The 57,671-nt window shown below is 41.8% G+C and carries 53 protein-coding genes, 1 riboswitch and 2 other annotated features; of the genes, 49 read left to right on the forward strand and 4 right to left on the reverse strand.

Translation table 11 applies throughout. The annotated features are described in order from the left end of the window. The first annotated feature begins 230 nt into the window (after positions 1-230). The 21 genes from BLT_RS0104480 to BLT_RS0104585 all read left to right on the forward strand — a co-directional run bounded on the left by BLT_RS0104480 (position 231) and on the right by BLT_RS0104585 (position 22,956). Complete coding sequence (locus tag BLT_RS0104480) at positions 231-950, forward strand: response regulator transcription factor (RefSeq protein ID WP_017726614.1); 720 nt, start codon at positions 231-233, stop codon at positions 948-950. Beyond that, positions 943-2,703 carry a two-component system histidine kinase PnpS gene (pnpS, locus tag BLT_RS0104485; protein WP_017726615.1) on the forward strand — a complete coding sequence of 587 codons (1,761 nt, stop codon included), beginning with the start codon at positions 943-945 and terminating at the stop codon, positions 2,701-2,703. Before BLT_RS0104480 ends, pnpS begins: the two co-directional genes overlap by 8 nt. A 491-nt stretch (positions 2,704-3,194) precedes the next feature. After that, complete coding sequence (gene hflK / locus BLT_RS0104490; RefSeq protein ID WP_017726616.1) at positions 3,195-4,151, forward strand: FtsH protease activity modulator HflK; 957 nt, start codon at positions 3,195-3,197, stop codon at positions 4,149-4,151. Beyond that, positions 4,151-5,083: a protease modulator HflC gene (gene hflC / locus BLT_RS0104495; protein WP_017726617.1), complete on the forward strand. Its 933-nt coding sequence runs from the start codon at positions 4,151-4,153 to the stop codon at positions 5,081-5,083. Before hflK ends, hflC begins: the two co-directional genes overlap by 1 nt. A gap of 363 nt (positions 5,084-5,446) precedes the next feature. Then, positions 5,447-8,077 (forward strand): DNA polymerase I, encoded by a 2,631-nt coding sequence (polA, locus tag BLT_RS0104500; protein ID WP_017726618.1) that lies wholly within the window; start codon positions 5,447-5,449, stop codon positions 8,075-8,077. A gap of 15 nt (positions 8,078-8,092) precedes the next feature. After that, a complete protein-coding gene (gene mutM / locus BLT_RS0104505; protein WP_017726619.1) occupies positions 8,093-8,917 on the forward strand; it encodes a DNA-formamidopyrimidine glycosylase in 825 nt (274 codons plus the stop codon). 64 nt (positions 8,918-8,981) lie between these two features. Further along, complete coding sequence (ytaF, locus tag BLT_RS0104510) at positions 8,982-9,617, forward strand: sporulation membrane protein YtaF (protein WP_017726620.1); 636 nt, start codon at positions 8,982-8,984, stop codon at positions 9,615-9,617. A 20-nt stretch (positions 9,618-9,637) separates the two neighbouring features. Further along, positions 9,638-10,237: a dephospho-CoA kinase gene (gene coaE / locus BLT_RS0104515; RefSeq protein WP_017726621.1), complete on the forward strand. Its 600-nt coding sequence runs from the start codon at positions 9,638-9,640 to the stop codon at positions 10,235-10,237. Positions 10,238-10,562: 325 nt separating this feature from the next. Next, on the forward strand, positions 10,563-11,594 hold the full coding sequence (locus BLT_RS0104525; protein ID WP_017726623.1) for a glyceraldehyde-3-phosphate dehydrogenase: 1,032 nt from the start codon (positions 10,563-10,565) through the stop codon (positions 11,592-11,594). 295 nt (positions 11,595-11,889) lie between these two features. Then, a complete protein-coding gene (gene speD / locus BLT_RS0104530; RefSeq protein ID WP_017726624.1) occupies positions 11,890-12,273 on the forward strand; it encodes an adenosylmethionine decarboxylase in 384 nt (127 codons plus the stop codon). Between the two features lie 587 nt (positions 12,274-12,860). Then, the gene (gene nrdR / locus BLT_RS0104535) at positions 12,861-13,319 is read left to right on the forward strand and encodes a transcriptional regulator NrdR (protein ID WP_017726625.1); all 459 of its coding nucleotides are present in this window, start codon (positions 12,861-12,863) and stop codon (positions 13,317-13,319) included. Positions 13,320-13,492: 173 nt separating this feature from the next. Beyond that, complete coding sequence (locus BLT_RS0104540) at positions 13,493-14,953, forward strand: replication initiation and membrane attachment family protein (RefSeq protein ID WP_017726626.1); 1,461 nt, start codon at positions 13,493-13,495, stop codon at positions 14,951-14,953. Next, complete coding sequence (gene dnaI, locus BLT_RS0104545; RefSeq protein WP_017726627.1) at positions 14,954-15,892, forward strand: primosomal protein DnaI; 939 nt, start codon at positions 14,954-14,956, stop codon at positions 15,890-15,892. A gap of 64 nt (positions 15,893-15,956) precedes the next feature. Beyond that, positions 15,957-17,069 (forward strand): cyclic dehypoxanthinyl futalosine synthase, encoded by a 1,113-nt coding sequence (mqnC, locus tag BLT_RS0104550; protein ID WP_017726628.1) that lies wholly within the window; start codon positions 15,957-15,959, stop codon positions 17,067-17,069. 241 nt (positions 17,070-17,310) lie between these two features. Beyond that, a complete protein-coding gene (ytxC, locus tag BLT_RS0104555; RefSeq protein WP_017726629.1) occupies positions 17,311-18,165 on the forward strand; it encodes a putative sporulation protein YtxC in 855 nt (284 codons plus the stop codon). A 426-nt stretch (positions 18,166-18,591) separates the two neighbouring features. After that, the gene (gene thrS / locus BLT_RS0104560) at positions 18,592-20,523 is read left to right on the forward strand and encodes a threonine--tRNA ligase (protein WP_017726630.1); all 1,932 of its coding nucleotides are present in this window, start codon (positions 18,592-18,594) and stop codon (positions 20,521-20,523) included. Between the two features lie 125 nt (positions 20,524-20,648). Continuing rightward, positions 20,649-20,773, forward strand: a sequence feature (ribosomal protein L20 leader region). 106 nt (positions 20,774-20,879) lie between these two features. Continuing rightward, positions 20,880-21,383 (forward strand): translation initiation factor IF-3, encoded by a 504-nt coding sequence (gene infC / locus BLT_RS0104565; protein ID WP_017726631.1) that lies wholly within the window; start codon positions 20,880-20,882, stop codon positions 21,381-21,383. 40 nt (positions 21,384-21,423) lie between these two features. Next, entirely contained in the window at positions 21,424-21,624 is a 201-nt protein-coding gene (gene rpmI, locus BLT_RS0104570; RefSeq protein ID WP_017726632.1) for a 50S ribosomal protein L35, read from the forward strand. Between the two features lie 34 nt (positions 21,625-21,658). Continuing rightward, entirely contained in the window at positions 21,659-22,018 is a 360-nt protein-coding gene (gene rplT, locus BLT_RS0104575) for a 50S ribosomal protein L20 (protein WP_017726633.1), read from the forward strand. Positions 22,019-22,083: 65 nt separating this feature from the next. Then, a complete protein-coding gene (locus BLT_RS0104580) occupies positions 22,084-22,356 on the forward strand; it encodes a DUF1294 domain-containing protein (protein ID WP_017726634.1) in 273 nt (90 codons plus the stop codon). A gap of 24 nt (positions 22,357-22,380) precedes the next feature. Beyond that, positions 22,381-22,956, forward strand: coding sequence for a TVP38/TMEM64 family protein (locus BLT_RS0104585; protein ID WP_017726635.1), 576 nt, complete (start codon positions 22,381-22,383; stop codon positions 22,954-22,956). A gap of 107 nt (positions 22,957-23,063) precedes the next feature. On the opposite strand, the gene BLT_RS0104590 is transcribed toward BLT_RS0104585, so the two are convergent. Then, positions 23,064-23,459 (reverse strand): hypothetical protein, encoded by a 396-nt coding sequence (locus BLT_RS0104590; protein WP_017726636.1) that lies wholly within the window; start codon positions 23,457-23,459, stop codon positions 23,064-23,066. A gap of 145 nt (positions 23,460-23,604) precedes the next feature. On the opposite strand from BLT_RS0104590, the gene BLT_RS0104595 reads away from it, so the two are divergent. From BLT_RS0104595 to BLT_RS0104605, 3 genes are all read left to right on the forward strand, one after another. Then, entirely contained in the window at positions 23,605-24,093 is a 489-nt protein-coding gene (locus BLT_RS0104595) for a dUTP diphosphatase (RefSeq protein WP_017726637.1), read from the forward strand. Positions 24,094-24,210: 117 nt separating this feature from the next. Further along, the gene (locus BLT_RS0104600; protein WP_017726638.1) at positions 24,211-25,296 is read left to right on the forward strand and encodes a M42 family metallopeptidase; all 1,086 of its coding nucleotides are present in this window, start codon (positions 24,211-24,213) and stop codon (positions 25,294-25,296) included. A 910-nt stretch (positions 25,297-26,206) separates the two neighbouring features. Continuing rightward, entirely contained in the window at positions 26,207-26,773 is a 567-nt protein-coding gene (locus BLT_RS0104605; RefSeq protein WP_017726639.1) for an alpha/beta hydrolase, read from the forward strand. 122 nt (positions 26,774-26,895) lie between these two features. On the opposite strand, the gene BLT_RS0104610 is transcribed toward BLT_RS0104605, so the two are convergent. Continuing rightward, positions 26,896-27,693, reverse strand: coding sequence for a helix-turn-helix domain-containing protein (locus BLT_RS0104610; RefSeq protein WP_017726640.1), 798 nt, complete (start codon positions 27,691-27,693; stop codon positions 26,896-26,898). Between the two features lie 197 nt (positions 27,694-27,890). Between BLT_RS0104610 and BLT_RS0104615 the strand changes: the two genes are divergently transcribed. The 4 genes from BLT_RS0104615 (at position 27,891) to BLT_RS0104630 (ending at position 30,088) form a co-directional block, all read left to right on the forward strand. Next, positions 27,891-28,499: a dihydrofolate reductase family protein gene (locus tag BLT_RS0104615; protein ID WP_017726641.1), complete on the forward strand. Its 609-nt coding sequence runs from the start codon at positions 27,891-27,893 to the stop codon at positions 28,497-28,499. 213 nt (positions 28,500-28,712) lie between these two features. Further along, entirely contained in the window at positions 28,713-29,093 is a 381-nt protein-coding gene (locus BLT_RS21405) for a nuclear transport factor 2 family protein (RefSeq protein WP_017726642.1), read from the forward strand. Beyond that, a complete protein-coding gene (locus BLT_RS0104625; protein ID WP_017726643.1) occupies positions 29,090-29,683 on the forward strand; it encodes a dihydrofolate reductase family protein in 594 nt (197 codons plus the stop codon). Before BLT_RS21405 ends, BLT_RS0104625 begins: the two co-directional genes overlap by 4 nt. Before the next feature lie 15 nt (positions 29,684-29,698). After that, entirely contained in the window at positions 29,699-30,088 is a 390-nt protein-coding gene (locus BLT_RS0104630) for a VOC family protein (RefSeq protein WP_017726644.1), read from the forward strand. A 378-nt stretch (positions 30,089-30,466) separates the two neighbouring features. On the opposite strand, the gene sspI is transcribed toward BLT_RS0104630, so the two are convergent. Then, positions 30,467-30,673 (reverse strand): small acid-soluble spore protein SspI, encoded by a 207-nt coding sequence (gene sspI, locus BLT_RS0104635; protein ID WP_017726645.1) that lies wholly within the window; start codon positions 30,671-30,673, stop codon positions 30,467-30,469. Positions 30,674-30,794: 121 nt separating this feature from the next. Here sspI and BLT_RS0104640 point away from each other — a divergent pair, with 121 nt between their 5' ends. The 16 genes from BLT_RS0104640 to BLT_RS0104730 all read left to right on the forward strand — a co-directional run bounded on the left by BLT_RS0104640 (position 30,795) and on the right by BLT_RS0104730 (position 51,154). After that, positions 30,795-31,550: a TrmH family RNA methyltransferase gene (locus BLT_RS0104640; protein WP_017726646.1), complete on the forward strand. Its 756-nt coding sequence runs from the start codon at positions 30,795-30,797 to the stop codon at positions 31,548-31,550. Between the two features lie 53 nt (positions 31,551-31,603). Then, positions 31,604-31,834, forward strand: a binding site (T-box leader). Positions 31,835-31,892: 58 nt separating this feature from the next. Further along, entirely contained in the window at positions 31,893-32,927 is a 1,035-nt protein-coding gene (gene pheS, locus BLT_RS0104650; RefSeq protein WP_017726648.1) for a phenylalanine--tRNA ligase subunit alpha, read from the forward strand. Positions 32,928-32,940: 13 nt separating this feature from the next. Then, a complete protein-coding gene (pheT, locus tag BLT_RS0104655) occupies positions 32,941-35,367 on the forward strand; it encodes a phenylalanine--tRNA ligase subunit beta (protein WP_017726649.1) in 2,427 nt (808 codons plus the stop codon). Positions 35,368-35,788: 421 nt separating this feature from the next. Continuing rightward, positions 35,789-36,061 (forward strand): cell division protein ZapA, encoded by a 273-nt coding sequence (zapA, locus tag BLT_RS0104660; RefSeq protein ID WP_017726650.1) that lies wholly within the window; start codon positions 35,789-35,791, stop codon positions 36,059-36,061. After that, entirely contained in the window at positions 36,054-36,593 is a 540-nt protein-coding gene (locus BLT_RS0104665) for a CvpA family protein (protein ID WP_017726651.1), read from the forward strand. Before zapA ends, BLT_RS0104665 begins: the two co-directional genes overlap by 8 nt. Positions 36,594-36,827: 234 nt before the next feature. Then, a complete protein-coding gene (gene polX / locus BLT_RS0104670) occupies positions 36,828-38,549 on the forward strand; it encodes a DNA polymerase/3'-5' exonuclease PolX (RefSeq protein ID WP_017726652.1) in 1,722 nt (573 codons plus the stop codon). 23 nt (positions 38,550-38,572) lie between these two features. Continuing rightward, entirely contained in the window at positions 38,573-40,933 is a 2,361-nt protein-coding gene (locus tag BLT_RS0104675; RefSeq protein WP_017726653.1) for an endonuclease MutS2, read from the forward strand. A gap of 14 nt (positions 40,934-40,947) precedes the next feature. After that, complete coding sequence (locus tag BLT_RS0104680) at positions 40,948-41,361, forward strand: DUF350 domain-containing protein (RefSeq protein WP_017726654.1); 414 nt, start codon at positions 40,948-40,950, stop codon at positions 41,359-41,361. A 311-nt stretch (positions 41,362-41,672) separates the two neighbouring features. Beyond that, complete coding sequence (locus tag BLT_RS0104695) at positions 41,673-43,370, forward strand: long-chain-fatty-acid--CoA ligase (protein WP_017726656.1); 1,698 nt, start codon at positions 41,673-41,675, stop codon at positions 43,368-43,370. A gap of 345 nt (positions 43,371-43,715) precedes the next feature. Further along, on the forward strand, positions 43,716-44,309 hold the full coding sequence (locus BLT_RS0104700) for a TetR/AcrR family transcriptional regulator (protein WP_035425504.1): 594 nt from the start codon (positions 43,716-43,718) through the stop codon (positions 44,307-44,309). A gap of 24 nt (positions 44,310-44,333) precedes the next feature. Next, entirely contained in the window at positions 44,334-45,107 is a 774-nt protein-coding gene (locus BLT_RS0104705; protein WP_017726658.1) for an enoyl-CoA hydratase, read from the forward strand. A gap of 26 nt (positions 45,108-45,133) precedes the next feature. Next, entirely contained in the window at positions 45,134-45,904 is a 771-nt protein-coding gene (locus BLT_RS0104710) for an electron transfer flavoprotein subunit beta/FixA family protein (RefSeq protein ID WP_017726659.1), read from the forward strand. A 15-nt stretch (positions 45,905-45,919) separates the two neighbouring features. Continuing rightward, complete coding sequence (locus BLT_RS0104715; RefSeq protein WP_017726660.1) at positions 45,920-46,897, forward strand: electron transfer flavoprotein subunit alpha/FixB family protein; 978 nt, start codon at positions 45,920-45,922, stop codon at positions 46,895-46,897. A gap of 232 nt (positions 46,898-47,129) precedes the next feature. After that, on the forward strand, positions 47,130-47,444 hold the full coding sequence (gene trxA / locus BLT_RS0104720; protein ID WP_017726661.1) for a thioredoxin: 315 nt from the start codon (positions 47,130-47,132) through the stop codon (positions 47,442-47,444). 274 nt (positions 47,445-47,718) lie between these two features. Further along, positions 47,719-49,497, forward strand: coding sequence for an excinuclease ABC subunit UvrC (gene uvrC, locus BLT_RS0104725; RefSeq protein WP_017726662.1), 1,779 nt, complete (start codon positions 47,719-47,721; stop codon positions 49,495-49,497). A gap of 73 nt (positions 49,498-49,570) precedes the next feature. Then, positions 49,571-49,760, forward strand: a riboswitch (Lysine riboswitch). A 155-nt stretch (positions 49,761-49,915) separates the two neighbouring features. After that, positions 49,916-51,154: an aspartate kinase gene (locus BLT_RS0104730; RefSeq protein WP_017726663.1), complete on the forward strand. Its 1,239-nt coding sequence runs from the start codon at positions 49,916-49,918 to the stop codon at positions 51,152-51,154. 278 nt (positions 51,155-51,432) lie between these two features. Here the strand turns inward: BLT_RS0104730 and BLT_RS0104735 are convergent, their stop codons facing one another. Next, on the reverse strand, positions 51,433-51,849 hold the full coding sequence (locus tag BLT_RS0104735) for a YslB family protein (RefSeq protein ID WP_017726664.1): 417 nt from the start codon (positions 51,847-51,849) through the stop codon (positions 51,433-51,435). Positions 51,850-51,961: 112 nt separating this feature from the next. Here BLT_RS0104735 and BLT_RS0104740 point away from each other — a divergent pair, with 112 nt between their 5' ends. The 5 genes from BLT_RS0104740 to BLT_RS0104760 all read left to right on the forward strand — a co-directional run bounded on the left by BLT_RS0104740 (position 51,962) and on the right by BLT_RS0104760 (position 57,620). Beyond that, positions 51,962-53,311 carry a TrkH family potassium uptake protein gene (locus BLT_RS0104740; protein ID WP_017726665.1) on the forward strand — a complete coding sequence of 450 codons (1,350 nt, stop codon included), beginning with the start codon at positions 51,962-51,964 and terminating at the stop codon, positions 53,309-53,311. 380 nt (positions 53,312-53,691) lie between these two features. Further along, positions 53,692-54,321: a succinate dehydrogenase cytochrome b558 subunit gene (locus tag BLT_RS0104745; protein ID WP_017726666.1), complete on the forward strand. Its 630-nt coding sequence runs from the start codon at positions 53,692-53,694 to the stop codon at positions 54,319-54,321. Positions 54,322-54,334: 13 nt separating this feature from the next. Continuing rightward, complete coding sequence (sdhA, locus tag BLT_RS0104750; RefSeq protein WP_017726667.1) at positions 54,335-56,104, forward strand: succinate dehydrogenase flavoprotein subunit; 1,770 nt, start codon at positions 54,335-54,337, stop codon at positions 56,102-56,104. After that, positions 56,101-56,856, forward strand: coding sequence for a succinate dehydrogenase iron-sulfur subunit (gene sdhB, locus BLT_RS0104755; RefSeq protein WP_017726668.1), 756 nt, complete (start codon positions 56,101-56,103; stop codon positions 56,854-56,856). The genes sdhA and sdhB overlap by 4 nt, the downstream gene beginning before the upstream one ends. Before the next feature lie 296 nt (positions 56,857-57,152). Continuing rightward, positions 57,153-57,620: an acyl-CoA thioesterase gene (locus BLT_RS0104760; RefSeq protein ID WP_017726669.1), complete on the forward strand. Its 468-nt coding sequence runs from the start codon at positions 57,153-57,155 to the stop codon at positions 57,618-57,620. Positions 57,621-57,671 lie beyond the last annotated feature (51 nt).

Here is a 57,671-nt window from a genome sequence, read left to right on the forward strand (position 1 = left end):
GCGCTTGTGCTTTTTTTAGAAGGAGTGGTACCTTTGTTCCATCAGACATAGTGGCTGTACAATTAAGGTGAAAGGGTAACAAGCCTTATAAATACCTAGGGATGAGTGAGCACTCTATCCTTTTGCTAACTCCTATCCATCTTTTTGTTATAATAAAGAAAAAACAATTTTGGGATGGCATTTTGAGAAACCGGTTCGAAAATTTTTGAGTAGAGTATGGAGGATGAAAAATGTCACAAAGGTTGCTAGTCGTTGATGATGAAGAATCAATTGTAACGCTTTTACAGTTTAATTTGGAACAGTCAGGATACGAAGTTGTAACAGCCATGGATGGGGCTGCTGCATTGCATTTAGCAAAGACAGAGACGTTTGACCTTGTCATTCTTGATTTAATGCTACCTGAGATAGATGGCCTAGAGGTTTGCAAACAGCTAAGGCAGAACAAAATCCTTACACCGATCTTAATGTTAACGGCCAAAGACGATGAATTTGATAAAGTTCTTGGTTTAGAGCTTGGTGCTGACGATTATATGACAAAGCCATTTAGTCCAAGAGAGGTTGTTGCTCGAGTTCGGGCGATTTTAAGAAGAGTCGTACATACAAAAGATACAATGGAGGAAAAAACGGATTCAGAGCCCACAATTAAAATTGGTGAGGTCGAAATTTTTCCGGAAAATTATGAGGTTTTTTTTCGAAAGCAGCCATTAGAGTTAACGCCAAAAGAGTTCGAGCTGCTTTTATTTTTGGCTAACAATAAGGGAAGAGTATTAACACGTGATCAGCTGTTAAATGCAGTTTGGAACTATGAATTTGTGGGTGACACACGAATCGTGGATGTTCATATTAGTCATTTGCGTGAAAAAATTGAATCAAATACGAAAAAGCCAGTCTACATTAAAACGATACGAGGCTTAGGATACAAGCTTGAGGAGCCCACATTGAATGGTTAAGTTCCGTAATCGATTGATTGTTTCGATATTAACCGTTACGTTGCTTGTCATGGCAGGGTTAGGGATTATCATTGGTCAAATGTTCAAAGATTTTTATGTGGATAATTTAACGAATCGGATGAAAAAGGAAGCAAACCTTGCCGCCTATACGATCCTCAATGGAAACCTTGAGCCTGAAACAACACAAATGCTAGCAAGGCAAATTAGTGAAAACCTAGATGCTCGTGTGACCGTTATTTTAGCCGATGGGACCGTGATTGGTGAATCCGAAACAGACCCTGAGATAATGGAAAATCATTTAAATCGTCCAGAAATAGCGGCCATTCGTGAAGGAGTTGTTCGTTACAGCACAACGGTTGAAACAGAGCTATTATTTTATGCGGTACCTCTCAAAACGGAGATGGACGAGACAGCTGGATATCTTCGTTTGGCGATTCCAATTCAAACCCTTGACCAAATGAATCGGACGATTTGGGGTATTTTAGCGTTTAGCTTTACGATCGCCTTTATTGTAATTATGTCTGTCACGTTTCGGGTTGCAAACCAAATGGTTAAACCGATTGAGAATGCGACAATCGTTGCGAATGAGCTTGCGGAAGGAAATTTTAAAGCGAGAACAGCAGAGGAAAGTAAAGATGAGGTGGGGCAGCTGAGCCGTTCCATTAACGTGCTTGCCTACAACCTCGAACAGGTCACAAAACGACACCAAATGCAGCAAGAACGCCTTGAAACCTTAATTGAAAACATGGGAAGCGGGCTTATTTTCATTAACACAAGAGGAGACATTATCCTTTGCAACAAGACGTGTCAGGATATTTTTGCTGAAAACACGGACCTATGGATTAATGAGCTTTACCATGATGTCATTAAACACAAAGAGATCATTAAGATTGTCCAAGATATTTTTATGACAGAACAAAAGCAACGCCGTCAAATTAAGCTACCCATTCACTTAGAGGTTCGTCATTTTGACGTATATGGTGCACCAATCATAAGCAATCATGAAAAGCTGAAAGGGATTGCCCTTGTGTTCCATGATATTACAGAGTTAAAAAAACTGGAGCAAGTCAGAAAGGACTTTGTCGCCAATGTTTCTCATGAGTTAAAAACACCTGTCACCTCCATTAAAGGATTTACTGAAACGCTTCTTGATGGGGCGATGGATGATGAAAAGCTGAGGGAGAAGTTTTTAAAAATCATTTGGAAGGAAAGTGAACGACTCCAAAGCCTTATTCAAGACCTGCTTGAATTGTCAAAGATTGAACAGCATTATTTTCAACTGAATTTACAGCAAACGAATTTGGCTACAATCGTAGAGGATGTCGTAACGCTATTAAAATCAAAGGCAGAAGAGAAGGGGATTATGCTTGAATTCTCTTCGACAGGTTCTTTTGATTTGCAAGGGGATCCTGAACGGCTTAAACAAATTGTGATTAATTTAATCAATAATGGGATTATGTATACACCAAGCGGAGGGCGTATTACGGTTGCTTTAAAAGAAAACGGTGACGAGCTTGAGTTAACAGTTCAAGATACAGGAATCGGTATTGGGGAAGCTGAAATCCCACGAATTTTTGAACGTTTTTACCGGGTTGATCGAGCACGGAGCCGAAACTCTGGAGGGACTGGATTGGGTCTTGCGATCGTGAAGCATTTGGTTGAAGCTCATGATGGAAAGATTCGAGTTGAAAGCGTAGTAGGAGGAGGGACGACATTCATTATTGCGTTTCAGCGTCAACAACTTGAAGAGTGATGGCAGGAAGCACAGTGATTTATCCGCTTTACAAAAAATTAACAAACCCTTCATGCTGAATTAATGGTTAGGCTCTATAATGAAGGCGAACGGTTTCTTAATGCCATCGTAAAGAATTGTTTGTTCATCCCTGCAATTCATTTACGAAGCTGTTTTACATCCCCTTGAGCGGGACGAAAGCACCCCCCTTTAGCTTTCGTCCCTTTTTCTGTTCAGTCGATCGAGTGACGAATGAAGATAACTCTCAGAGCCCACTTAGCCTCTTAAAAGCAGCTGTACCTACATATTTTGTTAAGAAGCAAAGAAAATACAATGAGTGCCTCTCTTAGTAAAAGATTGCCTTCTTTTGTAAAAATCCCTACAGTATACGCATAATTTGTACTATAATGATAGTATTGTAAAATAACCTAGTGAAAAAATGAATTCTTTGAAACTAGAACCATCTATTTAACGTATAAAAAGAAAAAGACAACAAAGAGGGGGAGATGATCATGAGCATTAAGCAAATACTCGTCAGCTTTGTTTCGTTAATCGGAATCGTGATACTAGGTCTTTTCCTAGTTACGGGCTGGTATATTGTTGATGAGACAGAGCAAGCCGCACTCATTACCTTTGGACGAGTGGAAGAAACAATTGATGAGCCAGGGTTGAAATTTAAAATGCCATGGCCGGTTCAACGGGTTGAAATTCTTTCAAGAGGAACCTTTAATTTACAAGTTGGTTATCAAGAGGATGGCGGAGAAGTCGTAGAATTTACCGATGAAGCCAAAATGATCACAGGGGATGAAAACATCCTATTTGCTGACTTGGCGGTTCAGTGGCGAATTACAGACCCGGAACAATATTTGTACAGTACAGAGGATCCTGAGGCGTTATTGTATAACGCTACATCATCTGCTCTTCGCAATGTCATTGGTAGCTCGAGCGTCGATGATGCTCTGACGGATGAGCGTCCCACGATTGAAGCCTCTGTGTTCGAAAATTTGGTTGAACTAATTGAGCTCTATCAAATCGGCATTAGTATTTCAGATGTGAAGCTACAGGACGTGGAGCTTCCAACACAAGAAGTTCGTCGTGCATTCACAGAAGTAACGGATGCCCGTGAAGAACGACTTACGAAGATTAATGAAGCAAATCGGTATCGAAATCAAGAAATGAATGAAGCTGAAGGGGAAAAGGACGCGATCATTTCAAGAGCAGAAGGTACGAGAGCAGAGCGAATTGAAACGGCACGAGGTGACGTGGCTAGATTTAATGCCCTATATGAAGAATACCTCGTCAACCCTGAGGTAACAAGACAGCGACTCGTCCTTGAAACATTGGAACAGGTCTTACCTGATACAGAAATCTACATTATGGATAGCTCGAATGATACTGTAAATTATTTACCGATTCGTCCGCTAGAACGTCGTCCTGAAGCAGCAACGACCGAGGGGGGTGGCAACTAATGAGTGATAACAACATCGTCGATATTGCTGAAAAGAGACAGCCAGAGGAATGGCGTAAATACATAAAAGTAGGAGCCGTTACTGTTATTCTTGTCGGGTTAGTTGCCGTTCTCCTATCAAACCTGTTTATCGTTGAACAAGGAGAATACAAAGTAGTTCGTCAATTTGGAGAAGTTGTACGTATCGAGGATGAGCCTGGGCTAAAGTTTAAAGTACCCTTTATTCAATCGGTAACGACCTTGCCGAAATATCAGATGGTCTACGACATTCCCACTGCTGAAATCAATACCCGTGATAAAAAACGGATGCTTGCTGACCACTATGCTTTATGGAGAATTGAAAACCCACATAATATGATTTCAAATGTTGGGACGTTTCAACGAGCGGAAGCGATTATGGGTGAGCTGATCTTTTCGGCGATTCGAGCTGAGCTCGGCCAGTTGGATTTTGACCAGATCATTAATGAAGATGAGGGCTCACGAGGCGGAATTAATGAAATGGTAAAAGAACGGGTAAATGAAGCATTAGCCCGGAATAATTATGGCATTATTTTAACGGATGTTCGAATGAAACGAACGGATTTACCTGAGGAAAATGAAGAAGCCGTCTATCGTCGTATGATCTCTGAGCGTCAATCGACGGCACAAGATTATTTGTCTCAAGGGGACGCGGAAGCAAATCGGATCCGTGCAAACACCGACCGTGAAGTCCAAGAAATTCTTGCTACTGCCAATGCCGATGCCAATGAAATTATTGGTGAAGGGGAAGCTGAAGCTGCACAAATTTACAATGATTCCTTCGGTCGTGACCCTGAATTTTATCAATTGTATCGGACGCTCCAATCGTATGAACAAACGATCAATGATCAGACGGTAATCGTTTTACCTGCTGATTCTCCATATGCCCGTATCTTAATGGGATATTTAGATTAAGGGGACATTGGAACCTATTTAATCATACCGGTGTGAGAGGAAAGTCTCTTTATTTTCTACTTGAGAACTGTCCCATATCGGCAGAAAACCCTCAGAAGGATTCGGTCTTTCTTGAGGGTTTTCCTTTTAACGGCTCAGTAAGTATAAAAAATTATGATGATTGTCTGAACGCACAAAAAAAGCTGAGGCTTTCACCATTAAGAACTTGGCGATAAGCTAAGTTTTTCAAAATTTTTCAAAGCTGTAGCTAAAGCTAGCGCTTAATGCTCACTTCTCTCCTAAGAACAATGTGCTTTTTCATTCAAATAGACAGTATGCTACAATAAAACGAGAAATGTACGAAAAAGAAAGGGAGTATCTCCTTTGAATAAACTTGTATTAGTTGACGGGAACAGCATTGCATATCGTGCTTTTTTTGCCTTGCCGCTATTGAACAATGACAAAGGTGTCTATACAAATGCAGTGTACGGATTTACGACGATGTTATTAAAAATATTAGAAGATGAAAAGCCTACTCATATGCTTGTTGCCTTTGATGCTGGAAAGACAACATTCCGGCACGAGACATATGGTGAGTACAAAAGCGGGCGTCAAAAAACGCCCCCTGAATTGTCCGAGCAACTTCCGCTTATTCGCGAATTGCTTGATGCCTTTAACATCTCACGTTTTGAAGTGGAGAACTATGAGGCTGATGATTTAATTGGAACGCTTGCAAAGCAAGCTTCAGCAAAAGGATGGGAAGTCAAGGTCTATTCAGGTGATAAGGATCTGCTTCAGCTTGTATCTGATCATGTAACGGTTGCCCTTACACGTAAAGGAATTACGCAGGTGGAAACCTATGATACAGAAGCGATTGCTGAAAGATATGGGATTACCCCGAAGCAAATTATTGATATGAAAGGCTTAATGGGGGATAGCTCTGATAACATTCCTGGTGTTCCTGGAATCGGGGAAAAAACCGCGTTGAAATTACTAAAAGAGTATGGAACGGTTGAAAACGTGCTCGAAAACATTGATAGCATTTCAGGCAAGAAAATGAAAGAGCGTCTTGAAGAAAACCGCGACCAAGCTCTAATGAGCAAAGCGCTTGCAACGATTTATACCGAGGCGCCGATTACGTTGGACGCTGATGAGTATGTGTTCGGTGACTATGATAAGCGTGAAGTCGTGAAGCTTTTTAAGGAGCTTGATTTTAAGTCTTTGATTGATAAGTTTGATGAAGATGGCACAAAAACAGAAAAGCAGGAGCTAAAGGAGCTTGAATTCACCAAGGTAGAGGAAGTAAAAGACGAGCATTTACATAGCCCTTCGGCCGTTGTTGTGGAGGTGCTTGAAGAGAATTACCATCAGGCAGACATTCTTGGGTTTGCACTCGTTCATGAAAAAGGTCGTTATTTTATCCCCACTGAGGTTGCTCTTCAATCTGAGGTCTTTGTCGCCTGGACAAAGGATGAGAACCAAGAAAAATGGGTATTTGATGCAAAGCGTGCTGTTGTGGCCCTTGGCTGGCAAGGGATTGAATTTGATGGTATCCGCTTTGATTTGCAAATGGCGTCCTATTTGCTCGACCCGTCCTTATCCTCCCACGGGATTCATGACATTTCCGAACGAAAAGGGAAAGGGAATGTTTATGACGATGAAGCTGTTTATGGAAAAGGGGCAAAACAAAAGGTTCCGGACGAAAAGGAGCTTTCTGAGCACCTTGTTCGAAAAGCGGATGCGATTTTTGTTCTAAAAGATGTACTAGAGGAAGAGCTACGAGAGAATCAGCAATTTGAGCTATTTCAAGAGTTAGAAATGCCACTTTCGGTTGTATTAGGGCGAATGGAAACAACAGGTGTAAAGGTCGATGTTGAACAGTTAAAACAAATGGGTGAGGATCTGCATGAACGCCTTGCAACCCTTGAGCAAAAAATTCATGAACTAGCAGGTGTTGAGTTTAACATTAATTCGCCGAAGCAATTAGGGGAAATCTTGTTTGAAAAATTGAATCTCCCTCCAATTAAAAAGACGAAAACAGGGTACTCTACGTCTGCTGATGTGTTAGAGAAGCTTGCAGGCGATCATGAGATCATTGACCATATTCTTCATTACCGTCAATTAGGCAAGCTAAGCTCTACGTACATTGAAGGTTTATTAAAAGTCGTTCATGAAGACACCCATAAAATTCATACACGTTTTAACCAAGCCTTAACCCAAACAGGTCGTCTAAGCTCAACCGATCCGAATCTACAAAACATTCCGATTCGACTAGAGGAAGGTCGAAAAATTCGTAAAGCCTTTGTCCCGTCAGAAAAGGATTGGGTTATCCTTGCCGCCGATTATTCACAAATTGAGCTCCGTGTCCTTGCTCATATAGCAGAGGATGAAAAACTAATGGAAGCCTTCCAAAAGGATATGGACGTTCATACAAAGACGGCAATGGATGTTTTCCATGTAAAAGAAGAAGACGTAACGTCAAATATGCGTCGCAGTGCAAAAGCGGTCAATTTTGGGATTGTGTATGGTATTAGTGACTATGGTCTTTCACAAAGTTTAAATATTACAAGGAAGGAAGCTGCGGAATTCATTGAACGTTATTTCGAAAGCTACCCAAAAGTGAAGGATTACATGGATTCGATTGTTGAGCAGGCTCGTGAAAACGGCTTTGTCACAACCTTGCTTCACCGTCGCCGTTATTTGCCTGATATTACGAGTCGAAATTTCAATAAGCGAAGCTTCGCGGAACGAACGGCGATGAACACGCCAATTCAAGGAACGGCAGCAGATATTATTAAAAAAGCGATGGTCAATATGGCAAGACGTATTGAAGAGGAAGGTCTTGAAAGTCGATTATTGCTTCAAGTGCACGATGAACTGATTTTTGAGGTTCCACGAGAGGAACTCGATACAATGAAAAAGCTTGTTCCAGATGTGATGGAAAAAGCAGTTGAGCTAAATGTCCCTCTAAAGGTAGATGTGGAATCGGGTGACTCTTGGTATGATGCAAAATAAGGAGAGACGTAAAACATGCCAGAATTACCAGAAGTAGAAACAGTAAGACGTACCTTAACACGTCTTGTTGTTGGAAAAGTGATTGAGGATGTGACGGTAACATGGCCAAAGATGATCAAACGTCCTGACGATGTAGAGCAATTCCGGCAGCAATTAATTGGACAAAAAATTCATGAGATCGGCAGAAGAGGAAAGTTTCTCCTCATCCGATTGGATAGCTATACGCTTGTTTCCCACCTGCGAATGGAAGGGCGGTATGGCTTATACAAAAAAAGAGAAGAGAACAACAAGCATACACATGTCATTTTTCATTTTACTGATGACACAGAGCTAAGGTATCAGGACGTTCGGAAATTTGGGACAATGCACCTTTTTCCCATCGGTACAGAAGAAAAAGAACCACCTCTTGTGGCTCTTGGCATTGAGCCGTTTGCTGAAAGCTTTACACCACAACTCTTGGTGGAAGCATTTAAGAAAACAAACCGCAAAATCAAAACATCCTTGCTTGACCAAGGAACGGTTGTAGGATTAGGCAATATTTATGTAGACGAGACATTGTTCCGAGCAGGCATTCATCCCGAGCGGCTCGCTAAGGACTTATCAGAAGAAGAATATGTCCGTATACACAAGGCGATGATTGAAACGTTAAAGGAGGCCATTGATTTAGGAGGTAGCTCGATTAAGTCCTATGTCAATGGGCAAGGAGAAATGGGGATGTTCCAACAAAGGCTTGATGTTTACGCACGAAAAGGGGAAGCATGTAACCATTGTGGTGCTGAGATTATCAAAACAGTGGTTGGTGGAAGAGGTACACATTTCTGTCCATCTTGTCAAAAATAACGTACGTCGAATAGGCTCTCGCCATATACTATCGTAACTGTTTTTTTGGAGGGAGCTTATCACGATGGTAGAGATTCTTTCATTATTTGCACTTGCGCTTGCTGTCAGTTTAGATAGCTTTGGGGTTGGTTTAACCTATGGTCTTCGGAAAATGAAGCTGCCGTTTAAATCACTATGCTTTATCGCAGGGTGTTCAGCAGCTTCGATTTTACTTGCGATGATTTTTGGTTTAACGATTCAGCAATATGTATCACCGACTGTGGCAGAGTCACTTGGGGGAGGCATCCTCGTACTGATTGGAGCATGGGCTTTGTATCAAGTGTTTCGCCCTGCAAGAAATAGTGCAAAAACGAAAGAGGATCAGATTATCCTGAATTTTGAAATTAAAGTTCTTGGTGTTGTGATTCGAGTTCTGAGAAAGCCAATGGTCGCTGATATGGATGATTCAGGAACAATAACTGGTCGTGAAGCATTGTTGCTTGGAATTGCGTTATCGTTAGATGCGTTTGGAGCGGGAATTGGAGCCGCTTTTATCGGATTTTCACCGTTGTGGCTAGCCTTATGTGTCGCTTTTATGAGTGCTTCTTTTGTTACCCTTGGGATGAAAAGCGGCTACCGCTTTGCTGAATCGTTATGGATGAAGAAATTTTCATTTATTCCTGGATTATTATTAATATTATTAGGCATTTCCAATTTGTAAGTGCATAAAGGAGATACGGCATGATTATTGGCTTAACGGGTGGAATTGCAAGTGGAAAAACAAGTGTGTCAAAGATGTTTAAAGAGCTGAAAATTCCCGTTGTTGATGCGGATCAAATTGCCAGAGAAGTGGTTCAACCTGGAGAGGATGCGTATAAACGAATAGTGGCTCATTTTGGTAAAGGCATTCTTCAAGAGGACGGTACAATTGAACGAAAAAAATTAGGTGCGATTGTTTTTAATGATGACTCAGAACGGAACGTGTTAAATGGCATTGTTCACCCTGCAGTCCGTGAAAGAATGCAGAATCAGCGGAAGGAGTATGAGGCACAAGGAGCAAAATCCATTGTTTTTGACATCCCTCTTTTATATGAAAGCAACCTCTTTCATCTTGTTGATAAGGTTCTTCTCGTCTACGTAGATGAAGCGGTCCAACTAAAAAGGTTGATGGATCGAGATCAAGCAGGGGAAGAAGATGCACAAAGTCGAATCAGCTCACAGCTCCCTTTAAAGGGAAAAATCGAAAAAGCTGATGCAGTGATTAATAATAACGGAACATTGGCTGAAACGAGAGCACAGCTTGAAAAGATTTTGGATGAATGGAACGTAAAACCCTCATGATAATAAGCGTGAGGGCTTTTTTTGTGTGTAAAAGGGGACAAAGCTGAAATTCCAGGCAGAGAAAGCAGCAAAGCATTGCGGCATTTCGCGCTCACACCTTTTTATAAAGGTTGTATATTTGTTGCCAACTTTGCGAAAAGAGCCAACACGTTTAAACATGATGCTTGATGGAGGAAAACCTCTAGGGATTCGTGGAATTTTTTCTTTTCATCAAAAAAACGAAAAATTAACTGTAAATTAATCGTCCTTTAATTATAAAATATGTTATACTATTTTTAAGAAAATGATAATTAAGTATAGCATATATATGAGAGGGGATAAGACAATGAAAGCTAAAGTAGCGGTTAACGGGTTTGGACGAATTGGAAGAATGGTATTTAGAAAAGCCATTCTTAGTGACAACATTGATGTTGTGGCGGTGAATGCATCTTATCCGTCTGAAACTTTAGCGCACTTGATCAAGTATGATAGCATTCATGGGGCTTTTTCAGGGGAAGTTATCGCAAAGGAAGATGCGTTATTGATAAATGGAAAAGAAGTGAAGCTTCTTCAATCCCGTGATCCAAGAGACTTACCGTGGAAAGAGCTTGGTGTTGACATTGTCATTGAAGCGACTGGTAAATTTAAAACAAAAGAAACAGCGAGTTACCACCTTCAGGCAGGGGCCAAAAAAGTCATTATTACAGCGCCAGGGAAAAATGAAGATTTAACAGTGGTAGTCGGTGTAAATGAAGGCGATTACAAGCCTGATGAGCACCATATTTTGTCCAATGCATCTTGTACAACGAACTGTTTAGCGCCAGTAGCAAAAGTGATTGATGAGTCCTTTGGAATTGAAAGCGGAATGATGACAACCGTTCATGCGTATACCAATGATCAAAAAAACATTGATAATCCTCATAAAGATTTACGACGAGCTCGCGCGTGTGGACAATCAATTATCCCTACATCAACCGGTGCGGCAAAAGCGATCTCAAAAGTATTACCGCACTTAGAAGGAAAGCTGAATGGGATGGCATTACGTGTTCCCACTCCAAACGTATCTCTTGTTGACCTCGTTGTAACGGTTAAGCAGGATGTAACAGTTGAAGAAGTGAATCTTGCCCTTGAAAACGCGGCTAATGGATCACTTAAGGGTATTCTAGGCTTTACAACAGAACCGCTTGTTTCCATTGATTTTAATGGAAATGAAAATTCATCGATCGTTGATGGCCTTTCAACAATGGTTATGGGCACTCGCCAAATTAAAGTGTTAGCATGGTACGATAATGAATGGGGCTACTCTTGCCGAGTGGTTGATCTCGTTGATTTGGTTGCAGCTGAGATCGTAAAAGCTGCAGAAGTTACGGCCTCATAATTGAATAAGCTTCTATCGTTTGCTCCATACTAAGCAAGTCGTCTCTCCCTTTAATTGAAACGAAAAATAGACATTGCTCAAATGTGACATGAGTGGTTCTTAAGATAAGCAAAAGTTATTGCATTGAATTTCTAAAACCAGTATACTGTTTTTCGTGAACTTCAATTAAAGCAAATTAGGAAGAGTTTTGTTACAGAAAGGGTTAGGACCTCTCTGGACTAACTTTCCCCCCGTGTAATGAAACATTCCTACATGCTTGAGAAGGCATGAATTTTTTAAAAGGGGGATTCAACTTATGGACACTATGGGTCGTCATGTAATTGCCGAGCTTTGGGGCTGTGAAGTGGAAAAGTTGAATAATATGAACTACATCGAACAAGTATTTGTCGATGCTGCATTAAAGGCAGGAGCTGAAGTGCGTGAGGTGGCTTTTCATAAATTTGCCCCTCAAGGAGTAAGTGGAGTCGTGATTATTTCAGAATCTCATCTTACGATTCACAGTTTTCCTGAGCATGGTTATGCAAGCATTGATGTCTACACATGTGGAGATCGAATCGATCCAAATGTGGCATCAAACTTTATTGTCGAAGCTTTAGGTGCTAAAACGAGTGAAGTCGTTGAGTTACCAAGAGGTATGGGACCGATTCAAGTTGAAAAATCAAAAGCAAATGCATTGTAAATGAATACTAAGAGGTGCCAATTGTGCACCTCTTTTTTGATTATATGGGTTAAATCACGAGTTCTACACGTGGGAAAACGGCTGACGGTCAATTTCGAGTCCCTTTGGGGGTTGTCGGTAAAGTGCCCTTAGTAGGGAGAAATCGAACGTGTATGATTGAACATGCGAACAATGCACAACCTTAGCGGAGGAAAAATACATAGACTCCTGCGGAAAGGCAAGGGTGAGACCCCAAAGTGCAAAAAGCACGAGGAGACTTACTAGCCGCTCGCGGAAAGTGAAGGATATTTCCAAAGCGAAGGTTATGCATCAACGATCATGACGTTCAGATTTCTTATCAATCAAAACTCTTTTGTCCAAATTGATGCTTTCATCAAGTTGTCTTTATCCTTGGCTTTATTTGTTCATTCGTCTAATGTGGTATAATATAGAAGGAAGATGGAGATTATAAAGCATTTAGGCTCTCGCTTAGGAGGCGTGCTTGTATAAAGCGACTTGTCACTTTCACTCTTTTTCTATATCATAAAAGGTAAGAAAAAACGTCGAAGAATGGAACGCTGCAGGATGCAGCTAGTGGAGATGATTGTATGCGATGTCCAGCATGTCATCATAATGGTACACGAGTGCTTGATTCACGCCCAAGTCATGAAGGGCGTTCAATTAGGCGAAGAAGGGAATGTGAATCATGTAACCACCGTTTCACGACCTTTGAAATGGTGGAGGAAGTTCCGTTAATTGTGGTGAAAAAGGATGGAACCCGTCAAGAGTTCAGCCGCGACAAAATTCTACGTGGCTTAATTCGGGCATGTGAAAAACGCTCGGTACCTTTAGAAACATTAGAAGGAATCGTGAATGAAGTAGAACGAACGTTACGCGGCAAGGGAAAAAATGAAATCGACAGCAAAGAAGTAGGTGAGCTTGTCATGGAGCAGCTTGCTGCCATCGATGACGTAGCCTATGTTCGATTTGCTTCTGTATACCGACAGTTCAAGGATATTAATGTGTTTATCCAAGAATTAAAAGAGTTAATGGAACGGAACCAATAAAAGAAGGGAGCTTAAAGCGTACGTTGCTTCAAGCTCTTTTTTGGCGACTAGTGCGCCTGTTGTTAGACTGCTGGGGAGACTTAGCAGTCAATCTACTTTTTACAAGTAATAATAGTAGAACAATTGCCTTTATAATAGAGAAAACGTTGAACAAGGGAGAGGGGGAGAAAACCATGAGCTGGCATTGGAAGGAGTTACTTCCTGTCGATCGGTATACGGTTCGTACAGCAGATTATCTTAATGACCTTGACCAAAAAGTAGTAACCTTACTGTATCAACCACTTATCGGGACGATGGCTTACGGCTTATACCTAACCCTTTGGAGTGAACTTGAGCGGGATGAGTATTGGAGCAAGGAGCAAACCCATCGCCATTTAATGTTAATGATGGGGGTGACACTGGAAAATATTTACCAAGAACGAAAAAAGCTAGAAGCTATTGGGTTGCTTCGTACCTATAAGCGCAAAGATCAGGAGACAACGTCTTATCTGTATGAGCTGCAGCCACCAATGTCCCCTCAGCAGTTTTTTGAAAATGATGTGTTAAGTGTGTATATCTATAATCGACTCGGAAAAAGTCAATACCTTGCGCTCCGGGATCGTTTTATGGTGGATGTGGTTGATAAAAATGAATACGTGGAAACGACATATTCCTTTGATGAAGTGTACACGTCATTGCATCATTCGGAAATTGTTTCAAATCACCAGTCAGAAATGGGAGAGGCTCTTTCTATGAGCGAAAAGCAAGAGCTTTTGTATAAGAGAGGCGAGGATGAGCTCTCATTTGCAAAGAGTTCGTTTGATTTCGAGCTAATGAAAAACGATTTGTCGAGCTATATTGTCCCAGAAAACGTGCTGACAGAGGAAGTGAAACAGACGATCCTGAGGCTTGCGTTCGTTTATCGGATTGAACCGCTACAAATGAGTCGGATTCTTCAACAAGCTTTAATCCATGATGATGAGGTTGACATAGGGGAGCTACGAAAACGTGCTCAAGAATGGTACAAGCTTGAGCATGGAAATGAACCGCCAACACTCGCGATGCAAACACAGCCTGTTAAACATCGAACAATGGTAAAGAAGGAAGCACAAACGGAGGAAGAGAAAGTGGTGGCTCTCTATGAAACGACGTCACCGTTAACCTTGCTTGAGAGTCGTTCAGACGGAGCAAAGGTTCCGCTTGCTGATGTGAAAATCATTGAAAATTTATTGATTGATTATCAATTACTTCCTGGTGTGGTGAATGTTCTCCTTGATTATGTATTAATGCGAAACAACATGAAGCTGTCTAAATCATTAATTGAAAAAATAGCTGGGCATTGGGCTCGCAAAAAGGTTAAGACTGTCGTGGAAGCGATGAAGCTTGCAAAGGAAGAATACAATCAAAGTGAGGAACGAAAAAAGCAAATCGAGCAAGGAAAGCACCTTGGAAGACCACCTGCAAATGGAAGGCGGAAAAACACACGTCGTGATACCCTACCGAAATGGCTTCTTAATGAGCAAGCGAATCTAGAGCAGAATCAAAATGTAGCGGCGAAAAAAGAGACGACAAAGAGCTTTGATGAAGAAAAACGAGAATTTGAGCGACTTATGGAGGAACGGAAATTACGCATGCAGCGAAAGGGGGAAGACTAGGTGGAATCGATTCAATCGTCTTTAAAACAATTTTCAACTGGAAACCGCAATTTTCAGCAGCGATTACAAGCATTAAAGGAAACAGTGCTTCAGGATCAGTATGTTCAACAGTTCTTACGTGAACATGAAGAAGTCGATGATACGATGCTTGAACAAGGTCTTCCGAAGCTTTATGAGTTTCAGAAGGAGCAACATCATTGTGCCCATTGTCCTGGTCTCCAAGCGTGTCCGAACATGATGAAAGGGTTCCAACCCACTCTGATCGTCAACCGTCATTTCCTTGATCTTCAGTATAACCCTTGTTCAATTAAGATAGAGGTCGAACGTGAAAAACGAAAGCAATCGTTAATCAAATCACTGTACATTCCTAAAGAAATTTTAGAAGCGCGCTTTGACAATGTAGAGTTTGATGGTGAACGCTCACATGCCAGCAATGCAGCACTTAATTTTGCTTTGACGGCGAAGCCGGGAGAAGATGGGCATGGTCTCTATTTTTATGGGAAGTTTGGTGTCGGAAAAACGTATCTGATGGGTGCGATCGTCAATGATTTAAAAGAGAGAGAGATTGATTCGGCGATTGTGTATGCCCCTGATTTTTTTCGGGAAATGAAATATGCGATTGGGGATGGGACGTTTCAACAGAAGCTTGATTATGTAAAGTCAGCAGCTGTCCTTATTTTAGATGATCTTGGGGCAGAAGCAATAACAAGCTGGACGCGTGATGATGTGCTTGGAGCGATTCTCCAGCATCGGATGATGGAGAAATTGCCAACGCTTTTCACCTCAAATTATGATTATGATGAATTGGAGAAGCATCTTTCGTACTCAGATAAAGGTGGCACTGAAGAGCTAAAGGCAAAACGGGTAATGGAACGGATTCGGCATTATACGACACCTGTGTTTGTTGAAGGGAAAAACCGGCGTGCGCATCGTCCGTGACGCCCTTCATTATCTATGTTAGTATGGAACTAGCAGACTTTGAAAACGTTGGGGGTTTAACGGCATGAGTATTGATGCAATATTGGAGCGAGCGGTCAGTGGGGAACGGATTTCCATGGAGGATGCAGTCAAGCTTTACGAAAGTGACGAAGTTGAAAAGATGGGCGAAGCTGCGAATAAAATCATGGAAAAATGGCACCCTGAGCCGATCACAACCTTTGTAATCGGACGAAATGTCAATTATACAAATTTTTGTGATACGTATTGTCGGTTTTGCGCATTTTATCGTGCACCTGGTTCAAAAGAAGGGTACGTGCTTAGTGATGATACGATTTTTCAAAAAATCCAAGAAACGATCGATGTTGGTGGAACGGAAATTTTAATGCAAGGGGGAACAAACCCTGATTTGCCGCTTAGCTATTATACTGAGCTGCTTCAAAACATTAAAAAGCGGTTTCCTGATATTTGGATGCATTCCTTTTCTCCTGCGGAAATTTGGAAAATCGTTGAAGTATCAGGCTTGTCTCTTGAAGAAGTGTTACGGGAATTAAAAGAAGCGGGGCTAGATAGCATGCCTGGTGGTGGAGCTGAAATTTTAACCGAGGAAACCCGCCTTCGTGTCAGCCGTCTGAAAATTACGTGGGAGCAGTGGATTGATGCGATGAAAATGGCGAAAAAAGTTGGCATGCACGGCTCAGCGACGATGGTGATTGGGTTTGGTGAATCATTTGAAGAGCGTGCTTTGCACCTTCAGCGAATTCGTGATGCCCAAGACGAAACGGAGTGCTTTACGGCATTCATTTCTTGGCTCTTCCAGCCTGAAAACACCGGGATGTATAAAACGAAAAAGCTAACACCACGTGATTATTTAAAAAATGTCGCGATTTCACGGATCTTCCTTGATAATATTCCAAACTTCCAGTCTTCCTGGGTTACAATGGGACCAGAAATTGGAAAGCTCTCTCTTCAATACGGATGCAACGACTTCGGAAGCACAATGATTGAAGAAAATGTCGTATCTGCTGCTGGAACGACACATAAAGTGAACACAAATAAGATTCTTCGCTTAATTCGCGAAGCGGGTAAGATTCCTGCGCAGCGGACAACAGCATATGATATCATTCGTGTCTTTGACGAAGCTGAATCAGCGGAAAAAGACTTTGTGATGCAAAACTAAACAATCGGTGTCCACCTCGCTCTAGTATAGGAGCGGGGGTTTTTTGTATGTTAAGAAACTATAAGTTTTTTAACATAGCCGTTTATCGATGTAGTTATTGAAGGTCTAAGGATGGCGAAAAAATTCAATCATGTTTTCGAAGAGGAGACATAGGATGAAGTAGAGCCTGTCAACGAGCGATTCCACACAGCGGTGTTCTATATATAGTGGTCATTTTCTTGGAAGGTAAGGAGGAGTGCTTGTGATTTCGATTCATTTTGAGGAAAAAAGTGACTGTCAGCAGCTGTTTCAGCAATTAAGTAGCTATATGAAGCGCTATGCAAAGTTTGGTTTAAAAGGACATGTACAAGCTGAAGGTTCAGAAATGATTCTTGTGAACTATGAAAATGAGCACGTGAACTTCTATGACTCATTTCAACCTTTTCTTGCTTCGGTTCTGACGGAATATGTGATTGCCACGAAAGAAGAGGAGTGGCTCCTCGATATTATTGAGACAATGTTTTATTTTACAGATGAAGAAGAGCAGCAGCAAATTTTAACGATTGCACGGGCAATTTTAGAAGGAGATCGAAAGGATTTGCCCTCACTTTCTCCATTTTTTAATCGACGGGCATTTGTCTATGAGGCATTCTCAAAGCATATCGAAGAGGAAATGACCTTTTATTACGAACCGTTCATAACCTTTCGGCTTCGGGAGTATGGTGAAATGTTAATTGATTGTGTAGAAATTGCCATTGATGAGTATATGATGGAGCAAGAATATCAAAATATGGTCGAGGATTTTCGCCAATACATTCGATTGAAGAAACCAAAGCGGGATAAGCTCATCCTAGTTCATGACGGAACCTTCACCTTTTACGATGAGCATGCTTGCAAAATTTCAAAAGAAGAAATCTTATTTCATCTCCAAGAGGATCTTGTATTTGAGCAAGGAGTGGCAATAGAAGAAATGGTGATTAGTCCACTTGTTTGCATGCTGCCTGAAACGGTGAAAGTGTTCTCAAATAACAACGAACATGGTGTGATCTTAACAATTCAGACGATTTTTCAAGAGAGAATGGAGCTCTATCCTTTGGAAAAATTTAAATTAAATTAGCCATGAAAACGTTGACATGCATGTAAAGGATCAGGGCAAGAATTTTAAAAATGCCCTTGATTTTCTTTATTGCAATCCATATAATACTACATATCAACTAGATGATGTTTGAATAGTCGTGATGAGGACATGGGTCGCATGGACGGTTTCCAGAGAAGGGAGTTAATGGTGAAAGCTCCTTAACATGAAATGCTGACTTACCACCTCTAAACTGCAGCGGGGAAACGAATTTTTTCGGAGTATCTGTTGCCGGTATGAGCCGTTATACTCAAGCTTGAGCCATTGACATTATTTTTGTTGATGGGAACAAGGGTGGAACCACGAGCTAACACTCGTCCCTTTTGATGAGGGATGGGTGTTTTTTTAATGCTTTCTTGACGTGGTTACATTAACTGAATGATAAATTTAATGAAGGAGTTGACAAGCATGGCAGAGACAATGAAAATCACATTCCCTGATGGTGCGGTAAAGGAGTTTCCAAAGGGTACAACGACAGCGGATATTGCTGGATCGATTAGCCCTGGGCTTAAGAAAAAAGCACTTGCAGGTAAAATAAATGACACATTCCTTGATCTCGATACACCAATTACAGAGGACGGGAAGATTACGATCATTATGCCTGAAACTGAGGAAGGACTTGAGGTGCTGCGCCATAGTACAGCTCATTTAATGGCACAAGCGATCAAACGTCTTTTTAAGGACGTGAAGCTCGGTGTAGGTCCGGTGATAGAGGGCGGATTTTATTATGACATTGATACACCAGAGTCCCTAACACCTGAAGATTTAACAAAAATTGAAAAAGAAATGAAAAAAATCATTGGCGAAAACATTCCAGTTGTTCGCAAAGAAGTGAGCCGTGCGGAAGCGATTGCTCGCTATGAGGAAATTGGAGACGAGTATAAGCTTGAGCTCATTCGTGAGCTTCCAGAGGGTGAAACCATTACCATTTATGAGCAAGGGGAGTTTTTTGACCTTTGCCGCGGGGTCCATGTGCCTTCAACAGGTAAGATAAAGGAATTTAAACTTTTAAGTCTTGCAGGTGCATATTGGCGTGGAGATAGCAAAAACAAAATGCTTCAACGTATTTACGGAACGGCTTTCTTTAAGAAGGCGGATTTAGAAGAGCATCTCCGTTTGCTAGAAGAAGCGAAGGAACGGGATCACCGTAAGCTGGGAAAAGAGCTTGGCATTTTCACTTTATCTCAAAAAGTCGGACAAGGCTTGCCGCTTTGGCTGCCAAAGGGAGCAACGGTGCGCCGCATCATTGAACGCTACATTGTTGATAAGGAGGAAAAGCTTGGCTATCAGCACGTCTACACACCGATCCTTGGTAGCTCAGAGCTTTATAAGACATCAGGCCATTGGGATCACTACAAAGATGACATGTTTCCGTCCATGCAAATGGATAATGAAGAGCTTGTTCTTCGTCCGATGAATTGTCCTCACCATATGATGATTTATAAAAGCGAAATGCGAAGCTACCGACAGCTACCGTTGCGTGTTGCTGAGCTTGGAATGATGCACCGCTATGAAATGTCTGGAGCAGTTTCTGGCTTACAGCGGGTTCGGGGGATGACTCTTAATGATGCGCATATTTTCTGTCGTCCGGATCAAATCAAAGAGGAGTTTATCCGTGTCGTTCGCTTGATTCAAGCAGTATACAAAGACTTTGGTCTTGAAAATTATTCCTTCCGTCTCTCGTATCGTGATCCAGAAGACAAGGAAAAATATTTTGATGATGATGCGATGTGGGAAAAAGCGCAAAGCATGCTGAAGGACGCAATGGATGATCTGAATCTTGAATATTTCGAAGCAGAAGGGGAAGCAGCGTTCTACGGTCCAAAGCTTGATGTGCAGGTTCGTACAGCACTCGGCAAGGATGAGACGTTATCAACCGTCCAACTGGATTTCCTTTTACCTGAGCGTTTTGACTTAACGTATGTGGGAGAAGACGGAAAGCTTCACCGCCCTGTCGTTGTTCACCGTGGTGTCGTCTCAACAATGGAGCGATTTGTTGCCTTCTTGTTAGAAGAATACAAAGGGGCCTTCCCAACATGGCTTGCGCCGATTCAAGTACAGGTGATTCCTGTATCTCCAGATGTGCATCTTGATTACGCAAAATCGGTTCAAGAAAAGCTACAGGAAGCAGGCGTACGTGTAGAAATTGATGAGCGTGATGAAAAAATCGGCTATAAAATTCGTGAAGCCCAAATGCAAAAAATCCCATACATGCTTGTTCTCGGTGATAAGGAGATGGAAGCAAGCAGCGTGAATGTTCGTAAATATGGTGAACAAAAATCAGAATCGGTGGCTCTTGACGAATTTTTACGTGGCATTGCGGAGGAAATTAAAAAATAACCCAAATTTATAAATTCGGTCTTGCAACGAATGACAACTTTCGATAGAATAAAACAGTCGGACAACTTGAGTTGACACCTCTGTATGTTTTATGATACATTGAATAGGTAATTTTATACTGGACACAAAGCAAGCAGGAGCGCCCGCTTCTCACCTGATTGACGCTGCGGCAGTTGACAGGTTATCGTGATTCGTATTTTGAACATGAGAGATAAGTGTGGGCGTCGTATGCCCACACTTTTTTGATGTGTGCTTGGACTGCGATGCCTGTTCATATATAGAGAACAGCAAGCGCTTGAGTATGCTTTGATCCTGTGTGGAAAATCCTTTGGAGGTGGCTCATTATTAGTAAAGACATGTTGGTCAATGAGGGAATTCGTGCCCGAGAAGTTCGTCTCATCGGTGCTAATGGGGATCAAATTGGCGTCAAGTCAAAGAACGAAGCCTTAGAAATGGCTCGTAACGTGAACCTTGACCTCGTCTGTGTGGCTCCAAATGCGAAACCGCCTGTGTGCCGCATTATGGACTACGGAAAATTCCGTTATGAACAGCAAAAGAAAGAAAAGGAAGCACGTAAGAAGCAAAAAATTATCAACGTAAAAGAGGTTCGGTTGAGCCCAACGATTGAAGATAATGATTTCAATACGAAGCTTCGTAATGCTCGTAAGTTTCTCGAAAAGGGAGACAAGGTGAAGGCTGCTATTCGATTCCGTGGTCGTGCAATCACGCATTCTGAGATTGGACGAAATGTTCTTGAGCGTCTTGCGAAAGAGTGTGAGGATGTTGCGACAATTGAGGCTAAACCGAAAATGGAAGGCCGGAGCATGTTCTTAATCTTAGCTCCAAAAACAGAAAAGTAACGTTGGCCTACTTAGACAAGATTAAAGGAGGACATGAGTTATGCCAAAAATGAAGACTCATAGAGGCGCTGCAAAGCGTTTTAAAAAGACTGGTTCTGGAAAGCTGAAGCGTTCACACGCATTCACAAGTCACTTATTTGCTAACAAATCTCAAAAGCAAAAGCGTAAGCTGCGCAAGTCTGCCGTTGTTCATTCTGGAGACTTCAAGCGTATTCGCGAAATGTTAACGTACAAAAAATAATTGATTCGGTTCAAGATAGAAGGAGGGTACTACGATGCCAAGAGTTAAAGGCGGATATGTTGCTCGTCGTCGTCGTAAGAAAGTATTAAAGCTAGCTAAAGGTTATTTCGGTTCAAAACATTTACTATTCAAATCAGCTCAAGGACAAGTGATGAAGTCCTTACAATATGCTTACCGTGATCGTCGCCAGAAAAAGCGCGACTTCCGTAAGCTTTGGATTACACGTATCAATGCAGCTGCGCGCATCAACGGTCTTTCTTACAGCCGTTTAATGCATGGTTTAAAGCTTGCGGGGATTAACGTAAACCGTAAAATGCTTGCAGACCTAGCTGTTAACGATGAAAAGGCGTTTGCAAAGCTTGCTGAAACTGCAAAATCAAGCTTAAATGCTTAAGATAGTACGATGAAAAAGCGTGGTTCTATGCCGCGCTTTTTTTCATCTAGGAAAGGAAGGGACACATGGAAGCCATTGTCGGATATTTCATTGTAGTGAATGTCCTCGGCTATTTTGTCATGGGGATTGATAAACAAAAGGCAAGACAGCAAAAAAGACGAATTCCAGAACGAACATTATTTTTACTTGCTTTGTTCGGAGGCTCATTAGGAATATATGGGGGAATGAAGCAGTTTCGTCATAAAACAAAGCATCGTACATTTTCAGTCGGAATGCCTCTACTCATTCTTGCGCAGCTTTTACTTGGAGTCTTCATCTTCTTTTACCTTCGTTCATAAATTGATGAGAGGAGGGGTGTCCCAATGGAAACATCATTAGAATCGCTACTCATCTTGATTGAAGAAAGTGGCTGGCTTGCCCCAGTTCTGTTTGTGCTGCTGCATGTTTTTCGACAAGTCTTGTTTATTCCAGTGATTGTCATCTGCTTGCTTGGTGGGTATTTGTTCGGAACCTTTTATGGCTCTCTATACTCATTGATCGGCTTAACGCTAGTAAGTGTCGTCTTTTTCTTGGGCGCACACCAATTCCCAAGCTTTCTGACAAAGCTTAGTTCCTTAAAAGATAAATGGTTGAAAGGGAAGGGTGAAATGACGCTTGCGCAGATGATGCTGCTTCGCTCGGTTCCGTTTGTCCATTTTCACTTCGTTTCCCTCTATTTAATCGAATCAGAAAAAACATTAAAAGACTATACAAAGACCTCATTGCTAGTATGCATTCCACCAGCGATCATTTACACATCATTTGGCGATATTATTCATGAGCTGCCACTGATTGGAACGATTGTCTTTGCTCTATTTATGACAATCTTATTTTTAATTTTCAGGAAAAAAGAGCAACGCTATAAGCTTGATGATTTTTTGCGAACGAAAGCACCCTAAAAGCATTTCTGAGTGGTTGTGTCTCCTGTACCTTCATTCTGTAGCAGAGCATTGCCCTTTTCCCGGTCCAAAAAGAGGCACTGTACACTTTTACAGGCCTCTTGTGCTTATGGACGGTTAGTCTCTTTTTTAAGAAATTCTTTAATGGGACTTTTCCATTCAATTTTCGTACTCGGGTAACGCAAGCGAATCTCTTCAGCGATAAAATGAAAATCTTTGTGATCCAATCCTTTTAAGCGCTCCGTCTGACGGGCCCATACATAAATGGAGACAATCTCAAATGAGGATTCAGTCGTCCCTAAATATTTTTCCCCTTCAAATAAAACTCCTTTGTATGTGAGTAAGAAATTTTTCCGGACATCTTTTTCATCATCTAAAAAATAAAATTGCTTTTTATCATGGGCATTTTCCAGCTTACGGCGCGGATGAAATAAATATTTAATGGCACTATAGACCAAAATGATCAGTGCGATAAGAATCAAGAGGCGAAATAAGATGACCATCTGCTGCTTCTCCTTTCAAATAGCTTAATGATAAATCGTTCAAAGAAATTGTCCTTTTATTATAATGTATACGAATGAGACCGTCATCGGTTTCAAAATGGATTACGTTTTTTTTGCTATAATGAAGCAAGAGGAGGAGCGGTAAATGGATGTGAAAAAATTATTTTCAATGCAGCAAACATTAAATGAACGAATCACTACAGAGCATGGGCTAGACGACCAACTGTTATTCGATGAAAAGCTGTTGGCTCTTCAAGTCGAGCTTGGCGAGCTCGCCAATGAAACAAGATGCTTTAAATACTGGAGCAAGAAAGGGCCGTCCCCTGACGCTGTCATTTTAGAGGAATATGTCGACGGCTTGCACTTTATCTTGACACTAGGACTCACCTTAAACATGACCGATGTTATCGTGAAAAGCAATGCACACGAGAATCGGACGTTAACTGAGCAATTTTTGCTCGTCAATCAACGGATGGTAGAACTACAACAGGAGAGAACTTTTGCGAGCTATGAAAAGCTGTTTGGCGACTTTCTTGCCCTTGGTGAAAAGCTAAACTTTTCAAAAGAACAAATTGAGCAGGCGTATTTGGAGAAAAATAAAGTCAATCACAAGCGACAGGACGAGGGGTATTAAAAATTATTTTCCGCGTTGTTTGAGCTGAAAAATCATTTTTGTTTATACTGTAAAGAGATGGGTATAATTGCTTCATAATTGACTGCGAATCAAATTTAAAAGGGAGGCAAGGTACATATGACAAAGCTTGATGAACGACTGCAAATGCTAAAGGATTTAACTGATGCGAATGGTGTCTCAGGAAATGAACGTGAGGTTCGTGACGTCATGAAACGATACATCGAACCGTTTGCAGACGAGGTGACAACTGATAACCTTGGCAGCTTAGTTGCGAAAAAAACGGGTAAGGCGGACGGCCCAAAAATCATGATTGCAGGTCACTTAGATGAGATTGGCTTTATGGTGACAAGCATTGATGAGAAAGGCTTCTTACGCTTTCAAACCGTTGGCGGCTGGTGGGAGCAGGTCATGCTCGCCCAACGTGTAACGATCATGACACGAAATGGCAACGTGCCAGGCGTGATCGGCTCAAAGCCACCACATATCCTACCGGCAGAAGCGCGCAAAAAATCAGTTGACAAAAAAGAGATGTTTATTGATATCGGTGCTTCAAGCAAGGAAGAAGCGATGGAATTTGGCGTACGTCCAGGGGATTCAGTCGTCCCAGTCTGTGACTTTACCGTCATGAAAAACGAAAAATATTTAATGGCAAAAGCATGGGATAACCGCATAGGCTGTGCGATTGCCATCGATGTCCTCCGTGAGCTTCAAGGCGTTGAGCACCCTAATACGGTCTATGGGGTTGGAACCGTTCAAGAAGAGGTCGGCCTGCGCGGTGCTCGTACCTCGGCGAATCTGATCAAACCAGATATTGGCTTTGCCGTTGATGTTGGGATTGCTGGTGACACCCCAGGCGTAACGGAAAAAGAAGCGCTTGCCAAAATGGGCAAGGGTCCACAAATTGTTTTATATGATGCATCGATGGTGTCACACAAAGGGCTTCGTGATTTCGTAACCGATATAGCCGACGCAAACGACATCCCTTATCAATTCGATGCAATGGCTGGTGGCGGTACCGATTCAGGTGCCATTCACCTAACCGCTAACGGTGTACCTAACCTTGCGATTACTGTACCAACACGCTACATTCATTCCCATGCAGGCATTCTCCATCGTGACGACTACGAAAATGCCGTCAAGCTTATTGTCGAAGTCATTAAAAAGCTCGACAAAGAAACCGTAGATACAATAACATTTGATTAATTGAAAACACCGCCTCTCCAAAAGTGAGAAGGCGGTGTTTTTTGTGTTTTTATTTGGTAGAATGAGATATGAGCAAGCAGCATTTTAAAGTTGCAGTAAATCGATTTAAGACGATAGACAGCTGAATCTTAGTTCTACCAAGCGTTTGAGCATGATTTTTGTAATATTTCAAAAACACGACTAACGATCTACTGCAAATTAGACGATTTCCTTTACTTCAATCCCTTAAAAAAACCTTAGTATGACAAGGGTTTAGTGATTTTATAGAAACAGGGGTTTTATCTGAACATAGTGGGATATAAATTACCTTACCATGGAGGGAGTCTATCATCTGAACAACTGGAATTAAAGAAAAATTGGCATAATTATTCTTTGGTTTTGTATGTTTTAATTTTATCTGAATATAGAGAATTGTAAAAAATAATAAAGAATCATTTTAATCCTGAATTATTCATAGAATGAAATTTTCCTGCATTAATAACGATCTTCACGGCAAAAGATAGACTTCCTTCAAAAGTTCAATGGTTCATCCTTGATCCAAATAGGAAAAGAGACGACTTCTTACGGAATTTATATCCACTTATAACGAAAGATGTGCACCCTGCATTTCCGAATTTCCACAGATGATTTTAGAAATAAACGAAATATTGTTGATTGTTTATTTTATTCATTTCTTTTTTCGTATTTGACTTATACTCGCAGTATATAAACTTCTATTTCAGATGACTTTGTGAAGTATTGTACTTAAATTAACGAGGCAGGTTAGTTGAAGAGTGTTGTTTAACTTTAGTTCAACAATCGGGTCAGATTATTGAATAAAGGGATGAATTTTTGAGCAATCGAGAAGAATTCCTTAGCAGTTTTTTGTGATAAATTTAAAATAGAATCAAAGAAGGAGTGTGAAAGGAAGATGGGTATAAATAATATGAAAAAACAAGTATTATTCATTCATAGTGCGGGAGATCAAGACCTTCATCAAGGAAGCAGCGATCTAACAGCATATTTACAAGAGAGGTTAGGTGATGAATACAACTTGTTAAATCCAAAAATGCCTAATCCAGGAAATCCCGAGTATAAGCCTTGGAAGGTTCAACTTGAAAAAGAATTCGCTGAAATTGAAGGTGAGGTGATTCTCATCGGTCATTCTTTAGGGGGAGCAGTTTTGTTGAAATATCTTTCTGAGAAAGCTTACAACCAATCCATTTCCGGGTTGTTTTTAATTGCAGCGCCATACTGGGGAAAGGGCAATGATTGGCAGGTTGAGGAGTACACCTTGCCTGAAAATTTTGCTTCAAAACTCACTAAGATATCGCAAATGTTCTTCTATCACAGCTGTAATGATGAAATAGTGCCCTTTGCACACCTTGGACACTACGAGGAAAAGCTTCCACAGGCAATTACTCGAACACTCGATGGCAATGAACATTATTTTAGTGATGGATTGCCTCAACTTGTCGACGATATCAAGGGGTTGTAAATTGTTGATGGATGATAGCTGACTAAAGAAAATAAGGAACATATGGGGTACTGCTAGAATAATTTAGCAATGACCAATGCTCCACTCCACTTCACTTATGATAAGTATTCGAGCGCATAAAGTTAATGGCTATGTTGTTGTGTTCGATTGAGAAAATGATTCATCAAAAACGGAAGTGAAATCAGGATAGGTGGATCGTCCAAACGTGGTGGATAGAGCGTCACTTTTTGATGTGGGACAGGTGAAAGACAGTCAACAATGATCGGTGTCTTCGAGCGTGTTCGTAATGTTTTATGAGGAAGTAGGAAATCCATAGCATGCATCCCCCAAGAAACAGATGTAGCCATCAAATAGTACGTTCCCGGCTTAACATCAGATAGACAAAAATCACCTGCCGAAGGAATAAGGATGCCGTATAACGGCATTCTTTCTGGCATCGGCTTTGGAAATAGTCCAATAAGAACGACTCCCTCAAAAGGAACCGTCGTTTCTACTGTTCCCGTTATGTTCGTGTTTTGATTCGACGCCAAAAGATGATTCGAAGGCCATTGTTCCAACTGTTTCAATATACGAATGTCATGTTCTGCTCCTCTTACTGAATGTCGGAAACTGGCCGGTGACATCCCTACCCTTTCAGTAAATCGTGTTGTAAAAGTCCCTAAGCTCTGTTGCCCAATTTCAAAACCGATATCACGAACGCTTAAATGCGTGCGTAATAGCAGATCTTTAGCCTTTTGGAGTCTGAGTGACGCAACAAAATACAAAGGGGAAAGACCCGTTCTCTCTTTAAACATACGTGAGAAATGATACGGGCTATACGAGACATGACTAGCTAACTTTGAAAGAGAAAGGGGATCATCAATATTTTTATGAATAAATGTGATGACTTCGTCAATTTCTGAATACTCCTCCCTCCTCATATGTCCATCCCACCTTTCATCAATTCTCTATCCATATTTAATAGTAATTTCTACGTGAATGCTTGAACATCCTCTTTAAAGCCAAATCTATTTAAAAAAAACGATAAAAAAATCAGTGGAAAGGATAAGAATACAGCAATCAAGAAGAAATACTGTGTTATGTTTTCGTATACAATGGCTTGGAAGGAGGAATTGATATGAGTGAAGTCATTTTAAGTGTTTCCATGTCACTCGATGGATTTATAGCAGGAAGTAATGATTCTCAGCAACAACCTTTAGGAGACAACGGAGACATATTACAAGCTTGGATGTTTTCTGGAGATTTAACGAGTCAGGTCAATTCATTTTTCAAACTTTCACAGAGGGATAGGAAAATTTTCGATCAATCAGCTGAAGAAACAGGCGCTATGATCGTTGGTAGACGTACTTACGACATCGTCAATGGATGGGGAGGGAGTCACCCATTACAAAATGTTCCTGTATTTGTACTTACTCATAATATCCCTGATTCGCACCCCAAAGGCACTACACCATTTACTTTTATCAGAGAAGGAATTGAAGAAGCGGTAAAAAAAGCGAAGAAAGCAGCCGGTGCTAAGAATGTAGCTGTCGGCACAGCGAGTGTTGCACAACAATGCTTGCAAGCTGGTTTATTGGATAAATTAGATTTACATATTGCCCCTGTATTGCTTGGTAAAGGTGTTCGTTTGTTTGATCAAATTGGAATGGATACAGTTGCATTGAAATCAACTGAAGTAGTGGAAGGAACAGGCGTCATACATGTTAGATACGATGTTGTGAGATAATCTCCTAAAAAATGTAATCCTATCCCGCATGCTATGATAGGGTTGCCAGAGTAATCGTGCTCAACAAGGAGCGAATTGTTCAAGATCGTCGTTGGCAGACGGACGTATGATGTTGAACGTATTAAGCTGGAGAGGTTACGAATTGTCAACGCTCCCGGAGTGACCCACTTCTTCTATTGCATTGTAAAATAACAAATGAAGGGATGAGGAAGAATGAAGGTGAGCAATGTTTCGAATCTAGTTCGCCAGTATTTTACTGCTTACGAGACGAAAAATAAAAAGACTTTGGATGTATTATTAAGTGAAAACTTTCAATTTAACAGTCCCGTGGACGATCACATCAATAAGAAGGCTTACCTACAAAGATGCTGGCCGAGCAGTAAACATATCCAAGCCTATGATATCCAAAACTTGCTGGCCGACGGGAATGAAGCCGTGATACGTTATGAATGTTGGTTGAAATCCGGAACCAGTTATCGAAATATGGAATATTTCAAAATCGTTGGAGACAAAATCGAAGAAATTGACGTATACTTCGGCTATGATTTGCGAAAGGAATTCTTTTCTTCCGCTGAAGGGGGAAATGACGGATGACCAGGAAGGAAGTGAATGGGCAACACTCTAGAAGAATCATCTATTCGCAAATGGTTTCTTTGGACGGATTTATTGAAGGATCAAACGGTGAGATCGACTGGGGTGTACCAGATGAAGAGTTGTTCAAGTATATCAATGATCAAGAAAACACCGTTGACACTCACCTGTACGGAAGAAAAACGTATAAGAACATGGTGGAATATTGGCCGACGGCGGACGAAAATCCTGCGGCTACGGAACACGAGATCCGTTTTGCCCGCATATGGAGAGAAATACCCAAAATCGTCTTTTCAAAGACATTGGAAAAGGTGGAGTGGAACGCAAGGCTGGTAAGAGACAATATTACGGAAGAGATGGCTCAATTGAAATCTCAACCCGGCAAGAATTTATCACTCGGTGGTGCACATCTCGCTTCGACATTCATGAAGCTTAACTTGATCGATGAATATCAGCTTTACGTTCATCCCATCCTCTTGGGGGGAGGTACACCGTTATTCGGGGCAACGGAAAATACAGTCCGTCTTGAGTTGGCTGAAGCGAGAACATTCTCTTCAGGAGTTGTTCTACTTCGCTACCAGAAGTCGCAATGATAGAAAGGAGAAACGATGATAACAAAAGCGATTCAAATAACCATTTTTGTCAGAAACCAAGTCGAAGCCAAGCAATTTTATACCGAAAAATTGGGGTTTGTTGTTTGCGCTGAGGACGAATTTTCACCGGGCTGGAGATATCTCACCGTTGCACCGCACAAGAACAATGAAACGAAACTTGAATTGGTAACAGCCGATACTCCGGCGCAACAGGCTTTGATTGGGAATCAAGCGGCCGATCAAATTCTTGTCATGTTTGCAACCGATGATATTGAACGGGATTACAGGGAAATGAAAGCCAAGGGTGTCGTTTTACACGGGGAACCGAAAACTGTTCCCGGAGGTAAAGGCGTTGGGTTTGAAGATTTGTATGGAAATCAGTTTGATTTATTTCAGGAGGAGTGAGTGGTGCATCTTCTCAGAGAGGTGAGAGTAGTGTGGGTTTAAGGTGTGTTGCTGAAGAAGGGAACGGCTAAGTTTTTGAAGTACACCATTTAACTGAGTAAAGAAATTTTGATGACTAACATTCTCTCAAATTGTAACTTTAATCGTATTCAACAAACGGGCGCTTTTCTTTAATAAGAAGGCGTCTTTTTGCGTGGACAACACATTTAAGGGATTGAGTTTTTTGAGGTGTAAAAGATATTGTGAAGCATTGCACTTAAAGTAAAGGGTTGCAAGAAATGAAAAAGCAAAAGTCAGGAGAAGCCTTCGTAACGAAGCTTGCGTAGCTTCAGAAGAAATAAGACGCATTCCTCAAGAGAAGAATACGCCCCTTCATCGTTACCGCAAGCCTTGGCTGATTTGCTGACACAATTGGTCTTTTTGCTGTTCATTTGCGGTTTTCCAGTAAATCTCCATTAAGACACCTAGCCCAGGAAGCATTTTTTCTTCACCACTATTAATGGCATCAGTAATCGTTGCTTCCACGTCTTGTTCACTACTCCCTTTTACATTGGCAAGGATTGCATTTCGCAAATTAAATCCCATTTTATGCACACCTCTTTTTTCAAGAATGACTTTCTGATCGTAGTATGGCTTGAAACAAACTGGATTATGACGAAAAACTTGGGTATGATGTGAAGAGTAGTACAAATGTAAGGAGAACGAAATGAGACGAATTGATTCACCCAAAAATGAACAAGTCAAAGCATGGAAAAAGCTACATACAAAAAAAGGCCGAGAGAAGGCAGGTAAATTTTTAATTGAAGGTTACCATCTTGTTGTGGAAGCATTAAAGTCGCCTGTTGAGGTTGAAGCCATTATACTTACAGAATCGGCCATTTTACCGTCAGCATGGCAGGTTAGTGAGCAGGATCTTGTTCTTGTTAGCGACAAAGTAATGAACGAACTATCGGAAACCCAAACGCCTCAAGGAATTGTAGCGATCTGTGTCATGCCTGATGAGCCAAGCTACCAAGATCTTCAGGGGCAGTTTCTCTGCATCGATGAAGTACAGGATCCAGGCAATGTAGGGACGATGATTCGGACCGCTGATGCAGCAGGGATTTCCGCGGTGATTCTTGGAGAAGGAAGTGCCGACTTGTTTAATAGCAAGGTCGTTCGTGCCTCCCAAGGCTCTCTGTTTCACATTCCTGTGATAAAAGGGGATCTTCATAGCTGGGTCGATCGATTTAAAGAGGCAAAAATCCCTGTCTTTGGCACGGCTCTTGAAGGTGGAAGCTCGTATACAGCGATTGAGTCCCAACCACAATTTGCTTTGCTCGTTGGAAACGAAGGGGATGGTGTAAATAAAGAGCTTCTTGAAAAAGCGGATCAGAACCTGTACGTTCCGATTTATGGGCAAGCTGAATCGTTGAATGTCGCTGTGGCTGCTGGAATCTTGCTTTATTATTTACGCTCGTAAACAGGTCTTGCAACGGCTTGTAAAGTTTTCTATAATATAACTCAGTTGAAAAATTTGATGCGTTGAAAGAGAGTAGTACGTTGTTCACCGCCATCCAGGGAAGAAATGTCGTCGACTGGAAGCATTTCTATGGTAGGCACAGCTGAATTCACTCTGGAGCAGGCACCGGAACACAAGTGATGCTTGTTAAGGTTGTCCCGGCGAGAAGCCGTTATGAAAATGAAGTGAGTGCATGGGATGACCATGTGCTAATTAGGGTGGTACCGCGAGCCTTCGTCCCTGTTAGTGGGGATGAAGGCCTTTTTGTTTTGAAATAGGAACGAGATAAAGGAGGAGCAAGTGATGAAAGAGCGGCTTGAGGCTCTTCGTGATGAAGCGATTGCGAAGATTAAAGAAGCAAATGAAATCAAGGCAGTTCAAGATGTACGAGTGTCTTACTTAGGAAAAAAAGGACCCATTACTGAGGTTCTCAGAGGAATGGGGAAATTATCTGCAGAAGAACGACCAATTGTCGGACAGATTGCAAATGAAGTTCGGGAAGCCATTACAGCAGAGCTTGAAAAAAAATTAACTGCGTTAGAAGAGGCTGAGATTGAGCGGAAGCTTGCAGAAGAGCAGATCGATGTGAGTCTTCCAGGACGTCCTGTAGCAAGAGGAACACGCCATCCACTCACAGCAGTTGTCGAAGAAGTAGAGGATACATTCCTTGGTCTTGGATTTACAGTAGCTGAAGGTCCCGAGGTGGAAACGGATTACTATAATTTCGAAGCGTTAAACCTGCCGAAGGATCACCCGGCACGAGACATGCAAGATTCGTTCTATTTTACAGAAGAGCTGTTGCTTCGTACCCATACGTCCCCTGTTCAGGCACGGACGATGGAAAAATTCGAAGGGAAAGGTCCTGTTAAAGTAATTGTGCCAGGAAAAGTATTCCGCCGTGATGATGATGATGCGACTCATTCCCATCAATTTATGCAAATCGAGGGGCTTTATGTTGATCACAATGTGCGTATGAGTGACTTGAAAGGGGTTCTTGAAGCCTTTGCGAAATCATTTTTCGGGGTTGATCGGCGGATTAGACTTCGCCCAAGCTTCTTCCCATTCACAGAACCATCTGTAGAAGTGGACGTTTCCTGTGGTATGTGTGGTGGAAAAGGCTGTCGTGTATGTAAAAACACCGGCTGGATTGAAGTGCTTGGCGCAGGAATGGTGCACCCGCGTGTGTTGGAAATGAGTGGGTTTGATCCGAAGAAATACAGTGGTTTTGCATTTGGAATGGGTGTTGAACGTCTGGCGATGCTGAAATATGACATTGATGATATACGTCATTTCTATACAAATGATGTGCGGTTTTTATCACAGTTCAAACGGGTGTAAGGAGGAATAAGAGATGCTAGTATCGTATCGATGGTTACAAAAATACGTTGACCTAGAGGATGTGACAGCAGCGGATATTGCGGAAAAGCTCACCCGTGGCGGCATCGAGGTTGATATTATTCATGAGTTGAATAAAGGGGCGAAAGATGTTGTTGTTGGTCATGTTCTTGAATGCAGCCAACACCCCAATGCGGACAAATTAAACGTCTGTCAGGTGGATATCGGCGAAGAGGAGCCAGTCCAAATTGTGTGTGGAGCGGCAAACGTTGCAGCAGGACAAAAAGTGGCCGTTGCCAAAGTTGGAGCGGTTTTGCCAGGGAATTTTAAAATTAAAAAGGCGAAGCTGCGCGGGGAAGTTTCTCAAGGCATGATCTGTTCTCTGCAAGAGCTAGGGATCGAGAGCAAGCTTATTCAAAAGGACTTTGCTGAAGGCATTTATGTCTTCCCAGAAGAAGCAGAGACAGGCAGCGATGCCCTTGAAGCGTTAAACCTGTATGATCAAGTGCTAGAGCTTGACTTAACACCCAACCGTTCGGATTGCTTGAACATGATGGGTGTGGCATACGAGGTGGCTGCGCTTTACGGCCGTGAGGCAAACCTTCCGAATCCGAAAGTACAAACGAATGAAGAACATGTAGCTGACTATGTTACGGTGAACGTTGATGCTGAGGCAGACAATCCCTATTATGGTGCGACGATCATTAAAGATGTAAAAATTGGACCGTCACCATTATGGATGCAAAATCGCCTCATGGCTGCGGGCATTCGGCCAATTAGTAACGTTGTAGACGTGACTAACTACGTCCTGCTTGAGTACGGTCAACCGCTTCATGCATTCGACTATGATCGCTTTGGGTCAAAAGAAGTGCTCGTTCGCCGTGCCAAGGATGGGGAAACGATCGTCACCCTTGATGATACAGAACGAACGTTAACAAGTGATCATCTTGTGATTACAAATGGCTTAGAGCCTGTAGCGATTGCTGGTATCATGGGTGGAGCGACATCAGAGGTAGAAAAGGACACAACGACCATTTTACTTGAGGCCGCTTATTTTAACCCAGTAACGATCCGAAAAGCATCTCGGGAGCTTGGCCTACGCAGTGATTCCAGTGCCCGCTTTGAAAAAGGTGTAGACCAAAAGCGTGTGAAGGAAGCAGCGAAGCGTGCAGCAAGTCTCATTGTTGAATTGGCAGGAGGCACGATTGTTTCAGGTGTAGCGGAGTTTGATGTTTTAAACGTGGAGGAGCCAGAAATACGCCTTGAGCTTGGACGTTTGAACACACGACTTGGTATGGAGCTGACAATAGATGAGGTTGCTTCATTGTTTAAACGCCTTGGCTTCTCGTATCAGCTTGACGGCGAGACGTTTGTTGTCACAGCCCCTTCTCGTCGCGCTGATCTTCGTATTGAAGAAGACTTAATCGAAGAGGTTGCCCGTTTATATGGATATGACAACATTCCTACAACCTTACCAGAAGGTGTAACGACACCAGGGGTATTAACCAACTATCAAGTAAAGCGTCGCCGAATTCGTCGTTTTCTTGAAGGCGCTGGCCTTAGCCAAGTGATCACATACTCCTTAACAAGTCCGGAAAAAGCGAAGGGCTTCGCTGGAGAAAATGAATCCCTCTTACCTGTTAGACTTGCCATGCCAATGAGCGAAGATCGGAGTACGATGCGCACAAGCCTTGTGCCACATCTCTTTGATGTGCTTCAATACAACTTGAACCGCAAACAGGAAAACGTTCATGTCTATGAAATTGGTTCCATCTTCTTAAGTGAAGAGGAAGTATTGACGAAACAACCAGTAGAAAAAGAAATGCTTGCTGGAGCGTTAACAGGATTATGGCATGAGCATCTATGGCAAGGCGAGAAAAAGCAAGTGGATTTCTATGTGGCCAAAGGGATTCTTGAAGGTCTTTTTATCGAGCTTGGGGTCCTAAACGATGTGACATTCACCCAAGGAAAGAAAGCGGGTATGCATCCAGGGCGAACAGCGATTATCCGTCTTGCTGGAAAAGAAATTGGTTTTGTCGGTCAAGTTCATCCGCACGTTCAAAAGGAAAATGACCTGAAAGAAACCTACCTTTATCAGCTGGATCTTGAAGCGTTAATCAACCATCAGCTTAAAGGAGTGGTCTATGAGCCACTTCCACGGTTCCCGGCCATTAGTCGCGATATTGCCTTAGTCGTTGGCACAGATGTAACCGCAGGTGAGCTTCAAGCGGTTATCTTCGAAGCTGGCGGGGTGCTATTAAAGCATGTTCAGCTCTTTGACCTATATGAAGGAGAGCATATGGAAGCAGGGAAGAAATCAATTGCGTTCTCTTTAACGTATCTCGATCCAGAACGGACACTAACAGACGAAGAGGTTGCAGCCGTTCATGAAAAGGTATTGCAACAACTTGAATCACAGCTTGGTGCGACACTAAGAGCTTAAGAGTAAGTGAAAAAAGGAGCAGTGCTGGCATTTAGGTAGCCGCAGCTGCTCCTTTTTGTTTAACGATCATATGTAGCCACTCAACTTCCACGGAATCAAAATAGACCGTAGCAAAAGCTGAAACTTTATGGCTTTCATTCTAAAGCCTTACAAAAAAATTGAATGGTACAAAATGACGAATCATAGAATAGCAAAAAAAGGGCTTCACCTTTTTGTCATATCTATAAAGCATGTTCAAAATTTCGACAGCGTATTTCCCTAAATAGCTGTATGAAGAAAAGAAAAACCTTTCTATCACAATCTCTTTCGTTGTTTACACCTTTTTACATCTATTATTTTCATCGCGCTCGCTTCATGGTATGATAGATTGTGAATGTTAAACAAATGTCGTATTTTGACCGAGTGAATAGGAGGCTTTTCGGTGAAAGAGAGAAAAGAAAAGCAACGGACAACTGTCTCAATTTATGGACAGCAGTACACAGTTGCCGGTTACGAATCCCCTAAACATATGCGGGAAGTTGCAGAAGAACTTGACACGAAAATGCGAGAAATTAAACAAATGAATCCTTATTTAGATACTACACGTCTTGCTGTTTTGACAGCTGTGAATGTCATTGACGACTATAAGAAGCTTAAAGAAAAAGTTGAGCGGTTGGAGCAGGAGCTTTTAGCAGGAGACGAAAAAAATGCTTAGCTTAGTATTGATGTTGATTTTGATTAGCAGTTTTTTTATTGGGAGGCGCAGAGGCTTTATATTACAGCTTGTGCACCTCCTTGGCTTTATAGTCGCTTTTCTTGTAGCGTATCATTATTACTCTGATGTTGCCTTATATATACGCCTATGGATTCCATACCCGCAATTTTCTACAGATAGTACAGTTTCGATGATCATTTCCGCATTTGACTTTGAGAGTGTATATTACTCGGGTATTGCTTTTGCGATCCTGTTTTTTGGTACGAAAATTCTCATGCAAATTATTGGATCCATGCTTGACTTTCTTGCCCATTTGCCGATTTTACGGTCGGTGAATCGTCTGCTTGGTGGCCTTCTTTGCCTTTTAGAAGCCTATCTTCTCCTTTTTATCCTCTTGTATGTCGGAGCATTGCTTCCAATTGAACAAGTTCAAGGGCATCTTCAAGGCTCCCTGATTGCCCAGCTGATGATGAACCATACTCCATTTTTGTCAGATTGGCTGCAAGAGCTATGGGTGAATAATCCCCTTTAATACGTGATGAAAAAACTTCTCCATTGTGTGAGAAGTTTTTTGTGCGTTGGCGCACCTATCATAAAAGTCGGTGTGAGGACGGATTGCTTCCTTCTTGGTATACTTGACAAGAGATTGTCCATGTTCCTTGTTCGCCAACGGGTCTACACATCAGTTTGCAAGGAAAAGTCAAAGCGTTGATTTTCTTAATGAAATATCGGTATCATGGAGAAGGAACAGAAAGGAACGGTGAACATGAACAAAAAAGATGTGATTCGCACACTTGAGCAAATCGCCATTTATATGGAAATCAAAGGAGAGAACCCTTTTAAAATATCCGCTTACCGAAAAGCGGCACTTGCATTAGAGTCAGATGAACGGACGTTGGATGAGCTGGGAGACCCGGCACTGTTAAAAGGAATTGGCAAAGGGACGGCAGAGGTCATCACTGAGCTTCGAGATTCAGGAAGATCAAGCCTCCTTGAAGAATTAAAAGAGCAAGTACCAGCTGGACTCATTCCACTTCTGCAGCTCCCAGGACTTGGGGGTAAAAAAATCGCAAAGCTTTATCAAGAGCTAGGGGTCGTAGATGTAACGACATTAAAGGAAGCGTGTGAGCAGAAAAAGGTACAAGCATTAGCGGGCTTTGGGAAGAAGACGGAAGAAAAAATACTAGAGGCGATTGCAGAAGCGGAGCATCGACCTGAGCGTCTGCCAATTGCTTTTGTGTTACCAATAGCTGAAGAGATCGAGGAGCAGTTAAAAGAAATAGATGAGATCCAGCGTTTTTCGAGAGCGGGAAGCTTACGTCGTTTACGTGAGACGGTGAAAGATTTAGATTATATCATTGCGACGGAACAACCAGATCGGGTTCGTGAGCAGCTGCTAGGCTTGAATCATATGAGTAAAGTAATCGCAAATGGCCAAACAAAGGTGTCCATTGAGTTTAGTTATGATTACCCCATTTCAGTGGATTTCCGGCTTGTGAAGGACAACGAATTTGCGACGACATTGCATCATTTTACAGGCTCAAAAGAACATAATGTGAAGCTGCGACAAATTGCCAAAAAACGAGGCGAGAAAATCAGTGAATATGGTGTGGAAAATAGCGAAACAGGTGAGGTTTTAATATTTGAAAGTGAGGAAGCCTTTTTCAACCATTTTGGTCTCAGGTATATCCCTCCAGAGGCACGTGAGGACCAAGGGGAAGTGGAAGCCTTTGGAGTTGAAAATGACTACTCCTTAATCGATATTAAAGACATTCGTGGTGATTTGCATATGCATACGACCTGGAGTGACGGTGCCTATTCAATCGAAGAAATGGCTGAAGCTGCTCGGGCGCGAGGCTATGAATACATTGCGATTACGGATCACTCAAAGTTTTTAAAAGTAGCCAACGGTTTGACAGAGGAGCGATTGCGAGAACAGCATGAGCGCATTCGAAAGCTAAATGAATCCTATGACGATTTCACCATATTAACAGGGATTGAGATGGATATCTTGCCAGACGGAACCCTTGACTATGAGGATGAGCTTTTACAGGAAGTCGACTTTGTCATTGCTTCCATTCATTCTTCCTTTTCACAAAAGCGAGAAACGATCATGGAGCGACTAAAAACAGCCTTAATGAACAATCATGTCGATCTCATTGCCCACCCAACAGGTCGACTTATCGGCCGTCGTAGTGGCTATGATGTCGATCTTGATTTGTTAATTGAGCTTGCCAAAGAAACGAACACGGCCTTAGAGCTAAATGCGAACCCAAACCGGCTTGATCTAGCCCCTGAATGGTTAAAAAAGGCGCAAGATCAAGGAGTCGTACTGTCGATCAATACAGACTCTCATACAAAGGATACATTTGGTTTTATGGAATACGGTGTAGGAGTAGCAAGGAAAGGGCTAGTCCGTGCAGAGACCGTATTGAATACGTGGCCGCTTGAACGGCTACAGCAGTTCCTACGGCGACAGCAGTCTTAGGGACTTTGGAAAGGAGTCACGTGATGAAACATGTGTTACGAGTATTAGAATATGAGAAAATGAAAAAGCAGCTGCTAGAGCATGTATCCTCTTCCCTAGGGCGCCAAAAAATTGACCAGCTAAAGCCTTCAACGGATTTAGAAGAAGTACAGCTTTGGCAAAATCAAACCTTTGAAGGTTCTACTGTACTTCGATTGAGAAGTCATGTTCCTCTTGGGGGAATTTTTGATATCCGTGCCCATGTAAAGCGTGCGAAAATCGGCGGGGGACTTCAAGCATCAGAGTTGCTCGAAATTGCGAGTACGATTTATGGAGGACGTCAAGTTAAGAAGTTTATTGAAACATTGGTGGAAGAGGAAGAAATCAAGCTGCCTCTTTTGCATGAACTTGTTCATGCGATTGAACCATTAACTGATATAGAACGAGCAATCAAGCAGTGCATTGATGACAACGGACATGTGCTAGATTCAGCAAGTCCAGCCCTAAGAACGTTGCGTCATCAAATTCGCAGCTACGAATCGAGTGTTCGCTCAAAGCTTGAGAGCATTACTCGTTCTTCGAATACAGCAAAAATGCTTTCAGATGCGATTGTAACTATTCGAAATGACCGATTTGTTATCCCTGTTAAACAGGAATACCGAGGAGCATTTGGCGGGATTGTCCATGACCAATCGGCTTCAGGGGCAACGTTGTTTATTGAGCCACAGGCCGTGGTCACCATTAACAATCAGCTTCGAGAGGCAAAAGCGAAAGAAGCACGAGAGATTGAACGAATTTTGGCTGAGCTCTCAGAAAAAACAGCCGAATTTGCTGATGAACTGCTTATTAATGTTGAGACGCTCGCAGACCTTGACTTTATTTTTACGAAAGCTCGTTATGGAAAGGCAGTGAAAGGGACAAAGCCGTCGCTAAATGATCGTGGGTATTTGCTGCTCAAGAGAGCCCGTCATCCCCTTATCCCTGGAGAGACCGTTGTGCCGATTGATGTGGAGCTAGGTGGCTCCTTTTCCTCACTTATCATTACAGGGCCTAATACAGGAGGTAAAACGGTTACCTTAAAAACAGTAGGTTTGCTGACGTTAATGGCTCAGTCTGGTCTCTATATTCCAGCTGAAGAGGACTCGGAAATGGCTATCTTTAAACAGGTCTTTGCTGATATTGGGGATGAGCAATCGATTGAGCAAAGCTTATCAACGTTTTCCTCACATATGACCAACATCGTTCAGATTTTGAAAAAGGTTGATCATGAAAGCCTCGTGCTGTTCGATGAACTAGGGGCTGGAACGGACCCAACAGAAGGCGCGGCGCTTGCGATTGCCATTTTAGATGATGTCTATCGTCGTGGTGCACGAGTAGTGGCAACAACTCACTATAGTGAGCTAAAAGGGTATGCATACAACCGTGAAGGAGCGATGAATGCGAGTGTTGAATTTAATGTGGAGACCTTACGCCCAACCTACCGATTACTAATTGGTGTTCCAGGGCGAAGCAACGCATTTGCCATCTCTCGCCGTCTAGGGCTTGAAGATAGCATCATTGAACGGGCAAAAGCACAAATCGATGCAGATTCAGACCAAATGGAAAAAATGATTGCTTCTCTAGAGGAAAGTAGAAAATCGTCGGAGCAAGAATGGAAAGAGGCCAGCTCCATTCGTCAGGAGGCTGAGCGTTTACGAGCGGATCTTGTAAAGGAAATGGAAGCCCTTGAACGAGAGAAAGAGCGAATTCTTCAAGAAGCAGAAGAGCGTGCTGCCCAAGCTGTGAAAGAAGCGAAGGAAGAAGCTGAATGGATCATTTCAGAGTTAAGAGAGCTTCAAAAAGAAGGGCTGGCTGTAAAAGAGCATCAGCTGATCGACGCTAAAAAACATTTGGAGGAAGCAGTTCCGAAGCTCACAGCAAGACAAAAACAGGTGAAGAAAGAGTCGGCGAAAAAGAACCCTGACCTTGTACCAGGCGATGAAGTGAAAGTGTTAAGCTTTGGTCAAAAAGGTCATATCGTTGAAAAGCTTGCTGATGATGAATACCAGGTTCAAATCGGTATTATGAAAATGAAGGTGAAGAAAGAGGACCTTCAATATGTAGATAGACCAAAGAAAGTCGAGACAAAACCACTTGCAACGGTAAGAGGCAGTGAACATCATGTTAAGCCTGAATTAGATTTGCGGGGAGAGCGCTATGAAGACGCAATGCTCCGGGTGGAAAAATATTTGGATGATGCGATTTTAGCAGGATATCATCAAGTGTCCATTATTCATGGAAAAGGGACAGGAGCATTGAGAAAAGGAGTAAAGCAGCTATTATCTAAGCATCCCCATGTAAAGGCAACACGTGATGGTGGCATGAACGAAGGTGGTCTCGGTAATACCGTAGTTGAGCTTAAATAAGTGAGGCGAGAGGATTGGAAGCATTATTCGAAATTGAAATTGTAAGAACGGCGGCGAATTATAGCTTGGCTGTTTTAGCGTTAATCGTCTTTTTAGCGGTTTTTGAAACGGTAACAAAGTATCGAAATTGGGAAGAAATTAAGCAAGGAAATCTTGCTGTTGCGATGGCAACAGGAGGAAAAATCTTTGGAGTTGCTAATATTTTCCGCCATTCGATTGAATATTCTAGTTCCCTTCTCACAACGCTCGGCTGGGGAGCTCTCGGTTTTTTGCTGTTGCTTCTAGGTTATTTTATCTTTGAGTTTTTGACACCTGGATTTAATGTCGATGATGAAATTGCTCGCGATAATCGCGCAGTTGGGTTTATCGCGATGGTTCTTTCCATCGGATTATCCTATGTCATTGGGGCAAGCATCATCGGTAGATAGAGGAGCGAATGAAGTGGAATTATTAATGAAAATCTTATATGTATGCTGTGGGGCGTTTATTTTAGCTGGTATTATTTATATGCTCTTTTTTGCAGCATGAGAAAGAAAGAGGCTGACGACTTGACGTCAGTCTCTTTCTTTCTTATAGGTCGAAAAAAGGAGGCAGCTCTACGACAGAAAAGAGGATGGCTTCATAAAAAAATATTAGAAAATTTAAAAAATATATTTAAATTAGAAAGCGATTACAATACAATAAGAATAGAGGAGAATGGCACAAAGGGAAGGAGAGATCATTAAAGGAGGAAATAACAATGACAGAAGAAAAAGTTTGGCTCAAGCATTATCCAGAAGAAATACCTCACTCCATTACGTACGAGGAGCGCACGCTTCATTCCTATTTAAAAGAGGCGGCGAATGAGTTTTCTTCTAATGTAGCAGTTCATTTCTTAGGTAAGGACATCACGTATGCTGAGATTTATGATCAGGCAAAGCAGTTTGCTAATCAGCTACAATCGTTAGATGTTAAGAAGGGCGATCGGGTTGCTATTATGCTCGCCAATAGCCCCCAATCGGTGATCAGCTATTATGGTGCATTGATGATCGGTGCCATTGTTGTTCAGACAAATCCACTTTATGTGGAACGTGAGCTTGAGCACCAGCTTGTTGACTCTGGAGCAAAAGTCATTGTTTGTTTAGACCTTGTTTTTCCCCGAGTGTCAAAAGTACGGAAGAATACAAAGCTAGAATACGTCATTGTGACAAGCATTAAGGATTATTTACCATTTCCAAAAAATTTGCTTTACCCAATCGTTCAGAAAAAAAATACAGGTATGAAAATTGAGGTCAGCTATGATCAAACAACGCTTGCATTTAAAGAATTTATAAAAGTTGGAAGTACAACTGAGCCTGAGGTAGAAGTAGATGCAAAGGAAGATTTGGCTTTGCTTCAATACACGGGAGGAACGACGGGGCCTGCGAAAGGCGTTATGCTATCCCATTACAATTTAGTGGCTAATACGGTTCAGGGAATCCATTGGACCTATCAAACTGAGCGTGGCAAGGAAAAGATGCTTGCTGCTTTGCCTTTCTTTCATGTATATGGCATGTCAGTGGTTATGAACCTTGCTATTATGAGCGGTCATACGATGATTGTCCTGCCGAAGTTTGCAGCGAAAGACGTATTGAAGGCGATTCAAAAGCATCGGGTTACGTTGTTTCCAGGAGCACCAACTATGTACGTGGCATTAATCAATGACCCACAAATTAAGGAATATGATCTATCTTCAATTAAGGCCTGCCTTAGTGGTGCAGCACCATTGCCTCTTGAGGTTCAACAAAGGTTTGAAGAGCTTTCAGGAGGAAAGCTCGTTGAAGGCTATGGATTGACGGAGACGTCTCCTGTGGCCATGGCTAATCCGATTTGGGGCAAACGAAAGTCAGGGAGTATTGGTGTTCCTTGGCCTGATACGGAGGCGATCGTTTTTTCTGCAGAAACGGGCGAAGTTGCCGAACCGAAAGAAGTTGGTGAAATTGCAGTTCGAGGGCCGCAAGTTATGAAGGGCTACTGGAACCGACCAGAAGAAACAGCGAAGGTATTTAAGGATGACTGGTTTCTAACGGGAGATATGGGTTATATGGATGAGGACGGTTATTTTTATATTGTTGACCGTAAAAAGGATTTAATCATTGCAGGTGGATTTAACATTTATCCGCGAGAGATTGAAGAAGTGCTTTATGAAAATGAAGCCATCCAGGAAGCGGTTGTGATTGGTGTGCCAGATGAATATCGAGGGGAAACGGTAAAAGCCTTTGTCGTTTTAAAGCAAGGAAAAACAATAACTGAAAAAGAGCTTAATGAATATTGCCGTAAGCATCTAGCAGCCTATAAAGTCCCCCGTTTCTATGAGTTTAGAGAAGAACTTCCAAAAACCCTTGTAGGGAAAATCCTTCGACGAGTACTAGTAGAGGAGGAAATGAAAAAACAAGAAGAAGAAAGAGTGAGCAATTAACAAAAGGAGGGGGGCACCCTTTCTTTTGTTTTTTTATCTTAATTATTTGAAGTTTTTTAAAAATTATCACAAATCTATTTAAAAATGAATCGAGATTCATTACAATAGAAAGAGACGGAGATGAAAGGGTAGAAGGAAGTTTGACAAGGAGCAAGGAACGGGATTTAGCTTAGTCGGTACAATGAACAAATACAACGAGCAATGGATCTAGGGAACAATCGCTTCAAGAATGACAAAAGTAAATCGAACAATCAAATGAAAAAGCCTGGTTCCATGTTGACATAGGAACTTCTTTCTACTAAAATATTTGATATGAATGAATACTCATTCATTATCGAAAGGAAGATGACAGTGAGCAAGAAAAAAGGACCAAAATATGATCAGATTATTAACGCAGCGGTGACTGTCATCGCGAAATATGGATACCATCATGCACAGGTTTCAAAGATTGCCAAAGAGGCTGGTGTCGCAGATGGAACAATTTATCTTTATTTTAAAAACAAGGAAGATCTCTTGATTTCACTTTTTCAAAACAAAATGGGTGCCTTTATTGAAAAGATTCGAGAGCAAATTTCTGAAAATGCTACCGTTGAGGAAAAATTACTGATTCTTGTAACGATGCATTTTGAGCAGCTTGCAGCAGATCACGCATTGGCAATTGTCACGCAGCTTGAGTTAAGACAATCAAATTCTGAGCTACGTACCCAAATTAACAATGTTTTAAAAGGATATCTCATTCTCCTTGATGAATTATTAGTGGAAGGGGTAGAGAAAGGCGTTTTTTCTTCCTCATTAGACGCTCGTCTTGCTCGACAAATGATGTTTGGGACATTAGACGAAGTCGTAACCAATTGGGTGATGAAGGAGTGTAAATATGACTTAGTGGCGCTTGCAAAGCCTGTACATCAATTGCTTTTGAACGGTTTGCGGCAATCATAAACAGATGCAGAGGAGGAGGAATGAATGGAGTATATAAAGCTGTCAATGGACGAGGGCATTGCAACAATTGCCCTTACACGTCCTCCAGCGAACGCTCTTTCAAAGGGCTTGTTGCTTGAATTAGATGGGGTGTTCGCAGATATCGAGCAAAACAACGAAGTCCGAGTTGTCATCCTTCACGGAGAAGGCCGCTTTTTTGCAGCTGGGGCAGACATTAAAGAGTTTTTAAATGTAAAAGATGGATCTGAGTTTACGAAGCTTGCAAAAGAAGGCCAAGAGATTTTCTCTCGAATTGAAAGGTTTCGTAAGCCGGTGATTGCGGCTATCCACGGTGCGGCATTAGGCGGAGGCTTAGAACTGGCGATGGCTTGTCATATCCGGATTGCCTCAGAGAATGCAAAGCTAGGCTTGCCAGAGCTTCAGCTTGGACTTGTCCCTGGCTGGGGAGGGACACAGCGCTTGTCTCGATTTGTCGGTCGGGCAAAAGCGGCTGAGATGATTCTGACAAGCGAGTCGATTTCTGGAATTGAGGCAAAAAATATAGGTCTAGTGAATGCTGCCTATTCAGAAGAGCTGCTTATGAAAGAAGCCTATGCAATGGCGAAAAAGATTGCAGCAAAAAGCGCAATCACAACGGCAATGACATTAGAGCTTCTCACTTACGCCATTGATGACAAGCAAGAAAGGGGAGCCGATAAAGAAGCAGCATTTTTCGGGCAAGCCTTTGAAACAGAGGATGGAAAAGAAGGAATTCGTGCCTTTATTGAAAAACGCAAGCCAAATTTTCAGCATAAATAGTGGAGAAATGATAAGGAGGAATTCGCGTGAACATTTTTGTGATTATGAAACGTACATTTGATACAGAAGAAAAAATCACTCTAAGCAACGGACGAATTGACGAAGAAGGTGCCGAATTCATCATTAATCCTTACGATGAATATGCAATTGAAGAGGCAATTGTCCTTCGTGACGCTCATGGTGGAGAAGTAACGGTTGTGACAGTTGGTGAGGAAGAGGCGGAAAAACAGCTTCGAACAGCGTTAGCGATGGGGGCAGATAAAGCAGTTTTGCTTGATGTGGAGGAGTTAGATGAGCTTGACCAATTTACGACTGCGTCTCTTTTAGCTGCCTACTTAAAGAAACATTCATATGACATTATTCTTGGCGGTAATGTTGCGGTAGATGGTGGTTCAGGACAGGTTGGACCAAGGGTTGCAGAAATCCTGGGCATCCCACAAGTGACGACGATTACGAAGCTTGATGTACAGGATAGGCAAGCAACGATTGTGCGCGATGTTGAAGGCGATGAAGAAACCGTTGAGGTGTCACTTCCAGTCTTAGTAACTGCTCAGCAAGGTTTGAATGAACCACGTTATCCTTCCCTACCAGGCATTATGAAGGCGAAGAAAAAGCCACTTGATACTTTAGACTTGGATGATTTAGATCTAGAGGAAGATGAGGTCGAAGCGAAAACGACAACGATTGAAGTCTTTCTTCCACCAAATAAGCAATCAGGAAAAGTGTTGGAGGGTGACGTATCCGACCAAGTGAAGGAGCTCGTATCACTTCTAAAAACAGAAGCGAAAGTGATTTAAATTGGAGGGATAATCATGGCGAAAAAAGTTCTAGTGCTGGGTGAAGTACGTGACGGTGAATTACGGAATGTTTCATATGAAGCAATTGCTGCCGGGAAAGAGGTCGCTGATGGCGGTGAGGTTGTGGGAGTCTTGCTTGGTGAAAATGTAAGCGGTTTAGCTGAGCGGCTCATCCATTATGGTGCTGACCGTGTGATTGTCGTTAATCATAGCCATCTAGCAACCTATACAACGGACGCTTATCAGCAAGGGATTTTACAGGTGTTAGATGTTGAGTCTCCTGATGGACTCATCCTTGGCCATACGTCACAAGGAAAAGATCTTTCACCGCGGATCGCAATGAAGCTAGGAGCAGGGTTAATTTCTGATGCGATCGCATTAGAAAAGGCCGGGGACGAGATCGTCTTTACTCGACCGATCTATTCGGGAAAAGCTTTTGAAAAGAAAAGGATAAACGAAGGTCTTGTATTTGCCACCATTCGTCCAAATAATTTTTCTCCGCTAGAGAAAGATGAAACGCGCAGTGGAGACGTTTCAGAGCTTTCGGTAGACATTAAGGATTTGCGTACGACAATAACAGACGTAGTCAAAAAAGCGACCGGAGGCGTCGATCTCTCAGAAGCGAAAATCATTGTTGCAGGTGGACGTGGAGTGAAGAGCAAGGAAGGCTTTGAGCCTCTTCAAGAGCTTGCGGATGTTCTTGGTGCGGCTCTCGGCGCTTCACGTGGAGCATGCGATGCTGAATATTGTGATTATGCGCTCCAAATTGGACAAACGGGAAAGGTTGTAACCCCTGATTTGTATTTTGCGATCGGTATTTCGGGAGCGATACAGCATTTAGCAGGAATGTCAAACTCCAAAGTCATTGTGGCAATCAATAAGGATCCAGAAGCGCCAATTTTTGAAGTAGCAGATTACGGAATTGTCGGAGACTTATTTGAGGTCGTGCCGCTTTTAACGGAAGAGCTAAAAAACGTACTTGTTTCAAACTAAATAGGAATGGAGACAAGTCTTCTTTAGAAGGGGGCTTGTCTTTTGCTTTAAAAAAGTTTTGTTTATAAACGGTGTATCGTGAAATACTATTCCTATGTTTTTTACTGAGATCAACACTGGGATTTGTCATTTGATTCAATTGTTTTTAGAGCAACTTATTCGCAAGAAGGGGAAGCTAATGATATAATTCAGGTGTAATGAAAGTTATGAACAACTGAGGAGGTTTTTAGAAATGGCGATTGTAAATGTAACCGATCAAACATTCGGCTCTGAAACAAGCGAAGGAGTCGTTCTTGCAGACTTTTGGGCACCATGGTGCGGACCTTGTAAAATGATTGCACCTGTTCTTGAAGAGCTTGATGCTGAAATGGGCGATAAAGTAAAAATTGCAAAGCTTGATGTAGATGAAAACCAAGAAACAGCAAGCAAGTTTGGCGTTATGAGCATTCCAACACTTCTTGTTTTCAAAGACGGCGAAGTGGTGGATCAAGTGGTGGGCTTCCAACCAAAAGAAGCACTAGCAGAGCTTCTTAATAAGCATATCTAAGCAAGCGCATCTAATTGAAAGGGTCTGTCCAATCTGGGCAGGCTTTTTTCAGTAGATAAGAAGGGGCAGAATGTCTAGCTACAGGCTTCAGCGCTTTTCATGGCTGAACAAGGCACCTTCAACGTTACTTATTAGGAAGAAGCTCATTTGTTTTCTTTGAGAAAAGATAATCATTTTGCCCTTTCATGGAAATACCTAGATAAAAACCTCCCAGCGTTTCATACTTGAAAAAATATTTCAGCTCGCCAACAATAGAGAGAAGAGGTGGCGCATGATGAATAATGAATTAAAACAAAAGCTTGCTGTGCTTCCAGATCAACCGGGATGCTATTTAATGAAAGACCGACAAGGGACGATCATCTATGTAGGAAAAGCAAAGGTATTAAAGAACCGAGTCAGGTCTTATTTTACAGGAAGCCACGATACAAAAACGCAACGACTTGTAAGTGAAATTGTCGATTTTGAATACATTGTAACCTCATCAAACATTGAGGCACTTATTTTAGAGATGAATTTAATTAAAAAGCATGATCCGAAATACAATGTCATGCTCAAGGATGATAAAACCTATCCGTATTTAAAAATTACAAACGAAGAACATCCACGACTGCTCATCACCCGCAAAGTGAAAAAAGATGGCGGGAAGTATTTTGGACCATATCCGAACGCTAGCGCTGCGAATGAAACAAAAAAGCTTCTTGATAGGCTTTATCCATTGCGAAAATGTCGAACACTGCCTGACAAGGTTTGTTTGTATTACCACATCGGCCAATGCCTCGCTCCTTGTGTGTATGAAGTGACAAAGGAACAGAATCAAGAAATGGTCCAAGAAATCACCAAATTTTTAAAGTACGGTCACGAGGAAATTAAGGCGAAGCTAACAGAAAAAATGCTCAAAGCCTCAGAAGAATTAAATTTTGAGCGTGCGAAGGAGCTGCGTGACACCCTCCGACATATGGAAGCCGTCATGGAAAAACAGAAAATGACGGTCAATGACCTCGTTGACCGAGATGTGTTTGGCTTTGCTTATGATAAAGGCTGGATGTGTATACAAGTCTTTTTTATCCGTCAAGGAAAATTAATTGAACGGGACGTGTCACTTTTCCCGTTTTATAAAGATGCACAGGAAGATCTTCTTACTTTCATTGGTCAATTTTATTTGCAAAAAGACCATGTAAAGCCAAGAGAATTGCTGTTACCTGAAGGGGTTGACGCAGAGCTTTTGCAGCAGCTTCTTGAAATCAATGTCTATCAACCAAAGCGTGGAAAGAAAAAAGAGCTCGTGGACTTAGCGATGAAAAATGCAGCGGTTGCTTTAAGTGAAAAATTTGCTTTGATTGAACGTGATGAAGACCGAACGATAAAAGCGGTTGAACGACTTGGAGAAGCGATGAACATCTCCACACCATATCGTATTGAAGCGTTTGATAACTCGAATATTCAAGGAACGGATCCTGTTTCAGCAATGGTAACCTTCCTAGATGGAAAGCCAAGTAGGAAGGACTATCGAAAATACAAAATAAAAACCGTTACTGGGCCTGATGATTATGAATCGATGCGTGAAGTGGTTCGTCGTCGTTATCTTCGCTTACGTAAAGAGGAGTTGCCGTTGCCTGATTTAATCGTTATTGATGGCGGGAAGGGACAAATTGCAGCAGCGCAGGAAGTGATAACAGACGAGCTCGGGTTACACATTCCTGTCTGCGGCTTAGCGAAGGACGAAAAGCATCGAACTTCCCAGCTCTTGATCGGCGATCCACCAGAGGTTGTGCCATTAAAAAGAGATAGTTACGAATTTTATCTCCTTCAACGCATTCAAGATGAGGTCCATCGTTTTGCGATAACTTTTCATCGACAAACACGCTCGAAAAGCTTCTTCCAATCTGTATTGGATGAGATTCCTGGAGTGGGAGAAAAGCGAAAGCGACTACTTTTAAAGCATTTTGGTTCAGTGAAAAAGATGAGAGAAGCAACAGTGGAGGATTTAACGGCCCTAAGCATTCCAGTCGGTGTAGCAGAAGCGATCGTCGAAACATTAGCTGAAAAAAATTAAAATTCATTCTTGTCATTAAGAACGACCTTTGCTACAATAAACTACAATTCAATAAATGCGCTTCAAAATTGAAGTAATTGGTAGGGGAGCGGAGACCATCAGTATCCTGTTTGAGAACGATGAGGTTCTATGAAAGCAGGAAAAAGGGGAATTCGCCGAAGTTTAGCAAGTACTCATCACTTGCTATGCTGGATCTGTGCTGAAGAAGTACAGGGCTGTCACATGGCTAGTCCCAGCTAGCGATGTGGAGAACTATCTCACGCAAGCAATGGTATTTTGCATACGTTTATTTGTATGTTCAGCAACAGTGAGGAGTTCTTTCCGCTGTTGCTTTTTTGTTTTACGTAAATGCAAGCGTATGGAATTTTATGTTTTTTTAAAAAGTGATCGTACAGTTCTAGTAAGGGAGAGAAACAGAATGTCAACAATTGTACAAAAATACGGAGGAACGTCCGTTGGATCGGTTGAACGAATTGAACATGTAGCAGACCGGATTATAAAAACGGTAAATGAGGGAAATCGAGTCGTTGTTGTTGTTTCGGCGATGGGAAAGTCCACAGATGAGCTCGTTTCCTTAGCACGACAAATTACAGAAGAGCCGAGTAAGCGCGAAATGGATATGCTCCTTACAACGGGAGAACAAGTGACAATTGCTCTTCTTGCTATGGCTCTTCACAAGCGAGGGAAAAAAGCCACATCTCTTACTGGCTGGCAGGCGGGTATGGGAACCGAAGCTACCCACGGGAGCGCTCGGATCACGGACATAAAAACAGAACGGATCCTTTCGTTGCTGGAAGAAAATCATATCGTCATCGTCGCTGGCTTTCAAGGAAAAACAGCAAATAATGAAATTACAACATTAGGCCGCGGTGGTTCAGATACGACAGCTGTAGCTTTAGCAGCAGCGCTTAAAGCGGATCGTTGTGACATTTATACAGATGTAACGGGTGTATTTACAACCGATCCCCGCTATGTGAAGACGGCACGAAAGCTACAATCCATTTCCTATGATGAGATGCTGGAGATGGCGAATTTGGGCGCAGGTGTCTTGCATCCCCGTGCCGTTGAATTTGCAAAAAATTATCAAGTGCCATTGATGGTAGCATCAAGCATGACGGAAGAAATAGGAACAATTATTGAGGAGGACGTTACGGTGGAGCAAAACTTATTAATTCGAGGGATCGCATTTGAAAATGATGTAACAAAGGTGACGGTTGCAGGGCTGCCAAATAAAATTGATACTCTGCCAAAGCTATTTACACTTCTTTCAAATAACAATATTAACGTTGATATTATTATTCAAAATCAATACGATGAAAAGTCAGTGAACATTTCGTTTTCAATGACCCAAAGCTCTTTAAAAGAAACTCTCTCAATTTTAAAGGGGGCACAAGCAGAGCTAGGCTTCAGTGACCTGTTCCATGAGGATGAGCTTGCCAAAGTTTCTATTATTGGTTCTGGAATGGTTTCAAATCCAGGCGTTGCAGCAAAAATGTTTGATGTATTAGCGACAAACGAAATCTTTATTAAAATGGTAAGTACTTCAGAAATTAAGGTTTCAGTTGTTGTTGCTGAAGAAGATATGGTGCTAGCTGTTGAAATGCTTCACAAGGCGTTTCAGCTAGAAGAAGCTGAAACGCCAGTGAATGTCGGGTAACAAATAAAGAGGCTGGGACAAAAGAGTTTTTATTGATGAGAAATGCGAACGTCATGATCGTTGATGCATAGCAATTGCTTCGGACATATACTTCGCTTTCTGCGGGCGGCTGGTGAGCCTCCTCGTGCTTTTTGCACTGTGGGGTCTCACCCTTGCATTTGATCCCGCAGCAGGAGTCTACGTCCATTTCCGCCGCTAAGGTTGTGCATTGTTCGCATTTTTAATTATACACGTTCGTTATGTCCCAGCCTCATTCCTTGTTAAAAGAATATAACCTATTAAATCGTGTCATATTTGTCAGTACGGACCGTGAAACGAACGCAATCTTTCTTCTGGACATATGTAGCTTCGGCAATGGTATTGGACCAAGACTGTATTTGCTGAGCAAGAAACCCTGCTTCAAGCTGGTAACTGCGTTCATCGTCTTTTCCCATCCATGGCCCTTTTAATTCAAACAGGCGCTCCTGTTTCTTTTCCTTAAGAAGGACTAGCTCACCCCAGTTTGCTTTTGAAAAAAAATCGATAACCTCTTCGACAGAGGTTAGTGAATGTTTCCTGGCTAATGATTTTCCGGCCCAATATAAGATTGATTCATGCTCAGAACCAAGTAAATCCTGCAGCAAGTCATTTCGGATAAGGTTGTACCCAAAATTGTCGTTCTTCACGTATGTTTCGGTTTTGTCTTTCGTCTCCATAATTTCCCCTCTCTTTGCCTTAATATTATAAAACACTTTTGCTTGAATCTCTATAGATAGCAAAAGTTGTACATGATATACTTAAGCGCGAAATAAAGCGGAGGGATATTCGATGAAATCAGCCTTAAATCAATTTTTAACCCCGTTCCGTGCGATCATGATTGCGTATGTGGCAGCAATGTTTCTTTTTAGCCTTCTGTTGTATTTGCCAATCTCCCATCAGCCAGGTGTTGAGTTAAGTTATGAAGATGCATTGTTTACATCCGTAAGTGCTGTGAGTGTCACAGGTTTGACGACGGTTAATGTTTCGGAAACCTACAGTACTGTGGGTATCGTATTCCTTGCATTAGCGATTCAGCTCGGTGGCATTGGTATTATGACCTTAGGGACATTCGTTTGGATGCTGTTCGGGAAGAAAATCATCCTGTCTCAGCGTATGTTAATAATGGTTGACCAAAACCAAAATCAATTTGCAGGACTTGTCAATCTGATGAGGGGGATTCTACTTGTTGCCGTCATGATCGAGCTTGTTGGTACGCTGATTCTTGGGACGTATTACATTCGTTTTTTTGATACAGTTGGAGAGGCCTATTATCACGGTGCCTTTGCAGCTTTAAGTGCCTTTACGAATGCTGGTTTTGATATAACAGGAGAATCATTAATTCCGTTTGCGAATGACTATTATGTTCAGCTCGTCATTATTTTGTTAATTTTTACAGGTGCGATTGGTTTTCCAGTTTTGCTTGAATTAAAAGAATATTTTTCAAAGAAGAATCCGAATTTTAGATTTAGCTTATTTACGAAAATTACAACGACAACCTATTTTGCAGTTTTTATCATCGGTGTTATCGGAATTTGGCTTTTAGAAAGCGGGCATTATTTTGTCGGACTTGAATGGCATCAGCAGCTATTTTACTCGTTGTTTAATTCTGCTACGACCAGAAGTGGAGGTCTTTCTACCATGGATGTATCAGAATTAAGTGCAGCAACGATTTTGCTTCTTTCTGGAATGATGATCATAGGCGCAAGCCCCTCAAGTGTTGGAGGCGGGATTCGAACGACGACATTGGCAGTTATGTTCTTAACGATTCGGAGCTTTGCCCTTGGAAAGCAGGATGTCAAAGTATTTGGACGCGAGATTCATCCAGAGGATCAACAGAAGGCTTTTATTGTCATTTCTGTTTTTGTTGTGATGCTATTTACTGCTGTTCTTTTCATTTCTGCTTTTGAGGCAAACAAAAATATTTCCCTTTTGGCGATTATTTTCGAAACAGCCTCAGCCTTTGGGACGTGCGGATTATCGATTGGTATAACGGCTGATTTATCCTTTGCGAGTCAGGTTATATTAATGATTCTTATGTTCATTGGAAGAGTTGGCCTTGTCGCTTTCTTGTTCTCCGTCCGTCGAAAAGAGACGAAAAGTCATTATAAATATCCGACTGAACGTATAATTATCGGCTAAAATTGAATAAAATCGATGAATATTGCATACAAAAGGTTCGAAAAGTAGGGATATTTGGTCGTTGTCAGGAAGAGATCAATTGATAAGATAACAGCTTTTCCTTATTACACCAAGCTTTTTACTCCCTGCTTATAAGTTGTATTTCTAATATTCTGTTTGTATACGTTTTCTTGACGAAGAGATCCGATGAGAGTACAATGAATTTGTCGGATTTTATTCACAGAAAGTTTGCATAGGTTTCATAATTTACTCAATTTGATGAACTGTTTGTGGACATGCTGCTGGGAGGTACGTGCTATCGAGAAAAAGAGAGGATAGGAGAAAGCTTTATACGTTTACAGGAAGAGTCGTTTTAATCAAAAACATGGGGGGAAATCGATATGGCCGGTAATCGTGATTTTTTTAATCGCAGACTTCATTCTTTACTTGGGGTTATACCAGTAGGAATCTTCTTGATTCAACACTTAGTTGTTAACCATTTTGCAACACGTGGCGCAAGCGCGTTCAATCAAGCTTCTCATTTTATGGAGAACCTACCGTTTCGTTATTTTCTAGAAATCTTCATTATCTTCATTCCACTTCTTTATCACGCAATTTATGGTTTGTACATTGCGTTCCAAGCTAAAAATAATACAAGCCGTTACGGTTATTTTCGTAACTGGATGTTCCGCTTACAGCGCGTTACAGGCGTATTCCTATTAATTTTCATTGCATGGCATGTATGGGAAACTAGAATTGCGGCTGCCTTCGGTGCAGAAGTTAATTACAATATGATGGCTGATATCTTAAGCAGTCCATTTATGCTGGTATTTTATATTCTTGGTGTTATTTCAGCTACATTCCACTTCGCGAATGGTCTTTGGTCATTTGCTGTATCATGGGGAATCACTGTTACACCTCGTGCGCAGCAAATCGCAACATACGTTACGATTGGTGTATTCTTTGCCTTAACGTTCGTGGGGATTCGTGCAATTCTGGCATTTATTAATCCAGACTTAGCAAACATTTAAGGAGTGAGACAATATGAGTAAAGGAAGAATCATTGTTGTTGGTGGTGGCCTTGCAGGTCTCATGGCAACAATTAAAGCAGCAGAGGCGGGCGTCCCAGTTGATCTCTTTTCATTGGTCCCAGTAAAACGTTCTCACTCTGTTTGTGCACAAGGTGGTATTAACGGTGCTGTTAATACAAAAGGGGAAGGGGATTCTCCTTGGGAGCACTTTGATGATACAGTATACGGTGGAGACTTCTTAGCAAACCAACCGCCGGTTAAAGCAATGACTGAAGCAGCCCCTGGGATCATTCACTTGATGGACCGAATGGGTGTTATGTTTAACCGTACTCCTGAAGGCTTGCTTGATTTCCGTCGTTTTGGTGGTACTCAGCATCACCGTACAGCTTTTGCCGGAGCGACAACAGGACAGCAATTGCTTTATGCGCTTGATGAACAAGTTCGCCGCCACGAAACGAGTGGTCTTGTAACAAAGTATGAAGGATGGGAGTTCCTATCTGCCATTGTTGATGATGAGGGAACCTGTCGTGGGATTACCGCTCAGGATTTAAAGTCATCTGAGATTCGTAGTTTCGCTGCTGATGCAGTCATTATGGCAACAGGTGGACCTGGAATTATTTTTGGAAAGTCTACGAACTCTGTCATCAATACTGGCTATGCTGCTGCAAAGCTTTATGAGCAAGGTGTATACTATGCGAATGGCGAATTCATCCAAATTCACCCAACAGCGATTCCTGGGGATGACAAGCTCCGTTTAATGAGTGAGTCAGCTCGTGGTGAAGGTGGGCGTGTTTGGACATACAAAGATGGAAAGCCTTGGTACTTCCTCGAAGAGAAGTATCCAGCATATGGAAATCTCGTACCGCGTGACATTGCGACACGTGAAATCTTCCATGTTTGCGTAGACTTAAAGCTAGGGATTAATGGCGAAAACATGGTTTACTTAGATTTATCACATAAAGATCCAAAAGAACTTGACATTAAGCTTGGCGGAATTATCGAGATTTATGAAAAGTTCATGGGTGATGACCCTCGTAAAGTTCCAATGAAAATTTTCCCTGCTGTCCACTACTCTATGGGTGGCATGTGGATTGATTACGACCAAATGACGAACATTCCTGGTCTATTTGCTGCAGGTGAATGCGATTATTCACAGCATGGTGCGAACCGTCTTGGTGCCAACTCATTGCTTTCTGCCATTTATGGTGGAATGGTAGCAGGTCCTAAAGCTGTTGAATACATGAACGGGTTAGAAAAGTCTGCCGATGCGATTTCTTCGTCTGTTTTTGAAGCAGAGGTCAAAAAAGAACAGGAAGCCTATGATAGGATCTTAAAAATGGACGGAACGGAAAATGCCTATATCCTTCACAAAGAGCTTGGTGAATGGATGACAGATAACGTGACCGTTGTTCGTCAGAACGACAAGCTTTTGAAAACAGATGAAAAAATTCAAGAGTTAATGGAACGCTATGAAAATATTAACATTAACGATACGGCAAAATGGAGCAACCAAGGTGCTTCCTTCACGCGTCAGCTTGATGGAATGCTTAAGCTTGCTCGTGTGATAACACTTGGTGCCTACAATCGTAATGAGAGCCGTGGTGCTCATTATAAGCCGGAGTTCCCTGAGCGTAACGATGAAGAGTGGCTAAAAACAACAAAAGCAAAATACAATCCAGCAACAAAAGGTCCTGAATTTGAATATGAGGACGTTGATGTATCACTTATTAAACCACGTAAACGTGACTACTCACAAAAGAAGCAAGGAGCTGTTAAATCATGAGCGAAAAAGTAATACGTTTTGTTGTCACTCGTCAAGATGACCCGAACAGCAGTCCTTATCAAGAAGAATTTGAAGTACCATACCGTCCAAATATGAATGTTATTTCTGCATTAATGGAGTTTCGTCGTAACCCAGTTAATACAAAAGGGGAAAAGACTACACCGATCTCCTGGGATATGAACTGTCTTGAAGAAGTCTGTGGAGCTTGCTCTATGGTTATTAATGGAAAACCACGCCAGTCGTGTACGGCTCTTGTTGACCAGCTTGAACAGCCAATCCGTCTCGAGCCAATGAAAACCTTCCCGGTGGTTCGTGACCTTATGGTTGACCGAAGCCGCATGTTTGATTCCTTGAAAAAAGTAAAAGCATGGATTCCAATTGATGGAACTTACGATTTAGGTCCTGGGCCACGAATGGCTGAAACAAAACGTCAATGGGCGTACGAGCTATCAAAATGTATGACATGCGGTGTTTGCCTTGAAGCATGTCCGAATGTGAACAGCAAGTCTGATTTTATCGGTCCAGCACCTCTTTCACAAGTACGTCTTTTCAACGCTCACCCAACAGGTGAAATGAACAAAGAAGAACGTCTTGAAGCAATTATGGGAGAAGGTGGACTTGCCAACTGTGGTAACTCTCAGAACTGCGTGCAGTCATGTCCGAAAGGAATTCCTTTAACAACATCGATTGCGGCACTAAATCGTGATACGACGATTCAATCGTTTAAAAACTTCTTTGGTAGTTCTTCATAATTAAACAAGAACGAGGCTGACTCTTGCAGGGTTTGACTTCCTTAGATAAATGCAATAGAAAGAGCATAATGTTCATGTCATGCTTGATATTGTTTTCTAAGGGAGCAACCCCTTTTTTTTACACATTAAATAGTTAAAGTGCCTCGGATACGAAGGCTTTCGTTATGAAGGAATTGGCGAAAAGCCAAGTTTTGTTTAAAAGGTAAGGGAAGGATGTCATTTTAAAGCTGTCTAGCAACAGGCGCCCATCTTGCACTTTTCATACTTGATTGCGTTCAGGAGAGGAGTTTTTATACATGAGAACACCAAGTTATATCGATAATTTTGAGTCATGGATGCGATCTTTTCACTTTTCAATTCCAGTCAAAGTACGCTTCTGTGAAACCGATGCATTCGGTCATTTGAATAACACAGTCTCTTTTATTTACTTTGAGGAAGCAAGAATTGATTTTTTTAAAAAGCTTGGTTTTATGGAAAAATGGACAGAGGATAAAGGGGAAGGAATGATCGTATCTGCTGATCTACAATGTGATTTTCTAAGCCAAATCTATTTTGATGAACGACTTTCGGTTCATGTCAAGCCAGATAAAATAGGGACTTCTTCTGTAGATTTGCATTATTTAGTGACGAATGAAGACGGGAAAGCCTGTCTTATTGGAAGAGGAACCATGGTTCAAGTTCATAAAAAGACAGGTAAATCGTTACCTTGGAATGAAGAAATGCGTTCAATTCTTGTAAAACAACAGCACCTAGGGACACATTAATTTGTTTTCAATCAATTAATATATGGTTTGAGTGAAAATGCGGCATGTCTC

The sequence above is a fragment of the Halalkalibacterium ligniniphilum genome (assembly GCF_000334155.1).
GTDB lineage: Bacteria > Bacillota > Bacilli > Bacillales > Bacillaceae_D > Halalkalibacterium > Halalkalibacterium ligniniphilum.

Coding starts and splice junctions, on each gene's coding strand:
- BLT_RS0104480 (WP_017726614.1), top strand. CDS start 231: ATGTCACAAAGGTTGCTAGTCGTTGATGATGAAGAATCAATTGTAACG.
- pnpS (WP_017726615.1), top strand. CDS start 943: ATGGTTAAGTTCCGTAATCGATTGATTGTTTCGATATTAACCGTTACG.
- hflK (WP_017726616.1), top strand. CDS start 3,195: ATGAGCATTAAGCAAATACTCGTCAGCTTTGTTTCGTTAATCGGAATC.
- hflC (WP_017726617.1), top strand. CDS start 4,151: ATGAGTGATAACAACATCGTCGATATTGCTGAAAAGAGACAGCCAGAG.
- mutM (WP_017726619.1), top strand. CDS start 8,093: ATGCCAGAATTACCAGAAGTAGAAACAGTAAGACGTACCTTAACACGT.
- ytaF (WP_017726620.1), top strand. CDS start 8,982: ATGGTAGAGATTCTTTCATTATTTGCACTTGCGCTTGCTGTCAGTTTA.
- coaE (WP_017726621.1), top strand. CDS start 9,638: ATGATTATTGGCTTAACGGGTGGAATTGCAAGTGGAAAAACAAGTGTG.
- BLT_RS0104525 (WP_017726623.1), top strand. CDS start 10,563: ATGAAAGCTAAAGTAGCGGTTAACGGGTTTGGACGAATTGGAAGAATG.
- speD (WP_017726624.1), top strand. CDS start 11,890: ATGGACACTATGGGTCGTCATGTAATTGCCGAGCTTTGGGGCTGTGAA.
- nrdR (WP_017726625.1), top strand. CDS start 12,861: ATGCGATGTCCAGCATGTCATCATAATGGTACACGAGTGCTTGATTCA.
- BLT_RS0104540 (WP_017726626.1), top strand. CDS start 13,493: ATGAGCTGGCATTGGAAGGAGTTACTTCCTGTCGATCGGTATACGGTT.
- mqnC (WP_017726628.1), top strand. CDS start 15,957: ATGAGTATTGATGCAATATTGGAGCGAGCGGTCAGTGGGGAACGGATT.
- thrS (WP_017726630.1), top strand. CDS start 18,592: ATGGCAGAGACAATGAAAATCACATTCCCTGATGGTGCGGTAAAGGAG.
- infC (WP_017726631.1), top strand. CDS start 20,880: ATGTTGGTCAATGAGGGAATTCGTGCCCGAGAAGTTCGTCTCATCGGT.
- rpmI (WP_017726632.1), top strand. CDS start 21,424: ATGCCAAAAATGAAGACTCATAGAGGCGCTGCAAAGCGTTTTAAAAAG.
- rplT (WP_017726633.1), top strand. CDS start 21,659: ATGCCAAGAGTTAAAGGCGGATATGTTGCTCGTCGTCGTCGTAAGAAA.
- BLT_RS0104580 (WP_017726634.1), top strand. CDS start 22,084: ATGGAAGCCATTGTCGGATATTTCATTGTAGTGAATGTCCTCGGCTAT.
- BLT_RS0104585 (WP_017726635.1), top strand. CDS start 22,381: ATGGAAACATCATTAGAATCGCTACTCATCTTGATTGAAGAAAGTGGC.
- BLT_RS0104590 (WP_017726636.1), bottom strand. CDS start 23,459: ATGGTCATCTTATTTCGCCTCTTGATTCTTATCGCACTGATCATTTTG.
- BLT_RS0104595 (WP_017726637.1), top strand. CDS start 23,605: ATGGATGTGAAAAAATTATTTTCAATGCAGCAAACATTAAATGAACGA.
- BLT_RS0104600 (WP_017726638.1), top strand. CDS start 24,211: ATGACAAAGCTTGATGAACGACTGCAAATGCTAAAGGATTTAACTGAT.
- BLT_RS0104605 (WP_017726639.1), top strand. CDS start 26,207: ATGGGTATAAATAATATGAAAAAACAAGTATTATTCATTCATAGTGCG.
- BLT_RS0104610 (WP_017726640.1), bottom strand. CDS start 27,693: ATGAGGAGGGAGGAGTATTCAGAAATTGACGAAGTCATCACATTTATT.
- BLT_RS0104615 (WP_017726641.1), top strand. CDS start 27,891: ATGAGTGAAGTCATTTTAAGTGTTTCCATGTCACTCGATGGATTTATA.
- BLT_RS21405 (WP_017726642.1), top strand. CDS start 28,713: ATGAAGGTGAGCAATGTTTCGAATCTAGTTCGCCAGTATTTTACTGCT.
- BLT_RS0104625 (WP_017726643.1), top strand. CDS start 29,090: ATGACCAGGAAGGAAGTGAATGGGCAACACTCTAGAAGAATCATCTAT.
- BLT_RS0104630 (WP_017726644.1), top strand. CDS start 29,699: ATGATAACAAAAGCGATTCAAATAACCATTTTTGTCAGAAACCAAGTC.
- sspI (WP_017726645.1), bottom strand. CDS start 30,673: ATGGGATTTAATTTGCGAAATGCAATCCTTGCCAATGTAAAAGGGAGT.
- BLT_RS0104640 (WP_017726646.1), top strand. CDS start 30,795: ATGAGACGAATTGATTCACCCAAAAATGAACAAGTCAAAGCATGGAAA.
- pheS (WP_017726648.1), top strand. CDS start 31,893: ATGAAAGAGCGGCTTGAGGCTCTTCGTGATGAAGCGATTGCGAAGATT.
- pheT (WP_017726649.1), top strand. CDS start 32,941: ATGCTAGTATCGTATCGATGGTTACAAAAATACGTTGACCTAGAGGAT.
- BLT_RS0104665 (WP_017726651.1), top strand. CDS start 36,054: ATGCTTAGCTTAGTATTGATGTTGATTTTGATTAGCAGTTTTTTTATT.
- polX (WP_017726652.1), top strand. CDS start 36,828: ATGAACAAAAAAGATGTGATTCGCACACTTGAGCAAATCGCCATTTAT.
- BLT_RS0104675 (WP_017726653.1), top strand. CDS start 38,573: ATGAAACATGTGTTACGAGTATTAGAATATGAGAAAATGAAAAAGCAG.
- BLT_RS0104695 (WP_017726656.1), top strand. CDS start 41,673: ATGACAGAAGAAAAAGTTTGGCTCAAGCATTATCCAGAAGAAATACCT.
- BLT_RS0104700 (WP_035425504.1), top strand. CDS start 43,716: ATGACAGTGAGCAAGAAAAAAGGACCAAAATATGATCAGATTATTAAC.
- BLT_RS0104705 (WP_017726658.1), top strand. CDS start 44,334: ATGGAGTATATAAAGCTGTCAATGGACGAGGGCATTGCAACAATTGCC.
- BLT_RS0104715 (WP_017726660.1), top strand. CDS start 45,920: ATGGCGAAAAAAGTTCTAGTGCTGGGTGAAGTACGTGACGGTGAATTA.
- trxA (WP_017726661.1), top strand. CDS start 47,130: ATGGCGATTGTAAATGTAACCGATCAAACATTCGGCTCTGAAACAAGC.
- uvrC (WP_017726662.1), top strand. CDS start 47,719: ATGAATAATGAATTAAAACAAAAGCTTGCTGTGCTTCCAGATCAACCG.
- BLT_RS0104730 (WP_017726663.1), top strand. CDS start 49,916: ATGTCAACAATTGTACAAAAATACGGAGGAACGTCCGTTGGATCGGTT.
- BLT_RS0104735 (WP_017726664.1), bottom strand. CDS start 51,849: ATGGAGACGAAAGACAAAACCGAAACATACGTGAAGAACGACAATTTT.
- BLT_RS0104740 (WP_017726665.1), top strand. CDS start 51,962: ATGAAATCAGCCTTAAATCAATTTTTAACCCCGTTCCGTGCGATCATG.
- BLT_RS0104745 (WP_017726666.1), top strand. CDS start 53,692: ATGGCCGGTAATCGTGATTTTTTTAATCGCAGACTTCATTCTTTACTT.
- sdhA (WP_017726667.1), top strand. CDS start 54,335: ATGAGTAAAGGAAGAATCATTGTTGTTGGTGGTGGCCTTGCAGGTCTC.
- sdhB (WP_017726668.1), top strand. CDS start 56,101: ATGAGCGAAAAAGTAATACGTTTTGTTGTCACTCGTCAAGATGACCCG.
- BLT_RS0104760 (WP_017726669.1), top strand. CDS start 57,153: ATGAGAACACCAAGTTATATCGATAATTTTGAGTCATGGATGCGATCT.